Here is a 57,671-nt window from a genome sequence, read left to right on the forward strand (position 1 = left end):
TGTGTCGGTGTTCGAGTTGTTCGGGCCGTTGGTGTCGGGTGGGTGTGTGGAGGTGGTGCCCGATCTGCTGGCGCTGGCGGACGGGGTCGGTGACGTCAGCCTGGTCAGCGGCGTCCCATCCGCCCTGGCGCACATCGAGTGGAACGTCCGTCCGGAGGCGGTGGTCCTGGCCGGGGAGGCGCTGCCTGCGGAGCTGGCCGCCGGGATCCGCGCGGCTCTGCCCGGCGCCCGGGTGGCGAACATCTACGGGCCGACCGAGGCGACGGTGTACGCGGCGGCCTGGTTCGTGGAGGGCGAACTCGGAAGTGTCGTGCCGATCGGCCGAGCCGTCGCCGGCGCGCGCTTGTACGTCCTGGACGGGCACCTTCAGCCCGTTCCCGTGGGCGTCGCCGGAGAGCTGTACATCGGCGGCGGGGGCTTGGCGCGAGGGTATCTGGGGCGTGCGGGTCTGACGGCGGAGCGTTTCGTGGCGTCGCCGTTCGGGGCGGGTGAGCGGCTGTATCGCACGGGTGACGTGGTGCGGTGGAACGCCGGCGGGCAGGTGGAGTACCTGGGCCGGTCGGACGAGCAGGTGAAGGTCAGGGGCTTCCGGATCGAGCCGGGCGAGATCCGGTCGGTGATCGCCGCGCATGCGGACGTCGCTCAGGCGGCGGTGATCGCCCGCGACGAGCGGCTGGTCGCCTATGTGGTGGCCGCCGCCGATCCTGAAGGGCTGCCGGAGTCGGTGCGCCGGTTCGTGGCCGAGCGGCTGCCGGGGTACATGGTGCCGTCGGCGGTGGTGGTGCTGGATGCGCTGCCGTTGAACGCCAACGGCAAACTCGACCGCAACGCCCTGCCCGCACCCGACCTCACCAGCGGCGCGGGTGCCGGACGCGGCCCCTCGACCGTCCGCGAAGAGCTCATCTGCGGCGCGTTCGCACAGGTGCTGGGCATCGACGGCGTCGCGGCGGACGACGACTTCTTCGCGCTCGGCGGACACTCCCTGCTCGCGACGCGGCTGGTGAGCCGGATCCGGACGCTGCTCGGCGTCGAGGTGTCGCTGCGCGCGCTGTTCGACGCGCCGACCCCGGCCCTGCTCGCGGCCCTGCTCGTCGAGAAGGGCCCGGCGCGCGCCGCGCTCACGGCACGGCGGGATCGCCCGGAACGGATCCCGCTCTCGTATGCGCAGCAGCGGCTCTGGTTCATCGGGCAGTTGGAGGGGCCGAGCTCCACCTACAACAGCTCCGTCGCCCTGCGCCTCACCGGCGACGTCGATCGCGAGGCGCTGCGGTCGGCGCTGCGCGACGTGCTGGGGCGGCACGAGATCCTGCGCACCGTGCTGCCCGCCGCGGACGGCGAGCCCTACCAGCGCGTCCTCGACATCGAGGAGCTGGACTGGGACCTGCCGGTGGTGCGGGTGGCCCCCGAGGAGCTGGCCGGAGCCGTCGCGCGGGCCGAAGACCACGCCTTCGACGTGGCCACCGACATCCCCTTCCGCACGTGGCTGCTCGATGCCGGACCGGGCGAACTCGTCCTCGTCCTCGTCATGCACCACATCGCCAGCGACGGCTGGTCGCTGGGGCCGTTGGCACGTGACCTCTCGGTGGCGTATGCGGCGCGCTGCGAGGGGCGTGCTCCCGGGTGGGCGCCGTTGCCGGTGCAGTACGCGGATTATGCGTTGTGGCAGCGGGAGCTGCTCGGCGACGAGTCCGATCCCGACAGTGTGATCTCGCGGCAGGTGGCGTTCTGGCGTGAGGCGCTGTCGGGTGCTCCCGAGGAGCTGGATCTGCCGTTCGACCGGCCCCGCCCGGCCGTCGCCTCTCACCAGGGGCACACCGCGCGGCTGCGCGTTCCCGCGGACGTGCACGCGCGGTTGCTGGAGGTGGCGCGGGCCGAGGGCGTGACGCTGTTCATGGTGTTGCAGGCCGCGCTGGCGGTGCTGCTGTCGCGGTTGGGCGCGGGGTCGGACGTTCCGATCGGGTCGGCGAACGCCGGGCGGGTGGACGAGGCCCTGGACGACCTGGTCGGCTGCTTCGTCAACACGCTGGTGCTGCGCGCCGACCTGAGCGGCGACCCCGCGTTCCGCACGGTTCTGGGGCGGGTGCGGGAGCGGGCCCTGTCCGGTTTCGCCCACCAGGACGTGCCGTTCGAGCGGCTGGTGGAGGAGCTGGCGCCGGCGCGGTCGATGGCCCGCCATCCGCTGTTCCAGGTCGTCCTGACCAAGCAGGACACCGTCGACGCCGTGCTGGACATGCCGGGCGTCAGCGCCGACGAGGTGTCCGACGGGGCGCGCGGAGCGAAGTTCGACGTGGACGTGATGGTCGGGGAGGGGTTCGGTGCCGGGGGTGTTCCGGCCGGTCTGGGCGGTTCGGTGACGGTGTCGGCGGACGTGTTCGACGAGGTGTGGGCCGGTCGTTTCGCGGCCGGGTGGGTGCGGGTGCTGGAGGCGGTCTCGGCGGACCCGGGTGTCCGCGTGGGTGCGGTGCAGGTCGTCGACGATCTCGAACGGGATCGGGTGCTGGTCGACTGGAACGCGACGGCGGCCGATGTCGCGTCGGGTTCGGTGGTGGATCTGTTCGAGCGGCGGGTGGCCGATGCGCCGGGTTCGGTGGTGGTGGCCGATGGTGAGCGGGTGCCGTTCGCCGAGTTGGACGAGCGCGCGAACAGGTTGGCGCGCTTCCTGATCGCGCAGGGTGTGGGGCGCGAGTCGGTGGTGGCCTTGTGCCTTGGGCGGGGCGTCGACTCGGTGGCCGCGATTTTGGGAGTGTGGAAGGCGGGAGCGGCGTATTTGCCGGTCGATCCGGGTCTGCCGGCGGAGCGGATCGCGTTCATGTTGTCGGATGCGCGCGCCGTTCTGCTGTTGACCGATGAGGAGTTCGCGGACGACCTGCCGGCGGGGCGGGTGCGCGTGGTGACGGTGGACGATCCGCTGGTCGCCATGTTCGGTGGTACCGCACCGGGCGTCGGGGTGGAGCGGGACGGTTCGGCGTATGTGATCTATACGTCGGGCTCGACCGGGCGTCCGAAGGGTGTGGCGGTCACGCACGGCGCTCTGCTGAATTACGTGTCCTCGGTTCCGGAGCGCGTGGGGTTCGGCCGGGGCCGGTATGCGTTGCTGCAGGGCCAGGCGACGGACCTGGGGAACACGGTGGTGTTCGCCGCACTGGCGTCGGGTGGCGAGTTGCACATTCTGGACGAGGGCGCGGTCACTGATCCCGATGCGGTCGCGGCATATGTGGCCGAGCATGCGATCGATTTCATGAAGGTCGTGCCGTCGCATCTGGCGGCGCTCGGCGGATCCGCGGTCGCGCCGGGACGTTCGCTGGTGCTGGGCGGGGAGGCGGCCTCGCCTGAACTCGTGGCGGAGTTGGTGGGCGCGGGCCGTTGTGAGGTGTTCAATCACTACGGTCCGACGGAGACGACGATCGGTGTCGCCACGGCCCGGCTTACCTCAGCTGAAGTCGTGGTCGGATCCCCGGTGGCGAACACTGCTTTCTACGTGTTGGACGCGGGACTGGAGCCGGTTCCCGTGGGTGTCGCGGGTGAGTTGTACGTGGCCGGTGCTCAGGTGGCGCGGGGCTATGTGGGGCGGCCGGGTTTGACGGCGGAACGGTTCGTGGCGTGTCCCTTCGCATCGGGTGCGCGGATGTACCGCACAGGCGACCGGGTCAAATGGACCGCCGATGGCGCGCTGGTGTTCCTGGGCCGTGTCGACGATCAGGTGAAGGTGCGGGGTTTCCGGGTCGAGCCGGGCGAGGTTCAGGGCGTGCTGGGAGCCCATCCGCAGATCGCGGCGGCGGCCGTGGTAGCCCGGGACGACGTGCTGGTCGCCTATGTCGTCGCCGATGGCGAGGTCGAAGGCGTGCGGGAGTTCGTCGCCGCCCGTCTGCCCGAGCATATGGTGCCGACGGCGATCGTCGCGCTCGACGCGTTGCCTCTGACGTCCAATGGCAAACTCGATCGAAAAGCCCTCCCCGCACCCGATTACTCGGCCGAGGTCGGAAGCGGCCGGCGCGCCGGGACCGTCCAGGAGGAGATTCTCTGCCTGGCGTTCGCGGACGTTCTCGGGTTGCCCGCGGTAGGAGTCGACGACGACTTCTTCGCCCTGGGCGGTCATTCGTTGCTGGCGGTCCGGCTGGTGAGCCGGATCCGGGCGGTGCTGGGCGTGGAGATCGAGGTCCGTACCGTCTTCGAGGCCCCCACGGTCGCCGCCCTGGCGGCCCGCCTGCACGACGCCGGCCGGGCCCGAACGCCCCTCACCGCACGGCCGCGCCCCGAACACACGCCCCTGTCGTACGGGCAGCGCCGCATGTGGATCATCGCTCAGCTCGAAGGCCCGAGCGCCACCTACAACATCCCGGTCGGCACGGGCCTGTCCGGGCCCGTGGACGCCGACGCGATGAACGCGGCCTTCCGTGACCTGCTCACGCGGCACGAGGTGCTGCGGACGGTCTACCCCGTGGCCGACGGGGAGCCCTACCAGCGCATCCTCGATCCGGACGAGCTGGACTGGGAGCTCGGCACCGCCGAGGTCGCTCCGGCCGACCTGCCCGCCGCCGTCGCCGAGGCCGAGCGGCACGCCTTCGACCTGTCCGCCGAGATCCCGGTGCGGGCCTGGCTGTTCTCCACCGGGCCGGAGGAGCATCACCTCGTCGTCGTCGTGCACCACATCGCGGCCGACGGCTGGTCATGGGCGCCGCTGGCGCGGGACCTGTCCGCCGCGTACACCGCGCGCCGTGCGGGAAGGGCCCCGGACCGGGCGCCGCTGCCGGTCCAGTACGCCGACTTCGCGCTCTGGCAGCGGCAGGTGCTGGGCGACTCCGCGGACCCGGACAGCCTGATCTCCGCGCAGGTGGCGTACTGGCGCGAGACGCTCGCCGGGGTGCCCGAGGAGCTGGATCTGCCCTTCGACAGGGCACGTCCGCCGGTCGCCTCGCACCGGGGCCACACCGTCCCGCTGCACGTCCCCGCCGAGGTGCACGCACGGCTCGCGGAGGTGGCGCGCGCCGAGGGGGTCACCGCGTTCATGGTGCTGCACGCGGCGCTGGCGGTGCTGCTGTCGCGGCTCGGCGCCGGCACCGACATCCCGATCGGCTCGGCGCTGGCCGGACGGACCGACGAGGCCCTGGACGACCTGGCCGGCTACTTCGTCAACACGTTCGTCCTGCGGACCGACCTGGCGGGCGACCCGACGTTCCGCGAGGTGCTGTCGCGGGTGAGGTCCGCCGGGCTGGGCGCGTTCGCCCATCCCGACGTGCCGTTCGAGCGGCTCGTCGAGGAGCTGTCCCCGGCGCGGTCGATGGCCCGGCACCCGCTGTTCCAGGTCATGCTGCTGCTGGAGAACACCGACGACGCGGTGCTCGACATGCCCGGTCTCGGGGCCCGCGGCGGCGTGCCGTCGCAGGAGGAGCCCGGCACCTCGGTGGTGAAGTTCGACCTGGACGTGAACGTCGCCGAGGCGTTCGACGGCGAGGGCGCGCCGGCCGGGATGTTCGGCGCCGTCGCCGGGGCCGCCGACCTGTTCGAGCCCGGGTCGGTCGCGCGGATCGCCGAGCGGCTGGTCCGGGTGCTGGACGCGGTGACCGCCGACCCGGACGTCCGGCTGGGCGCGGTGGACCTGCTGGAACCGGCGGAACGCGCGCGGATGCTGGCCGACTGGAACGACACCGGCCTGGACGTGCCGGACGCGACGGTGGCCGACCTGCTGGAAGCGCAGGTCGCGCGCCGCCCCGGCGCCGCCGCCCTGGTGTGCGGGGACACGGAGGTGAGCTACGCCGAGCTCGACGCCCGCGCCAACCGGCTGGCCCGCTACCTGGTGGGCCGCGGGGTGGGGCCGGAGTCGATCGTCGCGGTGGTCTTCGAGCGCACCGTGGACCTGGTGGTCTCCCTGCTGGCCGTCGTGAAGGCGGGCGCCGCCTACCTGCCGATCGACCCCGCGTACCCGGCGGGCCGGATCGCCTACGTCATCGCCGACTCGGGCGCGGTGTGCCTGCTGACCGGGGAGAGCGCGCGCGACAGGCTGGAGGACTTCGAGGTCGCGGGCGGGGACGGCGCGGACCGGGTGCCCGTCATCGTGGTCGACGCCCCGGCCGTCTCTGCCGAGGTCGCGGCGCTTCCCGGCGGGGCGCTCGCCGATTCCGAGCGGTGCCGGCCGCTGCGGGCCGAGCATCCCATGTGGGTCATCTACACCTCCGGTTCGACCGGGCGGCCGAAGGGCGTGCTCGTCGAGCACCGCGCGATCGTCAACTTCCTCGCCTCGATGCAGGACGCCTTCGCGCTGACCGAGGACGACAGGCTGCTGGCGGTCAGTACGCACGGCTGCGACATGGCGGGCTTCGAGTTCTACCTGCCGCTGGTCACCGGTGCGCGGCTGGTGCTGGCGCCGCAGGACAAGGTGCTGGACCCCTGGGCGCTGCGGGCGCTGGTCAGGGACTCGGGCACGACCATCGTGCACGCCACGCCGAGCCTGTGGCGGGGGCTCGCGGCGGACGCCGGCGATCCGGTGGACTGGAGCGGGATCCGCGCGATGATCGGGGCGGAGGCGCTGCCCGCCGACCTCGCGCGCACCCTTCTCGAACGGACGCCGACGCTGACGAACCTGTACGGGCCGACGGAGACGACCGTCTGGTCGACGGCCAAGGTCATGGCGCCCGGCGCGCCGGACGTGGCGTCCATCGGCGGGCCGATCGGGAACACGCAGGTGTACGTGCTCGACGCCGCGCTCAACCCGGTGCCGCCCGGCGTGGCGGGAGAACTGTACATCGCGGGCAAGGGCATGGCGCGCGGCTATCTGGGGCGGCCCGGGCTGACCGCCGGCCGCTTCGTCGCATGCCCGTTCGGCGCGGGCGAGCGCATGTACCGGACGGGCGACGTGGTGCGGTGGACGTCCGCGGGCGAACTCCGCTACGTCGGTCGCATCGACGACCAGGTGAAGATCCGCGGGTTCCGGGTCGAGCTGGGCGAGATCGAGGCGGTCCTCGCCGGGCATCCGTCCGTGGCGCAGGCCGTGGCCCTGGTCCGCGAGGACGTCCCCGGCGACCGGCGGCTGGTCGCGTACGTCGTGCCCGCGGCCGGCGCGGAGGCCGACGGCCTGGGCCAGGCCGTGCGGTCCGCGGTCCAGGACCGGCTGCCGGGCTACATGGTGCCGTCCGCGGTCGTGGTGATCGACGCGCTGCCGCTGATGCCGAACGGGAAGCTGGACCGCAAGGCGCTGCCCGTCCCGGACGCGGCGGCGCGCGGGGAGGCCGCGAACTGGGCCGTCACCGCGTTCGAGCAGGTCCTGTGCGGGGCGTTCGCCGACGCGCTCGGTCTGGAGACGGTCGGGGTGGACGACGACTTCTTCGCCCTGGGCGGGCACTCGCTGCTGGCGGTGCGGCTGGTGGAGCGGCTGCGGGCGGCGGGCACGTCGATCGCGGTCCGCGACCTGTTCGCCGCGCCGACCGTCGGCGAGCTGATGAAGCGGATGAGCCTGTCGTCCATGCGGGACGCGATGGACGTCCTGCTGCCGATCCGCACGCAGGGAACGAGGCCCCCCTTCTACTGCGTGCACCCCCAAGGCGGGGTGAGCTGGTGCTACATGCCGCTTGCCCGGTTCGTGCCCGCGGACGTCCCGCTGTACGGGCTGCAGGCCCGCGGGCTGGACGGAACGGCGGAGCCGCCGCGCTCGATCCGGGACATGGCGGCGGACTACGTGGCGCAGGTCCGTGCCGTGCAGCCGCACGGTCCCTACCACCTGCTGGGCTGGTCGTTCGGTGCGCTGGCGGCCCACGAGATGGCGGTGCAGCTGCGGGCGGCCGGCGAGGAGGTCGCGGCCCTGGTGATCCTCGACCAGTACCCCTGGGAGCACGGCCCGGACGCCGCGCCCGGCGCGGAGGCCGCGCAGGTGGCGGACGCCGACCTCGGCGAGCTGGTGGAGGCCGTGCGGCGGGAGGCGGGGGACGCGCTCGGAGCGGCCACCGACGAGGAGTACCGGGCGATCGCGCGGATCGTCCGCAACAATCGGGTGATCCAGATCGAGCACGAGCACGGCCGGTTCGACGGCCGCGCGCTGGTGCTCGTCGCGGCCGGCGGCGAGACCGACGCCCGGTTCGACGTCGACGGCTGGGAGCCGTACGTGACGGGCGGGATCGACCGGGTCGCCCTCGACTGCACGCATTACGAGATGGCCGGGGCCGAGAACCTCGGGAAGGTGTGGGCCGCCGTTTCGGAGTGGCTCGAACCCGGCTCCTGACGGCCCCGCCGGCGCAGGGCGTCCCATCGGCGCCGCGCGGCCGGCGGCGTCCCTCGCCGTCGGTGTTCAACTGCCGTGCGTATCGCAGTCGAACATTTCACCGGCTTCGCGCGCCGATCTGCCGCGGCCTTTCCGTATGTTCACCCCGCTGGACGATCCTGAGCATTGATCGGCGGCGCGCACCGCGTCATTCTCTCTAGCGGAATATGCGCCGCACGCGGCGGCTTCGTACTTTTCGCCCGGCGGTGCCGAATGCCGGTCGTCCAATGTTTATCGCCGATGGCTTCACGCCACCGCGAATTGGCGCACAGGTCCGCGTGCCGGCCGTCCTGTCGGGTTCTGTCGGAGGGAGCGCAGATGGGCAGCGAGAAGCTGTTTCTGCGATCGCAGGTCATTGTCGAGCCGCTGGTGGACAGGTTCGTCGCCTGGCCGTACACGGTCGCACCGGTGCAGGCGGCGATGAACCTGGCGTTCCTGCACGTACCGCTGCTGGAGTCCTATCTGCAGTCGCCGCAGGTGCACGTGGCGGCCAGCAACAACCCCGAACTGCGCGGCGGCTACTTCATCAACATCCCCGAGGAACGCGCCGCCGAGGTCCGCGACCTGCTCGCCGCGATCAAGCGCGACCGGGCGGACATGCTGAAGTTCGCCGAGGCGGTCTCCGCCGGGCAGGAGCTGCTGCGCGCGAACGCCACCGGGTTCGACCTGACGCCGCTGTACCCCAAGCTCCCCGCCGAGCTGAACGGCCTGGTGGAACTGGCCTACGACACCGACAACCACGCGCAGCTGCGCTTCATCGAGCCGCTGGTCTACAAGAGCCCCGTCTACGCCGAGGAGCGCCAGTCCGTCCAGCTGTCCTTCGAGACGGGGATCGAGCGGCCGTTCATCCTGAGCACACCGCGGCTGCCGTCGCCGGACGTCCTGGAGCTGGACATCCCGTTCCGGCACCCCGGCCTGGCCGCGCTGTTCAAGTCCCGTGTCCAGCCGGCCACGCTCGACCAGCTGCGCGAGGCGCTGGAACTCGACGACGCGCAGGCCGCACGGCTGTCGACGATGCTCAGCGAGCGGCCGAGCCTGTCGGAGGACCGGCACATCTCCGCCGGCGGGCGCATCCGCTACTTCGGCCACGCCTGCCTGGTGCTCCAGACCCCCGAGGCCGCCATCGTCAGCGACCCGTTCATCAGCGCCGACAGCAGCGCCGGCGACCGCTACACCCTGGACGACCTGCCTGACCACATCGACCTCGTCGTGGTGACGCACGGGCACCAGGACCACATCGTGCTGGAGACGCTGCTGCAGCTGCGCGGCCGGGTCGGCGCGATCGTCGTCCCGCGCTCCTCGCGCGGCAACCTGGCCGACCCGTCGATGGCGCTGATGCTCGAACACCAGGGCTTCACCGTCATCGAGGTCGACGACTTCGACGAGGTCGAGTTCCCCGGCGGAAAGGTCACCGCCACCCCCTTCCTCGGCGAGCACTGCGACCTCGACATCCGCGCGAAGTCGACGTACTGGGTGGAGCTGGCCGGCAAGAACGTCTTCGTCGGGGCGGACTCCTCGGGCATCGACCCGGTCCTGTACCGCTACATCAGGAACCACCTCGGCACCGCGGACTTCGCCTTCCTCGGCATGGAGTGCGACGGCGCCCCGCTCACCTGGCTGTACCAGGCGCTGCTGACCGTCCCGGTCACCAAGAAGATGAGCAACTCGCGCAAGCTGTCGGGCTCCAACGCCGAGCAGGCCGCCGCCATCATGACCGAGCTCGGCGCCAAGGAGGCCTACGTCTACGCCATGGGCGAGGAGGACTGGCTCGGCCACGTCATGGCGACCACCTACAACGAGGACACCTACCAGCTCAAGCAGGTGGAGGAGTTCCTGACCTGGTGCGGCGACCACGGCATCAGGGCCGGCCACCTGTTCAGGCAGCAGGAATGGCGCTGGTAGCAGCACGGCCCCGTCCATCATCCGTTCCGAGGAGGCCCCATGGCCGTGCAGGACATCGCCTACGTTGAGCTGTTCGCAAGGGACAAGGTGCCGGTCGTCGGCTACTTCGTCGAGGCCATGGGCTTCACCCGCGTCGCCGACTCGGTGGAGGCCGACCGCAGCTCGGTGCTGCTGCGGCAGGGCACGACCCAGCTGGTCGTCACCTCGGGCCGGGGCGTCGCCGGCTTCCTGGACCGGCACGGTGACGGCGTCGCCGACATCGCGCTGACATGCGACGACGTCGCCGCGACCTGGGACGCGGCGGTCGCGGCCGGAGCCGGCCCGGCCCGCACCGAACGCGGCGTCCCGGTCGTGACGGGCTTCGGTGAGGTCGTCCACACGCTGGTGCCCCGTTCTGCCGGGGACCTGCCGGCGCCACCGCCGGGCCGTCGTTGGATGACCGCGCCGGGGCCGTCCGGCGGCCCCGAACCGCTCGGGGACACCGCGCCGCCCACGGCGCCGGGGCACGTCCGCCTGCTCGACCACGTCGCCGTGTGCATCGGGCGCGGGCTGCTGGAGCACCACGCCGACCTGTACCGCGACGGGTTCGGTCTGGACCGCTATTCCAGCGAGTACGTCGCCCTCGGCGCGCAGGCCATGGACTCGATCGTGGTGCGCAGCGACAGCGGGCACGCCGTCTTCACGCTGTGCGCGCCGGACCCGGGCACCGAGCCCGGGCAGCTCGACGCCTTCATGGAGCGCAACGGCGGCCCCGGCGTACAGCACCTGGCCTTTCTGGTGGACGACATCGTCGGGGCCGTCGGCGCCTTCGCGGGCCGCGGCATGGACTTCCTCGGCACTCCCGACACCTACTACGACATGCTCGCCGAACGCTTCCCCGAGATGCGGGGCGAGGTCGCCGGGCTGCGCAAGGCCCAGGTGCTCGCCGACCGCGACGAATGGGGGCATCTGCTGCAGCTGTTCAGCCGTTCCCCCCATGAGCGGGACACCCTGTTCTACGAGCTGATCCAGCGCCGCGGATCCCGCGGATTCGGCAGCGCCAACATCCGGGCGCTGTACGAGGCGGTCGAGCGGGATCGGTTGGCCGCCGGATGAGCGGCATCGGCGCCCCGGTCACGCTGGACGACTACGCGCAGGCGGCGCGGTCCGTTCTCGACCCCGCCGTCTGGGACTTCCTGGAGGGCGGGGCGGGCGGTGAGCGCACCCTCAAGGGCAATGTGGAGGCCTTCGACCGGGTCCGGCTCCGTCCGCGCGTGCTGGCCGGACCCGGCACGCCCGACGCGGGCGTGCGGATCCTCGGCCGCCGCTGGCCGATCCCGGTCGGGATCGCACCGATGGCCTACCACACGCTGGCGTGCGCGGACGGCGAGGTCGCCACCGGCGGGGCCGCGGGCGCGGCCGGGGTCCCGCTGGTGGTGAGCACGTTCGCGGGCCGCACCTTCGCCGACATCGCGGCGGCGGCGTCCGCGCCCCTGTGGCTACAGGTGTACTGCTTCCGCGACCGCGACACCACGCGCAAGCTGATCGAGGACGCGACCGCCGCCGGGTTCGAGGCACTGGTGCTCACCGCGGACGCCCCCCGGCTCGGCACCCGCCCGCGCGACGTCCGGCACGGGTTCCGGCTCCCGGCGGGCATCGCCCCCGCCAACCTGCCCGGTGACGGCTTCGCCTCTCCCGGCGGGCACGCCCTCGCCGCCTTCGACGCCGGCCTCGACTGGTCGGTGATCGACTGGCTGCGCTCGGTAGCCGGGCTGCCGGTGCTGGTCAAGGGCATCCTCACCGGGGCGGACGCGCGCCGCGCCGTCGAGGCCGGCGCGGACGGCGTGGTCGTGTCCAACCACGGCGGGCGGCAGCTGGACGGGGCCCCGCCGACCCTGGAGGTGCTGCCCGAGGTCGCCGCGGCCGTCGGGGGAGCCGTCCCGGTCCTGGTCGACGGCGGGATCCGGCGCGGGACCGACGTCCTGGCCGCCCTGGCGTCCGGGGCGGACGCGGCGCTGCTCGGACGCCCCGTGCTGCACGGCCTGGCGGTGGCGGGGGAGAAGGGGGCGACCCACGTCCTGGAGATCATCGCCGCCGAACTCGCGGAGGCCATGGCGCTGACGGGGACCCGTTCCGCCGGCGAGGCGGGTCCCGAGCTGGTGCGGCCCCCCGCGGACGCCGCGCGCGCGCCGGCCCCGGTGCGCCCGGGGCCCGCCGAACTGCGCCGGCGGGACCTGCACGGCAGTGTCTCCGACCCGCTGCTCGACACGATGACCTTCCTCAACGAGATCACCCACCGGTATCCCGACGCGGTCTCGTTCGCGCCGGGCCGGCCGACCGAGGAGTTCTTCGAGACCGAGCAGGTCTTCACCCACCTCCGCCGCTACCTGGACCACCTGGAGGAGTCCGGTGCGACGCCGGCGCAGGTCCGCTCGGCGCTGTTCCAGTACGGGGCGACCGGCGGGCAGATCCGCGAGCTGATCGCGGACTGGCTGCGCCGCAACGAGGGAGTCGACGTACCGGCCGAGGCGATCGTGGTGACGGCCGGCTGCCAGGAGGCGATGCTGCTGGCCGTCCGCGCGCTCATCGCCGGTCCCGACGACGTGCTGCTGGTCTCCAGCCCGTGCTACGTCGGCATCACCGGCGCGGCGCGGCTCCTGGACGTCCCGGTGCGCGCGGTCGCCGAGGGCGAGCGCGGCCCGCGCCCCGCCGACGTCGAGGCGGCGGTGCTGGCCGAACGGGCGCGCGGGCGCCGGCCCCGCGCCTTCTACCTCGTTCCCGACCATGCCAATCCATCGGGCGCCACCGTGCCGATCGAGGCGCGCCGTGAGCTGCTCGACATCGCGTCCCGCCTGGACGTGCTCCTGCTGGAGGACAGCCCCTACCGGATGGTCAGCCCCGGACGGCAGCTGCCGACCCTCAAGTCGCTCGACCGCGACCACCGGGTCGTGCACCTCGGCTCGTTCGCGAAGACCCTGTTCCCCGGGGCACGGGTCGGATTCGCCGTCGCCGACCAGCCGGTCGCAGGAGCCGGGCTGCTCGCCGACGAGCTCAACAAGATCAAGAGCATGGTGACGCTGAACACCTCTCCGGTGAGCCAGGCCGTGGTGGCCGGGATGCTGCTGGCCGCGGAGGAGGGGACGGCGCGGTACAACGCCACGGCCGCGGCGCACTACGGAGACCTGATGCGCCTTGCCCTGGAAGGACTGGAGGAGTGCTTTCCCGAGGGCGACCGTGCCGAGCACGGGGTGCGGTGGAACGAGCCCAGCGGCGGTTTCTTCCTGTCGGTCGACGTCCCGTTCCGGGCCGACGACGCCGCGCTGGTGCGCTCTGCGGAGGAGTTCGGCGTCGTCTGGACGCCGATGGCCTACTTCCACCCGGAGGGGGGCGGCGAGCACAGCCTGCGCCTGTCGGTCAGCTACCTGACCCGCGACCAGGTCCGGGACGGCATCCACCGCCTGGCACGCTTCATCCGGGCCCAGGCAGGGTAGCCGCCCCCCGTCGAACCGATGACCTGGGCCCGGCCGCTCGCGGCGGCAGGTCTGCGATCTCAGTTCTTGTCGAAGAATTCGATGATCGCGTCGTTGACCGCTTGGGGACGCTCCAGGTTGCCCAGGTGACCACAGCCGGAGACCTGCACGTAGTCGCAGTCGGGAATGGCCTCGGCCACCTCGGCCACCAGGTGCGGCGGGCAGATCAGGTCGTCGGCGAAGCCGATCGCCCGGCAGGGGACGCCCACGCGGCGCAGCGCGTCCCGGCGGTCCTCGATCATGTCCACCCAGCGCTGGCCGTCGGCGACGTGCTCGGCGGCCCCGGACAGCTCGAAGACCTGCAGCCACCCCGCGGCCGCGGCGTCGTCGTTCAGCGTCGCGGGGGACAGCATCTCCAGCGCACTGCGGAACGCGAGGTAGGCGGGCGGTGGCGTGATCCCGGCCTCGCGCAGCGCGTGCTCGGCGGTCCACATCGCCCGCCGGGTCGCGTCCGCGCGGGCCCGGGGCGCGAGCAGGACGGCCGAGCGGACCAGCCACGGTGCCTCGATCGCCAGTTCCTGGGCGATCATCGCGCCCATGGAGGTGCCGACCACCCGGCACGGGCCCAGTTCCAGCGCCTCGATCAGACCGCGGGTGTCGGCGACCATCTCGGCGAGCGTGTACCTGCCCGGCGGGCGGTCCGACGGCGCGATGCCGCGGTTGTCGAAGACGATCGTCTCGTAGCCGGCCTCGTTGAGCGCGGGCGTCTGGTGCAGGGTCCAGACCCGGCCCGCGGCACCCGACCCCATGATGAGCAGCACCGGCTCGCCGTTTCCCGAACGCTGGTAGGACAACCGGATTCCGTTGGCGGTGGCGAAGGGCATGGCGCTCACCATCCCAGCGCCCCGCCGCGTTGATCAAGCGGTGGCCCCGCCGCCGTTCGCGCTGGTCAACCGACGCTCCGGCGCAGTTGAACGGGGCGGCCGAGCGGTTGACGCCGCCGCGGTGCCCTGGGCCATAGTGGCCCTTCGAGCACCGAGAAGGGACGGCGTGATGACCAATCCGTTCGAGGATCCCGACGCCAGCTATCTGGTCCTCGTCAACGACGAGGGGCAGCACTCCCTCTGGCCCGTGTTCGTCGACGTGCCCGAGGGCTGGGAGAAGGTCTTCGGCGAGGCCGGGCGGCAGGAATGCCTCGACTACATCGAGAAGAACTGGACGGACATGCGGCCCAAATCCCTCATCGCCGCGATGGAGGGCGAGTAGGAGCCGCAGAAGGCGCACGGAAGCCGTGTGGTCGGCCCGCTCGGGCCTGCCGCACGGCTTTCCTCATTCCGCCTCGCCTGCAGGGGCCGGCTCGATGTCGCCGAAATGCTCGCTCAGCCACTCGTCCGAGTAGAGAGAGTCCAGGTAGCGCTCGCCGAGATCCGGGGAGATCGCGACCGCGACGGGCTCCTCGCCCGGATACTTCTCCTTCAGCCAGCCGATCGCACCGCTGACCACGGTCCCGGTCGAGCCGCCGAACAGGAAGCCCCGCGCGGCCAGCGAGCGGCAGGTGCGGATGGTGTCGTCCTCCGGGACGTGCACCACGTCGTCGATGTAGGACTCGTCGACCAGCGCGGGCCGGACGCTGGTGCCCAGGCCGGGCACCATGCGCCGCTCCGGGACGCCCCCGAAGGTCACCGACCCGGCCGCGTCGACCGCCACGATCGTCACGGGGGCGCGCCGCTCCTTGAAGTACCGGGCGCATCCCATCAGCGTCCCGGTGGTCCCCGCACCGACGAACAGCACTTCGAGACCGGGGAAGGCGTGCTCGATCGCGGGCGCGGTCCGCCGGTGGTGGGCACGCCAGTTGTCGGGGTTGGCGTACTGGTTGAGCCACACGTAGCGGTCGTCGGCGGCGCACAGCTCGCGGACGTGGCGGATCCGGCTCGCCAGGTAGCCGCCGGCGTCGTCCGGCGTCCCGACCACCCGCACCTCCGCGCCCAGCGACCGCATGAGCCGACGCGCCGCGGTGTTGCAGCGGGGATCGGTGACGCACACGAACCGGTAGCCGCGGCTGGCCGCGATGACCGCCAGCGCGATGCCCAGATTGCCCGACGAAGACTCCACCAGAACCGACCCGGCCTCGATGAGACCGCTCTGCTCCGCCGCGGCGACCATCTCCACGGCCGCCTTGAGTTTCACCGATCCGGCGAAGTTGAACCCTTCGCACTTGAGATGCAGAGCGGCGCCCGTGGCCGCGCGCAGATCGATATACAGATCCTCGACGTTGAATTCGTCCGGGGAGCCGATGATAGGCACGATGTTTCTCCATTTGACGGCCGAAAGGACCGTACAAGGGCGCGACATAAACGGCAAGGCTCGTCTAGCATCCAGAAAACCGGACTCGGTCGCGTTTTCTGAGGAGTGCATTGATGGGGATCCTGGAAGGGTTGCTGGGCGAGGGGCGCCTCCCGCGGCTGCGGATCGCGCCGGCGGACGTCGAGCGCGCCCGCGCGCTGGCGCTGACCCGCGACCACCGGGTCGACCTCGCCGACGCGGTGATCACCCGGGTCGAGCGGACCCCCGGGGACCGTCCCGCCGTCCGGGACGAGACGCGGCGGCTCACCTACGCCGGGTTGGCCGCCGAGGCGCGCCGTATCGCCGCCCTCCTGGACCGCGAGGGCGTGGGACCCGGCGCGGTCGTCGCCGTCGGCGGGCAGCGGGGCGTGTCGGTGATCGCGGCGTTCCTGGCGATCGAACTGCTCGGCGCGGTGTACGTCCCCGCCGACGGCAACTGGCCCGCCAAGCGCGTCGCGAACGTCCTGGAGCGGGCCGGGGCGGTGGTCCTGGTGACCGCGGGCCGCCCGGAGCCGTCATCCGCGCTCGCCGAGGGCGCGCGGTCCGCGGGAGTGCCGGTCGTCCGCGCGGCGGACGCGCAGGAGTGCGCCCCCTGGGAGGGCCCGGCCCGGGTGACGGGGCTCGATCAGCCGCGCTACATGCTCTTCACCTCCGGCTCCACCGGCACGCCGAAAGGCGCGGTCGTCGAGCACCAGGGGATGATCAACCACCTGTACGCCAAGATCGTCGATCTGGGCATGACCGACCGCGACGTGCTGGCGCAGACCGCGCCCCTCGGCTTCGACATCTCCATCTGGCAGATGCTCTGCCCGCTGCTGTGCGGCGGCGAGGTCACGGTCGTCGGCGACGCCACCTGCTATGACTCGGCGGCGTTCGCCCGGCGCGTCGCCGAGCACGGCGTCACCATCGTGGAGCTGGTCCCCACCATGGTCCGGTTGCTGCTCGACGATCTGGCCGGGGCCCGCGACACCGGTGCGCTCGGCGGCCTGCGATGGATGCTCGCCACCGGGGAAGAACTGCCCACCCAGGTGGCCCGGCGCTGGCTGGACGAGGTGCCGTGGGCCGGACTCGTCAACGCCTACGGCCCCACCGAATGCTCCGACGACGTCACCCACCACACGGTGGCCGCCGCGGACCTGGAACTGCTGCGGCTGCCCATCGGGACACCCGTGATCAACACCCAGCTGTACGTGCTGCGCGACGAGGAGGACGGCTGGCGCGCCTGCGAGCGCGGCGAGGCGGGGGAACTGTTCGTCGGCGGCACCGGAGTCGGCCGCGGCTACGCGGGCGACCCCGACCGGACCCGCGACGCCTTCTACCGCGACCCCTTCGCCTCCACCCCCACGGGCCGGCTGTACCGGACCGGCGATGCCGTGAAGGTCCTGCCGGAAGGGACGCTGCAGTACCTCGGCCGGGTCGACCGCCAGGTCAAGATCGCGGGAGTGCGGATGGAGCTCGGTGAGATCGAGGCCGTCCTGCAGCGCCACCCGAGCGTGGGGGCGGTCGCCGTGGTCGTCCACGAGGTCCCCTAGAGACACGGCCGGGGACTACGCGACTCGGGACGGCGGGGCCGGCCCGCCCGGTGCGCGGGGACCGGCCCAAAGCGCGGTCGATGAACCTTTCTCGCGTTTCCTCGAATCGCTTCGCCGTACTTCCGCCCAATCGCGGCGCACGTCACCGGTGATCGGTGCGCAGGCTTCACTCGTTCAACTGACGCGGGCGCCGAAGTTGAACGTGCGGGGCGTGAACGCGAGATGCGCCAAAGGGAAATATGTCATGTGATACCAGCTCGGCCGCCCGCCGGCGGCCGTCCGCGCGGGCGGCGGGGCGGTGTCCCGTGACTTCGGTGCCGGACTGCATATATGTGGCGTGGTGTCCAGTTCAATGGCGCGGCGTCGAGGCCGAATCCGCGGCCGCCTGGCGGAGTGTGACCAATCAGAAGCGGAGAGGAATGTGTTCAGGGGGTCTTTGAAGATCGTAGTCGGGTCGGATAACGTGTGAGCACGCTTAAGGAGTTCTGCTGGTTATAAGACCAGCGATTCGCAGACCCTGCCCGGCGACAATGAACTGAATGGTGGCGGCTCGCTGGCATAATGTGTGGATATGCAGGCACGACTCCCTGCGCTCCCGAACCGCCTGCCGCAGGAGTCGTCGGCACTCAGGCCAAGTGCTTCAGAGGTGTGTAGCGTGGATCAGGTACCAGGCAGTTCGGCTCCGGGGGAATCTCAGGGTGTTCAGGCCGATCCGGATACCGACCCCATATCTACCGAGAACAGCCCGCCAGAGATAGTCGCCGTCTCGGTCCTGGCACTGCGACCCGGTGATTCCCCTCGCCTCAAAGGCGAGGACAAGGCGCATGTGATGCGCCTGTCGCAGGTGGAGGGCCCCCTTCCGCCCCTCCTGGTGGACCGGCGCACGATGCAGGTGATCGACGGACTCCATCGGCTGATGGCCGCCTCCCTCAAGGGGCAGGCGACCGTCGAGGTCGTGTTCTTCGACGGCAGTCCCGAGGACGCGTTCCTGCGCGGCGTGGAGGCCAACGTCCGGCACGGCCTCCCGCTCACCCAGGCGGAGCGGCACGCCGCGGCGTTGCGGATCCTGATGTCGCACCCGGACATGTCCGACCGGGCCGTCGCGAAGACGACCGGCCTCGGCACGCGCGCCGTGGCGGAACTGCGCCGCTCGACCGACGCGGTCCCGCAGTTGAAGGCCCGCGTGGGCCGGGACGGGCGGGTTCGCCCGCTCAACAGCGGAGAGGGAAGGCGGCGGGCCGCGGAACTGATGCGGGAGAATCCCAAGACCTCGCTGCGCCAGGTGGCCAGGCTGGCCGGAATATCTCCCGCGACGGCGCTCGACGTGCGCAGGCGTTTGGAACGTGGTGAGGAGCCGGTTCCGTCGCACGGCTCCTCCGGCTCTCCGCCGGTCTCCGGTCCGCCCGTCCTGGAGAACCGGAGCAAATTGGCGGTGGACCGGGAAACCGGATCCGCGGAGAAAGCGGCGCAGGCTCTCGACCAGGAGAAGACCGGCAGGAAGGCCGGCGACTCGGACGAGGCCCGGTCGTTCTCGGCGATGGTGGCTTTGGAAAAGCTGCTGCGCGATCCGTCGCTGCGTCACAGCGAGCAGGGGCGGCGGTTGTTGCGGATGCTGAGAGAGAACGCGGCCGGCGCGACGGACATGCCGAACTTCGTCGCCTCGGTGCCTTCCCACTGCCTCGTCCTGGCCATGCAGATCGCCCGGCAGAACTCGCAGATGTGGCTCGACTTCGCCCGGGAACTGGATCTGCGGGCGAAGATCGCCGATCCGTGGATGCAAGGACGGCAGGCGGCACACTGACCGACACGACGGCCTGACCGCGCCGCCCCGGAACCGAGGCGGCGCCGTCAGCACCGGTCATCTGCTCCCCGTACCGCTCGGGCACCCATGAACGGACGGAGTCCGAGTCGACCCGACTGGATCGTGGAGGCGCGAAATGCAGACTTCCTCTGTGGGCTCCGACGAGGTGGGCCGCGCTGCGCAGCGGCTCGCCGGCCTTGTCTGGAGGACTCCCGTCGTGCGGTGCGATTTCCTGGACGCCGCCACCGGAACCCGGCTGTGGCTGAAGGCCGAGAACCTCCAGCTCGGCGGCTCCTTCAAGATTCGCGGCGCTCTCCTGGCCACCACGCGGCTCGCGGCCTGCGGCGGCCGGGGCGTACTGGCGCAGAGCACGGGCAACCATGCGATCGCGGTCGCCCTCGCCGCCCGGAGGCAGGGGCTGGCCACCACGGTCGTGCTACCGGAGGACGCCCTCCCGAACAAGGTCCGGCGGCTCGGTGAGATCGGTGCCCGTGTCGTGACGGCGGGGACCACGCTCGCCGACCGGCTCGCCGTCCTGGACGAGTTGCGCGAACGGGACGGCTACAGCGTGGTCGATCCCTACGAGAACCGCTCCGTGGTCGTGGGGCAGGGAACCGCCACCGCGGAGCTGATCGAGCAGGTCGAGCACGAGGGCGGCCGCCTGGACGCGATCGTCGTGCCCATCGGCGGTGGCAGCGCGATCGCGGGCGCATGTCTGGCGGTGTCCGGCCGCGCGATCGACGTCGTCGGGGCCGAGCCGGCGGCCGTGCCGGCCTTCGCCGCGGCGCTGGGCGCGGGAAGGCCGGTCACGGTACCGGCGGGCCTGACGATCGCCGACGGGCTGCGCCCCGACCGCGTCGGTGCGCTCCCGTTCGGCATCGCCCGCGACGCCGTCGACCGGATCGTGCCGGTCCCCGAGGCCGCCATCGCCGATGCGCTGCGGGCGGCGCTGCTGCACGCGCGGCTGCTCGTTGAGCCCGCCGCGGCGACCGCGCTCGCCGCCGCCATCGACCTGGGCCCGGAACTCGGCGACGATGTCGGCGTGCTGCTGACCGGCGGCAACGTCGAGACCAGTCTGATCACCTCGCTGCTGGCGGACCCGGTCGCGGCCCTGACCTGACACGTGAGCCCCCAGGCGGCGTCGTCCTGCCGCCGGTCACCGCTGATGCCTGGCCCCGTGTACCCAATTCCTCCAGCACCGCTAGCCGACATGCCAGCGGATGATCTTGCTGTGGGTGATCGCGGGCGGGTCGAAGTGGTGGCTCGACGGGCTGCGAAGGCTGGTTCTGAACGCGGGCTCAGCCGAGTTTCGGGGTGGCGCGGTCGATGATGGGGGACAGGTCGAGGCCGGGTGGGAGGGTGCCGAAGGCGGTTCCCCAGTCGCCGGCGAGGCGGGTGGCGCAGAAGGCGTCGGCGACGGCCGGGTGTCCGTGCCGAACCAGCAGGGACGCCTGCAGGACGAGGGCCATGCGCTCGACGACGCGGCGGGCGCGGACCTGGAGGGTGGCGAAGTCCTGGAGGGAGTCCTTGACCTCGGTGACGGCGGCGTCCAGGCGCGGGTCGGCTCCGGCGGCCCGTCCGACCTCGGTGAAGAACGCCTCGACGGTCTGCGGCTCCTTGGCCATGGCGCGCAGCACGTCCAGCGACGCCACGTTGCCGGAGCCCTCCCAGACTCGGCAGCGCTGTTGATTTTAAGATCAAATCGCAGGTAGACATACCTTTTAATCGCGCGTGGTGGTGGCTGGTGTGAGGCTGTACCAGGCAGTCCGCTAGCCGATTCGCTAACTCGTTCTCCGGTTGAGAGGAGGAGTCGATGCGACAGCCGTACGTAGTCAGGAAGGTAAGCAAGCGCACCGGGGCGACCCGGTACACGGGGATGTACTACGACAGGACCGAGGCGCCTCGGTCGGCCGGCACCTACGACAACGAACTGGAGGCGCTGACAGCGGCTCGCCGGGAGCAGAACAGACGTGAGAGCGGAGTCCTGGGGGAGATGACGCCGACGCAGAGGCGCGCGATGACCTTCGAGAAGTTCTGGCCGATCTTCCAGCGGCATCACCGGGTCGAGCCGAACACCATGCAGACCTACTTCGGAACCTGGATCAACCATGTCCACCCCTACCTGAAAGCCGACCGGGTCGCGACATTCGACTCCGCTCGCGCCATCCAGAACTTCACCTGGCTGGCAGATGCCGGCCAGACGGTGAATACACGGCGGGCCTGCCGGACGGTGCTCTCGGCGATGCTCGGCCTCTCAATTCGGCTGGGCTACCGCAGCGACAACCCGGTCCGAGGACTCAATGTCGGAAAACAGGCCGCGCACAAGAACATCAAAGTCATCAACGAGACGGTGTTCTGGGAGCTGTGCGACAAGCTGCCGCTGCCGACGCAGCGGCTGTTCGCCGAGTACATCATCTCCACCGGAGTTCGCTTCTGTGAGGCGATCTCCTTCCAGGAGGAGATCTGGACTACGACACCGGCATGCTGAAGGTGTGCCGATCCACTGTGGAGGTGGCGCAGCAGTTCCACCCGACCGGCGGCCGGTTCGTGACCCGCCCCTACACCAAGAACGGTGAACACCGCCGGTTCAAAATCGGCAGGCCGCTGGCCGAGAAGATCCACGCTCACGTACAAGAACACGGCCTGAAAACCGGTGACCTGATCTTTCCGGTCCGGTTGTTCATGCCGGACACCGCTTGGGTCAACCTCCCGCGCTGCACTGAAGAGGAGATGCAGGCCGCAGCGAAGACCATCTTCGTCTCACCGGTCACCGGTGGATGGGTGACTCATACCAAGGTCAGTACGTACAGCAAGCACGGCTGCAGGTGCGGCCCGTGCGTGCAGGCATACCGGGACGCTCGATCGGCGTACCGGGTGCGGGCGATGGCCCGAAAAGGCAAGGTCACCCGTCAGCGGGTCCGCCGGGACGGCAACGACTACCTGGCGTCCAGCGAGTGGAGCGCCATCTGGATCCCCGCCCGCAAGGCCGTCGGTGTCGACATCACCCCTTACCAACTGCGCCATTCCCACGCCTCGCTCCTGCTGGCACACGGCGTGCCGCTGCCCGATGTGCAGGCGCGGTTGGGGCACAACGATCTGACCTCCACCACCCATTACGTGTGGGCGCTGGCCGAGGAAAGCGAAACCGCAGCGACCACAATGAACATCCTGCTGGGGTACGAGGCCAAGCAGCCGGGCCCGCAGGAGGCGATGCTGGCGCGTATGGAGGCCATGATGAACCGCATGCAAGCCATGATCGACCCTCCTCTCGCAAGCCGGATCGCAGCCGAAAGCTCAACCTCTCGCCGAGACCTACATCTGGTCACCGACACCCTCACCGCCATGCAAATCCCAACCGGCAACTAATGCTCCAGCCGCACTCTGAGACCTCAGCCTGCTAGGGCGCGTCCGGTGGATAATGCGTTGGTCTACAGCAAGGGCGGTGACCAGGACGATCGCTGCGCAGTAGTGGTGGGCGAGTTCGTCGCAGTAGGTGGCGATGCCGCACCATTGCTTGAGCCCCTCGGCGGCCGGCCTTGGCGGTCCGGTGGACCTTGGCGGTCAGTCCGCCCCGCGACCGCCTGTCGATTTCCGAAGTTCTCTGCACAGATGTCCGAAGGCCTCTGCACAGCGTGGAATGGCTGCGACGTCAGGTGGTCGGTGGAGGCTGGTTGATCGAGGCTTCGGGGATGTAGCCGCAGACTTGTGGGCCGCATTCGGACTTGTGGTCTCGGCCCCAGAGGTAGGTGTCTCGCTCGGTGGACCGAGCGCGGTGGACGAGTCGTAGCTGTTCGCGTCGGGGCAGATTCGAGGGCAATGCTGTGAAGGTCTCTGGGAGTACGGCGATCATGCCGGTGACCTGTTCGCCGTCGTACATTCGTAGGAGTGCGGTGCATTGCCACCAGCGGATCTTGCCGTCTCGGCCGTCCGGGTTGCCGGGCCAGTAGTAGCTCGCCGGATCCGGGACCAGGTAGTGGGTCCCTTCGGGGTCCAGGTGGGTCCGGAGGTGTGGTGCGCCTTTGCCGAGGCCGAGTTGGAGCTGTCCGGGCTCTTCGTACAGTGCGCAGACGGCGTCGGTGTCCAGGGCCTTGAGAACGTGCGCTTCTGAGGGCAGCGGCTGGTGCCCGGACGGGGCTTTGACCGGCCAGCGTCCTATCAGCATGCTGGTCCGCTGCCGCAGCGTCAGCGGCGCTGGGCCCTTGCGGCGGGTCGGGAGTGGCGGCGGTGGCGTCCAGGTTCGCCCGTCGTGCTTGATGTGGTCCAGTATCCATGCGCGTCCTTCCGGGCCGGTGGTATGCCAGGTCCAGCCCATCGGCCGTCGGGTCATCGCCTGTTCAATGCTGCTGGCGGGAGCGCCCTTGCGGGACGGCCGCCAGCGGCGTGGCCGGGCGATCCCGGGCAGGTTGTGGCACAGATCGGCCAGGAACCTGATGCGCTCCAGGTCCTCCTCAATCGAACTGTCTGGGGATCTGCGCTGCACGTCGTCGGCCAGATAACGGATCTCGGTGAACGCTCTGGCCGCCAGCAGCGCGGCCACGTCCCGATCAAGCGCGGTCTCGTGGTGCTTCATGTCGTCCCTTCGGCCCGGAGCAGGGCGTCGAGCGCTTGGTCGTACTGCGCGCGGTCGAACAGGAAGGGCCCGAAGCCCGTGTAGTCGCGGGATGGACGGTGTATCTGGTAGAAGCCGTCCCAGACGACCAGGTTCCCGGTCGGCGTGATCCGGGTCATCAGCGGCCAGCAGCCGACCTCGCCGCACTCGCAGCCCAGCACCGCCGTGTTGGGGCCGAGTCCGGGGTTCTCCTTGCCCAGGAAGTGCTCGTTGAGTGGGCCGTAGCGGTAGTACGCAGGGATGAGGCCGCCGTAGGCGCCACCGGCCGGCCGCATGTCTGCGCCGACCTCGAATCGGTCGATCAGATCGAGGAGAAGCTGACCGTCGATGGTGGGCACTACCTCGTGGATCTGCAGGTCGGGTCGCCGCCGGAGGGTGAAGTCGATGACGCGCAGGCCTGTGGTCATGACGCGTCCGTGGCATGGCCGTGCCCGGTGGTCGCGGCGCGGTCCAGGGTGCGGTAAACGGTGGCGCGGCCGACGGTGAACACTTCCATCAGTTCGGCGATGGTGTAGTCGCCGGTGGCGTGCATGCGTACGAGCTCGGCCTGCTGGCGTGCGGTCAGTTTGGGTGCGCGGCCCTTGAGCTTGCCGCGGGAGCGGGCGATGGCCATGCCCTCGCGTGTGCGCATCTTGAGCAGGTCGGCTTCGAACTCGGCGAACACCGCCAGCATGTTGAAGAACATCTTCGACATCGGGTCGGCCGGGTCGTAGATGCTGCCGCCGAGCGACAGCCGGACACCGCGGTCGACGAGGGCGTCGCCGATGTCGCGGGCGTCGGGCACCGAGCGGGCGAGCCGGTCGAGTTTGGGGACGACCAGGGTGTCGCCGGCGCGGACGGCGGCCAGAGCTTGGTCGAGGCCGGGCCGTTCCCGGTTGGTGCCGGTGAGTCCCTTGTCGAGGTAGATGCGGTCTTCAGGCACGCCGAGTCCGAGAAGGATCTCGGTCTGGGCGGTGAGGTCTTGCAGGACGGTTGAGCAGCGGGCGTAGCCGATGAGTTCTCCCACCCGCGCAGCGTACCGTTTAGGCCCCCTTCACCGGACATGTTTGCGGACCACCTATCTGAGACGGCGTTGCCGCAGGTCGCGTGCTCGCGTGAAGGCTCGTCGTGGTTGTCCGCTGAGCGATCCCCAAACGGAACAGCGCTAAGAAGTCGCCCTGATGGTCTGCGATGTGGCGGCGACGTTGAAACGGGCCAGGTTCCACGCTGACCTGACCCAGAACTCAGTTACTGGCGTGTCCGGGTTTTGCCGGCCATGTCGGGGTGGTGCGGTGGTGGACGGTGCCGTCCGGATCGAAGACCAGGTAGCGGTCGAAGTCTTCGGCGAACCAGCGGTCGTGCGTCACGGCCAGGACGGTGCCCTGGTAGGCGGTCAGGCCGTCTTGGAGGGCTTGGGCGCTGGCGAGGTCGAGGTTGTCGGTTGGTTCGTCCAGCAGGAGGAGGGTGCAGCCGGACAGCTCCAGCAGCAGGATCTGCAGGCGTGCCTGCTGTCCGCCGGACAGGGTGTGGAAGGGCTGGTGTCGTGTGGGGGCGAGTTCGTATCGGGCCAGTGCGCGCATGGCGTCGTTGAGGGTTGTCCCGAAGTCGGTCGTGATGATCTCGTCAGGGTTGCGGTCGTGCAGGTCGGGGCGGGTGTGGGTCTGGACGAAGTGGCCGGGAGCGACGCGGGCGCCCAGCCGCACCGTGCCGTGGTGGGGGACTGAGGAGGGGGTGGCGAGCAGCTTGAGGAACTGTGACTTGCCCGACCCGTTCGCGCCGAGGACGGCGATGCGTTCGCCGTACCAGACTTCCAGGTCGAACGGCTTGGTCAGGTCGGTGAGTTCGAGTCGCTCGCAGATCACGGCGCGTTTCCCGGTGCGTCCGCCGCGCAGGCGAACACGGATGTTCTGCTCGCGCGGCGGCGGCTCGGGCGGTCCTGCCTCCTCGAAGCGGGACAGGCGGGTGCGGGCGGCCTGGTAGGACGAGGCGACGGCGTCGTTGGCGGCGGCGCGCTGACGTAGCGTGTGGACCAGGCGGCGCAGTCGGGCGTGCTCCTCCTCCCAGCGGCGGAGCAGTTCGTCCATGCGGGCGGCGCGGTCCCGGCGCGCGGCCGGGTAGGTGGCGAAACCGCCGCCGTGCACCCAGACCGTGCCGGACTCGACGGTGATGATCCGGTCGGCGGCGCCGGCGAGCAGGCGGCGGTCGTGGGAGACCAGCAGCACGGTCTTGGTGGTGGCTTGCAGCCGTTCCTCCAGCCATTGCTTGCCGGGGATGTCCAGGTAGTTGTCGGGCTCGTCGAGCAGCAGGACTTCGTCGGGTCCGCGGAGCAGCGCCTCCAGCATGAGCCGCTTTTGCTCGCCGCCGGACAGTGTGCCCGCGGGCCGGTCGCGGACGTCCTGATAGGGCAGGCCGAGCGCCAGGGTCGTGCAGGCGTCCCAGACGACTTCCAGGTCGTAGCCGCCGGCGTCGGTGAAGTCGCTGATGGCCTGGGCGTAGGCCATCTGAGTGTCCGGGGCGTCGGTCAGCGCGGCTTCGGCGTGTGCGAGCGCGTCGGTCGCCGCTCTGACCTGCGGCGGTGCGACCGACAGGAGGAGTTGGCGGACGGTGCGGTCCTCCGCAGCGAACTGGCGCATCACGCCGAGGCCACCCGTGTTGGCGACCGTCCCCGCGGAAGGGGCCAGTTCCCCGGCGATGAGCCGGAGCAGCGTCGTCTTGCCGCCGCCGTTCGGTCCGACTAGGGCCGCCTTCGCGCCCTGCCCCACACGGAAGGACACCTCGCGCAGCAACGGCCGTCCATCGGGCAGCGCATAGGTCAGGTCGCTCACGTCGATGTGCCCCACAACCACCTCTGAACGCTGATCGGGTGACTAGAACATTGATCCGGTACTCGTTCACCGTACTAGAGTTGGGGTATGGGAACGAGCCGAGCAGGCGACATCTGGTTGAGACAGCCGCGCGGACGACGGGAGGCGCCGCCGCTGTCACGGGAACGCATCGTCGCCGAAGCGATCGCCCTCCTGGATGAGGAGGGCGCGGACCGGCTGACCATGCGGCGGCTGGCCGAGCGGCTCGGCACCGGCTCGACCACGCTGTACTGGCACGTGGACACCAAGGACGATGTGCTCGACCTGGCCCTCGACAGAGTGTTCGCTGAGGCCGAGGTGCCACCGGCGACCGAGGACTGGCGCGCTGACGTCACCGCGATGGTGGAGCGGTGGCGCGCGGTGCTGCTCCGGCACCGATGGACCGCAACGCTGATGGGCCGGCCGATGCTCGGCCCGAACATCCTCACGCGCACCGAGTTCCTGCATGCGGCGTTGCAACGCGCCGGACTCACGGGCGCGCCGCTGACCGCCGCCGCCTACGGACTGTCGCACTTTGTGATCGGAGCCACGATCAGCCAGTTGTCCTGGCACGGCAGGGACGAGTCGTCCACCCGCGACGCCGCCGACAAGATCCTCGCGGCGCAGCGCGAGGCGTATCCGACGCTGGCCGCGCACGGGCATCCCAGCGACAACGACTGGGATGAGGCGTTTCACCGCGGCCTGGGCTACCTGATCGACGGAATCGGCGCGAAAACCATCGGGTAGCCAGATCCAGTCCCTGCCCGTCCCGATCAGGTAGGCGGCGTGCCGAACAGCACCCGCGGTTCCAGGTCCAGACGGGTGGTGGGGGTCTGCTCGGGCGGGGTGAGGTTGAGGGTCGGTAGCGCAGCAGCGTGATGGTGCAGATCGCGCGGCCGAGCTCGCGGAAGGCGCGGTACAGGCGGTTCTTGCGGGAGTGGTTGCCCAGCCAGCGCAGCAGCGTCACCGACGACAGCTTGTGTCCCGGATCGAGATCGCGGTGCGCAGCAGGTCGCTACCGCTAAATCCTGCACTCAGCCTCCTCGCGGGCCTGTACGCCAGCCCGGCTGGACATCCCTTCTGTCTTAGATGGGCCTGGCGCTGCCGGGTGCGGCATGGGCCTGCAGCAGGCCGTCGACCCCGCGCAGGAAGGTTTCGCAGATCAGCTCCGGGTCGAAGAGGCAGCCGGCGGCCATGGCACCGTCGCGCAGCATCACGAAGTGCCGGGCGGCGGGTTCGGCGGGCGTCTCCCCGACGCGTGCCAGCAGGTCGGTCACGGTGTCCAGGAACCATTGCCGGTGGGCGATGACGGCCTTGTGCACCGGGTGGTGGGGGTCGGAGTACTCGGCGGCGGCGTTCAGGAAGGCGCATCCCCGGAAGCCGGGGGATCGGATGCCCTGCGCGATGGACTCGCCGAGGGCCCGGACGGTGTCGGCCGCCGGCAGCCCGCGGGAGATGGCGTCGTCCACCTGGGCGCGCGTGGCTTGATCGACCTCGGCCAGGTAGGCCAGGACGAGGTCCTCCTTGCTGGAGAAGTGCCGGTAGAGAGTGGCGCGTGTCACCTGCGCCTCCGCGACGATCCGGTCGATCCCGACCGAGTGGATCCCCTCTGTGTAGAAGATCCTGGTCGCCGTGCCGAGCAGGCGGGAGCGTGCCTCGGAGGGCCGGCCTGCAGATTCCTGCCTCATGGGGGACATCCTAACGGGAGGTAGAACGTTCGGTCTTGACAGCGCGGGGCGACATTGCGATCCTGTGCAAGACAGAACGTTCGTTCTCCCTCCTTGAAAGGGACCACTGTGACCACCATCGCTTCGGACGGCATCGCCGGGACCGCTTTCGGCCTGCGGCGGCTGTACTTCGTCCGCTTCGGATTCGCCATCGTCTGGGCCCTCGTGATGTTCACGACCGCCTCGAACCTGGGTCCGCTCGCGGTCACCCTGCTCGTTCTGTATCCGCTGTTCGACGTGGCCGCCGCCATCGTCGACGCCCGCGCGTCGCGCACCACCGGATCGCCCGTGCTGCTGTACGTGAACATCGGGGTCAGCTTGCTCACCGCCGTCGGCGTGGCGATTGCCTGCGCGTCCGGCATTCCGGCGGTCCTGCGAGTGTGGGGCGCCTGGGCGGTCGTGGCCGGGCTGGTCCAGCTGATCGTGGGCGTGACCCGCCGCACGATGGGCGGCCAGTGGCCCATGATCATCAGCGGTGCCATCTCCGTGCTCGCCGGTGGCTCGTTCATCATCGGCGCCTCCGCGGACGACCCGACACTGACCAACGCGGCCGGCTACGCCATCCCCGGCGGCATCTTCTTCCTGATCTCGGCGCTCCGTCTCGGCCGGACCGCGAACGCGGGCCGACACACCGTCAGCACCCCTGAACGACCGGTGATCTAGAACCGTGTCCGGGCGGCCGGCCATGACACCGCGGAGACGGCCGGCGCCCCACGACCGACATCGAGAGCAGGGCCGACAGTTGATTTCGAGCAGGACTGTGGCACGCGGCCTCGCGGTCACCGCGCTGATGCCCGCCGCGACGCGAATGCCCCTTCCCCGGCCGGCGCGGCCAGTGCACCCGATGGACACCGACTCCTCGAATGACGCCCTCGAATCGGACAGATCGCCCGGCAGGCCCGGCAGGCGAACGTGCCGCGCTGTCTCGCCGGAGCGGGCGCGGCGAACTCCCTGACCGACCTGCTGCTTGGCCGCGGCCTCACAGGAGCGCCTGCCGCTGGCCTTGGACCAAGGCCTACGTGGCGTACATGGACTACATGCTGAACGAACCTCCGGATATCTGTCCACGACGTTCACTCAACCCATACGTGGCGCACATGAAAGTCACCGGATCGGCACCCCAGATAATCGTCACCTATCCGCGCGTGGCGGGCGAGCCGTCGGCCGCGCAGCGCATCCTGACCGACGTGCGTGGTGGCTCGATCCGGCCGCTGGAACCACCGGCCGCCTACGCCGACGTGCCACGGCTGTAACTCAGTGCCGACGGCACCGTGGGCCCGTGGGAGAAGCCGCCCTCGAGTGACCTGTGACCACCGGGCCCGACGGCGGACTTTCGCCACTTTCGCCACACCCCTACGCGCGCGCGTGACGCGCGCGACGAGCCCGGCCTCGGGGAACATCGGTACAGCGGTTAACGCTAAGCCGGTGATCATGGTCCGGTCGCTGTGAGCGCGCTGACGCGGTTTTCGTACTCGCGGCGGGCCTTGCGCTGGGCCGGGACCGCAGGGACGCCGTGGCCGCCGTCGAGCGGCTGGCAGCGGACGAGGAGCCCGAGGTGCACGGCGGGGACGGCGCTGACGCGCAAGGTGTAGCCCTGGCCGCGCCGTACGGTCACCCCTTGGTCGAGCGCATCCCGCTCTGCGGGATCCAGTTCGGCGGTGCGGAGGAAGTCGGCGACGTTGCCCGGCATGTCGAGGGTGACCGGCAGCTCCGGCCCGGAGAGTTCTCCTCGATGGCGGCGTGGTCGGGCATGAGGTCGGCCACGGCGGGGCGGCGTCCGCCCTTGTTGCCCTTGGCCTCGGCGGCGCGCTGTCCGTCGTAGGTCAGCTCGCGCTGGAGGTCGCGCTGTAGTTCGCCGGCGGCGGCGAGGGTCTGCACCATGAACTTCACGGTGGACAGCAGCTCGCTGGTGCGCGGGTGGCGGGCGGTGAGGTCCATCGCGGAGAACGCGCCGTCGTGGATGCGCAGGGCTACCTGGTCGCAGTGGAGGACGTCGAGGATGTGGCCGGTGCCGCGGACGAGGCGGAACATCTCGGAGATGTGCACGGTGTCGCCCGGCCGCGCGTAGGTCAGTGTCGAAGTTCCGGCTTCGGGTCAGGCCGGCGGGTCGGGGGTGTATCTGGCGAGCATCGTCTGGACGGCCTCTTCGACGGCGTTGTGGATATCGGAGGTTGCGGGGTTCCAGCCGGTCAGCAGCATGCGGGGCCACAGGACGTAGTTGGCGATCATGCCGAGGAACTGGTTCGCGGCACTCTCAGCGTCGGGCACATCAGCGTTGCCCGCCTCATGCTCGGCTTCCAAGTAGTGCTGGACGGAGGCGAAGTAGGGCAGTTTGCCGAGCTGGAACTGCGTCCGTCCCAGCTCGGGGAAACGAGGTAGTTCGGCGATGACGATCCGGAACAGGCCTGTCATGCGGGGCTGGCCGATCAGGTCGGCGTAGCGGTGGCCGATGGCTGTCAGCCCAGAGCGCAGATCTCCCGCCTGTGGCCGCGCCGTGGTATCGCCGGCGTCGCGCTGCCAGGACTCGGTGACGATGGCCTCGAAGAGGGCCGCCTTGGTGGGGAACTGCTTGAACAGGGTGGACTTCGAGACCCCCGCCGCTTCGGCGATCCGTGCGAGGGAGGTGCCGTCGTAGCCACGGTCCAAGAACAGTTCTGTGGCCGCGGAGGTGATCGCCTCGCGCTTCTGCTGGGCGAGCCTGCGGTGATGCGCGGTGAGTTCTGCTGCCATGCGGAGAGTATGCCGCAGCCCCGAGGCGAGTCACTTGACTCGCCTCGGGGTGCTCGCTTACGGTGCACCAGCAAGGCGAGTCGAGTGACTCGCATCTGATCCGTGGCACCTGGGCGCATCCTGGTCGTCGCACGGTGGAGGAAGTTCATGACAATCGACAAGATCGCTTTGGTGACCGGTGCAAATCGCGGCCTCGGGCGCAGCGCGGCCATCGCCCTGGCCACACGCGGGGTGCGGGTCGTGGTCACCCACCGCGGCGATGCGGCCGGGGCTGAGAAGACGGTGGAACAGGTGCAGGCGGTGGGTGGGACTGCTGCTGTTCTCCGGCTCGACATCAGCGACGTCTCCTCCTTCGCGTCCTTCACCTCCGAACTGGGCGCGCAGCTGGAGCGCTGGGGTACTTCGCGGCTCGACATCCTGGTCAACAACGCGGGAGTGGGAGTCTTCGGGCCGCTGGAGACTGTCACGATCGAAGACTTCGACACGGTGATGGGCACCAACGTCCGGGGCACGTTCTTCCTCATCCAGTCGCTCGTGCCGCTGCTGGCCCAGGGCGGCCAGGTCATCAACGTCTCGACGTCACTGACCCGCCACACCAGCCCCGCCACCTCGGCCTACTCCGCCTCGAAGGCCGCCGTCGAAGCTCTGAGCCGCACCCTCGCCGCAGAACTCGGACCTCGCGGCATCCGGGTCAACTCCATCGCCCCGGGGCCGACCGCCACCGACTTCAACGGCGGAGCGATGCGGGACGACGCCGGAATGCGCCAGGTTCTGGCCGGACAGACCGCGCTCGGTCGCGTCGGCGAACCTGAGGAGATCGGCGACGCCATCGCTACGCTGGCCTCCGAGGGACTGCGCTGGGTCACCGCCCAGCGCATCGAGGTCTCCGGCGGCGCCCTCCTGTGACGCCGGGCGACGGCCGGTAGGGAAGCAGGCAGTGACGGCCCCGACTCACTCCGAGCCGACCGACTCGTCCTCATCCTCGTCCAGCTCTGGCGCATCAGGGTCCCGTAGCGGGCGCAGGGCGCCGGCGGCCGGGAGGATGGCTGTGAAGCTGTAGCGGCCGAGCAGGTTCAGGTTGCGGTGCTTGAGCGGGGAGAGCCGGGCGATGTCTTCGCCCCGGATCTCGTGGGGTCGGCTCCTCGTTGGACTTGCCGTACGACGCCGCCTGCTCGTCGGTCAGGAACTCCACTGGCATGAGCGTGAAGCTATCGGCGCACGGAGCCGCTCAGGGATCTTCCTCCGAACCTCGCCGCCGGGCCTGTCACCTGTGCTAAACGCCATGATCACCGGCTTAGCGTTAACCGCTGTACCGATGTTCCCCGAGGCCGGATGAACCTCCTGCTGGTTCGTCGCGGCGGCCGCCGCGAGCTCGCCGCGACGGTTCGCCGTCATGACGGCACGACGGCACAACGGCGCCGCCCTCTACCCCGGTGGGCCCCCGGTAGAGGGGGCCGGTAGGGGGTCTGACCTGCATGGTAGGCGCCGCGCCGGGGGGAGTTGAATGCGCTTATCGACCCCCGCTGACGGCGGCCTCGGGCACGGCAGGCCCGGGAAGCGGGCGCGGCCTGCCGTGCCCGAGGCCGCCCGCGTCGGCAACGAGACGGCTAGGGGCGAAGCGAGGCCGAGACGTTAAGGGGTCTGGCTTTCTACGGTGCCGCGCGTTGATCGAGTGATCCCGGCATCCGACCCGAGGCCGGGGTCCTCACCTCCTGGCCCACCGCCGACGCGCCGACTGCCACATCACAGCGCCGCGGTCAACCGCTTGCCGGGCAGTTGCTCGGGCGGGATGCCGGTGTCGGCGGTGAGGCCGGCGGCCGGGACCCGCAACGGCGCCTCGGGTGGAGCGGGTGGGGGGTGACCAGTTCGGCCCGGTCGCCGAACACCAGCAGCACTTGGACGTTGACGCGTTCACTCATGGGGCTCGGCCGTCGGCGTCTGGTCGATCAGCTCTCCAGCGCTTCCAGATCCTCCGGCGTGGCCGGAGCCCGCGCGACCCGAAGATCCCTCACCACAGCCAGCGCCAACTCCGGCCTCCTCGCCTTCACCGCTGCTGCAAGACGAACACCAGCAACGATGAATCTTCAGGATTTCCGAAATCTCTTCAGATGCCAGAACCGGCATAGATCTGACGAAGAAGCCCAGGTACAGGGACTACAAGCGCACGCGAGACCTCAGCGAACTCTGGGGTTGTTGCTCAACCGGTCGTGACCACCACGGCAAGCCGCCCAGTACACCAGTTTCCGGTACGTCACCCGGCTGGCCGATCTCGGCGTGACCGCTTCGGTGGGGTCGGTCGCCGGTTCCTACGACTGTGAGACTGTTGTAGGTCGCCTGGTGCCGCTCTGCGGGACGATCTGTTAATGTCCCACGACGCCTCTGCCGCCGCCCTGGAGCCGCCCGTGACCATGAAGATCGCGATCCCCCTGGCTCTCGGTGCCCTCCTCTTCGGTGCCGTGGCGTGCGACGGCGACAAGAACACCGCGAAGGGGCCATCCTCCACACCGGCGGCGACCACGCCTGCGCCCGGCACGCCGGGAGCCACTGCGCCGGCGACTCCTCCGTCCGGTGCTCCTACGCCAGGCATCTCCACCGCGACGCCCCAGTCCACCCCCACTGACCCCAAGATCAGCAATAGTCGGCAGATCGTGCTGATCGACCCGGACGGCAAGCGCTACACGTTCCGGACGATGGTTCAGATGGCCGCGGGCATGCGCGCGACCATGGGTGAGAAGGCGCCGTCCAGCTTCTGCGCCCAGTCCTACGAGGAGGGCCTAAAGGGGGGCGGGAAGTTCCCGGCCGGGCGCGCGGCCTTCATGGACGCCTGCGAGGAAGGCTGGCGACTGGGCGCCCATCCGCCCCGGTAGCAGGCAACCGAGGAGCGTCCAGTGTCCTCGGCGCTCGGGCGGCGCCCTCGGCCGGCCGGCGGTGAAGGGCGCGTGGAAGACCCGGCTCGGGGTGCCGAGGGCGGCGACGAGCGTGCTCACAGCCGCGACCGTCCCACGTAGGCGCGGGGACCTCCTCGAGGAGCTTCTCGGGCACGGTCGCGGTGATGCCGGTCTGCGCATGGACCCGCTCGTAAAGTCCGGTGAGCAGGAATGACATCCTGAGCGGGCGGCAGGTGATCGAGCGCCGTTGGAGGGGCATCACCAAGGACTGCGACCATGTCCTCGACGGTGTGCCGCTCGGATACTCGGTTTCGTGCTGTGAGCTGGGATTTGCTGCGGGGCCGAGGCGGTCACTGCGACCATCTTGAGGTGTTGTTGTCTCTGCTGTACCGGATGGTCCGGAGCCTGCTCGGGTCTGTTGGTGATGCTGGTCCGGTCTGATCCGTCCAAGGACGTCGAGTTGCTGGTGCTCCGTTATGAGAACCAGGTTTTGCGCCGTCAGGTCGCAGGTCGGCCGCGCTGGGGTCATGGCGACCGGCTCTGGTTGCGGCGTTGTCGCATCTGGTGCCGCGCGGGCGGTGGGCCGAGCTCTTTCCGGTCACCCCGGCGACGCTCGTGCGCTGGCACCGCGACCTGGTCGCTCGTAAGTGGACCTTCACCGACCGGCGTCGTCCAGGACGGCCACGTACGGGTGCGGCGGCTAGAACCCTGATCTTGCGGATGACCCGGGAGAACCCGGCGTGGGGACACCGGCGTATCCAGGGAGAGCTGGCCCGTCTGGGGTACGCGATTGCGGCGTCGACGGTGTGGGAGATCCTGCACGCCGCCGGTATCGGACCCGCGCCTCGTCGGGCCGGGCCGATCTTGCGGCAGGTCCTGGCCGCTCAAGCGCACGCGATCATCGCCTGTGGCTTCCTGGTGGCGAATACCACCACACCGCATAACTACAGCTCAGGCCACGTGACTCAATAATCGAGCGGCACAGGATAATGAAGCCCAACAGGTTTGAATGTCGGTACCGGCTCGGCACGTCAACATACTCTCGAGATTAAGAGCTCTCATCCGGTTGGCTACGATGCCAACGGTGATCCACTCCATAGGATCGGAGTCTGGGTCGAAAATGGCCAGGTAACATCCGTGTATTCTCGATGAGAAGGGGATCTATGATCACTCTTCAAGTGCGTAGAGAAGACAGCGAAGTTGTACTTCGAGGACGATGTGCTGTCGAGTGGACTGACGCATTTTCTATCATCGATCCCGTCGAATTCCCTTTTTGAGGTAGTCTGTTGCCATACGCTGACGCGATGTTCAATTCGCGACAATGTGTGAGACTTTGCGAGGAAATTTCTCGGCCGTACGTCATTGAAATTTTCGGCGAAAACGTTGCAAGGGAGATCGAGAGGCTTTGCTTGCAAGTGGAGAGGGGCTTCCACTTGTATCTATGGTTTCTGGGGGATTGATAGTAATAGGTTCATAAGAGTGTGTGCTTGCCGAAAGATTTCTCCGTTTGTTTGATAGCCAGAGCATCTGGTCGACTGGCCGGCCTGTGCCTGCCGAAAAATTACGTCCGTGCAGGTGAGACGTGCAGGGAGTGGGTTCTGGTGCGGGCTTCACCGTGGGACACGTCCACAACCTCCGAGCGCCTTCTCCAGGATAAATGATATTGTCCTGATCTTCTCTCGGCTGGTTCTACCGCTGCCCCAGGATGTGTGTCCCCGGCGCAGTCGACCTGATGCCGACTCGGTGAGGGTGATGCGAGCGGCGCTGTCCCTGATGCCGCGGATTCAGGCTGGACGCCCGACGCGTGCCACGGAGTGAACGCGCGGTCCCACGGGGTAGAACCGCCGGGGGCGAGCACCGCGTTCACGGGCGAGGTGCGGGCCAGGAGCATCGACGCGTCGTGCTCGTGGACGTTCGGGGCCGCGCCGTACAGGTGGGCAAGGATGTCGCCCTCGTCCAGCTCGGTGGTGCGGTTGGCCGCCGGGTTGACGACCTGGGCGGCCAGGAGCGCTGCCTCGGCGGGCCGCGGCCGCGACGAACGTCTCGGCGCGCCACGGTTCAGGAAGCCGCCACCAGCAGTGATAGGCGTGCGGGTCTGCCTCGACCGCGAACCCGGCGAGGCGCTCGCGCATCAGCGCCTGTCGCGCTGCCGCGTCCTGGCATTTGGCGCGTTGGACGGTCTCGGCGGTGCCGTCGGCCAGCAGGCGCGTCGCGGCCTCGAGTGCGAACCGGGCGGCGGACCACCCGCCGGACCGCAGCGCGGAGGCGATCCGGCCGGTCAGGAGAGGCGGCGTGACCGCGAACCCTGTGGTCAGGCCTGGCGCGAGCCGTTTGGACAGGCTGTCCACCACGACGACATGTTCGGGCGCCAGGTCCGCGAGTGGCGGTAGGTCCTCAGGAAGGAAGGCGTAGATGGCGTCCTCAACTGCGTACAGGTCGAGCTTATGGAGCAGGTCGGCGAGCTCGGCTCGCCGCCGAGCGGGCATCGTGCCGCCGAGGGGGGTCCGCAGCCTTGGCTGCAGGTACACGGCACGCAGCGGCCTGCTGGACCGGATCGCCTCCGGCGTCACCCCGTTCTCGTCCATCGCCAGCGGGACGAGCGTGACGCCCAGACGGCCGGCGATGCCCTTCACAACCGGATAGGTCAGCGCCTCCACCCCCAGGCGTTCGCCCGGCGGTACCAGGGCCGCGACCGACGCGGCGATCGCCTGCCGCCCATTGCCGGCGAACAGTACGTGACCCGGGTTGGGCGCCCAGCCGGCGCGGGACAGCAGCCGCGCGGCGGTCTCGCGGGCCGGGGCGGTTCCCACCGCGCCGGCCGGGCGGAGCGCTGACTCCACGACGTCGGGGCGCAGCATCCCGCCCAGGCTTGCCGCGACCAGCGCGGGTTGCTCCGGCAGGACGGAGAAGTTCAGCTCCAGATCGACCAAGGCGTCCGCGGGCTCGGCGGGCGGCCGCCCGGCGCGGATGAACGTGCCGCGGCCCACCTCGCCGACGGCCAGCCCCCGCCGGATCAGCTCACCGTAGACCCGTGCGGCCGTCGAACCGGCGATGCCGTGCTGCCGGGCGAACCGTCGTTGCGGCGGCAGCCGGTCGCCGGCGCGGAGCCGGCCGTCGGCGATCTGCGCCGCCAGCACGTCAGCGATCTTCCGATAATCGTCCATCGCGCCCATCACTATCCGACATTGCACCGAGAGCATTTTAACTATTGCATCGAGGTATTGCCTTCAATAGCATCGAACCGTCAAGCAGGAAGAGGATTAGGAGCGCGTATTCATGAGCACGCTTTCCGCCGATGGGATGACCATCGCATACGACGACGAGGGAAGCGCAACGGCACCAGTGCTGGTACTGGTGCACGGCCATCCGTTCGACCGGTCGATGTGGCGGCCGCAACTGGACCGCCTCGCCACGGAAAGCTGGCGAGTGATCGTCCCGGACCTGCGCGGCTACGGCGAGACCACGGTCGTGCCGGGGAAGACCCCGCTGGAGACCTTCGCTCGCGACATCATCGGGTTGCTCGACCGGCTCGGCGTCGAACGCTTCGTCCTCGGCGGCCTTTCCATGGGCGGGCAGATCGTCATGGAGATCCATCGGCAGGTCCCGGACCGGATCCGCGGCCTGTTGCTCGCCGACACCGCGCCATGGGCGGAGACAAAGGACGGCCGGCGATCGCGCAATGCCCTCGCCGACCGGCTGCTCGGCGAGGGCATCCAGTCCTACGCCGAGGAGGTCCTGCCGAAGATGGTGGCCCCATCGACCATCGAACGCCTACCCGCGGTCGCCGAGCATGTGTTCGGCATGATGCTCGGCACGTCACCGGAAGGTGCCGCGGCCGCGCTGCGAGGCCGTGCCGAACGCCCCGACTACGCCGAGTCGCTGGCCGGCGCCGCGGTGCCGGTCCTCATCGTCGTCGGCAGCGAAGACGAATTCACGCCGGTCGAGGACGCGCGGCTGATGCACAAGCTGATCCCGCACTCCACGCTCGTCGTGATCGACGGGTGCGGGCACATGCCCAACCTGGAGCGCCCGGCCGAGTTCAACGACGCCCTGTGCGCATTCCTAGACGTGATTTCCGAGGAGCAGTGAACGCGATGACAATGACCGTGTTCGTGACCGGAGCGAGCTCCGGGTTCGGCGCCGCGATCACCCGCCGTTTCACGGCCGGCGGCGCGCGCGTCGTGGCCTCGGCCCGAAGAGGAGACCGGCTCGCGCGGCTGGCCGAGGAATGCGGCGACGCGGTGCACCCCCTCGTCCTCGACGTCCGCGATGGCGCGGCCGTCGCCGACGCAGTGGCCGGCCTGCCGCCAGAGTTCGCCGACATCGACGTCCTGGTGAACAACGCCGGCCTGGCCAAAGGCCTCGAGCCAGCTCACCGGGCCGATCTAGCTGACTGGGACGACATGCTCGACACCAACTGCAGGGGCCTCATCCACTGCACGCGCGCGATCCTGCCGATCCTGGTCGCGAAGGAACGAGGCCATGTGATCAACCTTGGATCGGTGGCAGGCACGTACCCGTATCCCGGCGGGAACGCCTACGGTGCCACCAAGGCGTTCGTACGACAGTTCAGCCTCAACCTTCGCAGCGACCTGCACGGCACCGGCGTCCGCGTCACCTGTGTAGAACCCGGGATGTGCGGGTCGACAGAGTTCTCCACGGTTCGGTTCCACGGAGACCGGCACAAGGCGGCTGACGTTTACGCGGGCATGCGGCCGATCGAGCCCGAGGACATCGCCGAGTCGGTGCACTGGGTGGTGTCCCAGCCCGCCCACGTCAACGTCAACACGATCGAACTGATGCCCGTCGCCCAAAGTTTCGGGCCTTTCGCCGTTCACCGCACCTGAGGGTCACCAAGCGAGGCGAGGAGACCGATCGGCGGTGCGGGACGGGTGTGCGCGGTGCTGCGGGGCCGGGCCCCCGGACACGGCTGATCACGCCTGCCGCCATGCCGATCACGCTCGACATGGAAGTGCCGAGTCGCTGAATGGCGTCGGCACTTCGCCGGTTTCCGCGACGCGATGGAGTGGTGACGTCCAGTATTGGTCCTGTTTCGGGGGAGAGAAGTGCCGCCTCCAGGTGTTGTCGGCACTTTCCTCATGTCGTGCCGTACGGCGGCCTCCCCAGGGCCGCTCGTCCCCCCAAGCGTAGAGAGAGCGAACCCCCCGTGGCGCGCACCATCGACGAAGACGAGCTGATCGAGCACTGGAGCCTGGCCGGTGCAGAGCTGACCTTGCTGGCCGGGAAGCGAGGGCCGACCAAGCTGGCCTGCGCGCTGCTGCTCAAGTTCCACCAACGGCACGGCCAGTTCCCCCGCGGCCGGACCGACCTGCCCGACGACGCGGTCGAGTTCGTCGCCAAGGTGGTGAAGGTCCCCGCCGCGGACCTGGCCCTGTACTCCTGGGAAGGCCGGACGTTTGAGTAACTCTTTTCGGTCCGGTACATCAGTTCGGCCAGCTCGGCCGGGACGATCTTGTCGACGGGGACGGTCTCGCCGGTGGCGTAATACTTGGTGTGGTTGGTGCGCTCAGCCTTGTACCGCTTGATCAGGGCGAGCGCGGTCATCATCGGGACGTGCTCGGTGTTGGTCGACCTGAACTCCAGCGCCTCCAGGATCTGGATCAGACCGGTCCGGTAGTGGATGGTGTACCGCTCGGAAACTCGGATCCATGCTGTGTACTGGGGTTTCGATTCGGGAGCATGGTTTTGGCTGCGACCATCTCGGGGTGTTGTTGTCGCTGCTGTACCGCTTGGTCCGGAGCCTGCTCAGTCTGCTTGTGATGCTGGTCCGTTCTGATGTGTCCAAGGATGTCGAGTTGCTGGTGCTCCGTCAGGAGAACCGGGTGTTGCGCCGTCGGCTCGGTGGCCGGCCGCGGTGGGATCATGGCGACCGGCTCTGGTTTGCGGCGTTGTCCCGGCTGGTTCCTCGCTGGCGGTGGGCGGGGATCTTCCCGGTCACCCCGGCGACGATCCTGCGCTGGCACCGTGACCTGGGCGCACGCAAGTGGACCTTCGCCGACCGGCGCCGTCCAGGCCGGCCCCGCACCGGCGCGGCGATCAGAACGTTGATCCTGCGGATGGCGCGAGAGAACCCGACGTGGGGGCACCGGCGGATCCAAGGCGAGCTGACCCGTCTCGGCTACGCGATCGCGGCTTCCACGGTATGGGAGATCCTGCACGCAGCCGGCATCGATCCGGCACCGCGTCGGGCGGGACCGGCCTGGCGGCAATTCCTGGCTGCCCAAGCGCACGCGATCATCGCGTGCGACTTCCTGGTGGTTGAGACGGTCCTGCTCAAGCGGCTGTACGTGCTGGTGTTCATCGAGCACGGCACGCGCAGACTTCATCTGGCCGGGGTGACCGCCCACCCGACCGGGGCGTGGGCGGTGCAGCAGGCCCGCAACCTGGCGATGGACCTGGCCGATCGCATCGGCAAGCTGCGGTTTGTGATCCATGACCGCGATCCGATCTTCACCGCCGCGTTCGATGAGGTGTTCAAGGCTGATGGGCTCCGGGCCCCAGGACTTTGCCGCGGACGCCGCGGATGAACGCCATCTGCGAACGCGTCATCGGAACCCTCCGCCGCGAGCTCCTGGACCGGACCCTCATCCTCGGCGAACGCCACCTGGCCCTGGTGCTCGCCGAGTACCTGGACCACTACAACCGCCACCGGCCGCACCAGTCCCGGCAGCAGCGCCCGCCGGACATCGAAACGCAGTCGATCCGGGCCGCGGCCGACCCCATCGACCTACGCCGCATCCGCCGAAAACGTGTCGTCACAGCCTTGATCAGCGAGTATCACCACGCCGCATAGCCACAGGTCAGACCACGTGACCCAATATTCGAGCGCCACAGAGTCTCGACGTCGGCGATGAAGATCCTCCCGAGCTTGATCCCGCCGCCCTGGTCACCGAGATTCACTGGTGCGCCCCGAATCTCGAAGAATTCGCCTACCGCTTCTGGATCGAGGATCGCCTCTGGAGGAAACTCCATGCCGATCCGCTGCCGAGCTGAGCTCCCCAGAACGCCGGTATCTGGACCACTACGACACGCCCTAAGGGGGTGGTCCGAGCCTGGTCGTGGGGAACTCAACTGGCGACGCGCACATACTGCCCGGCTTCCCCTTGGACATTGGTCGCGGTGAGCTTCTTGTGGTCGGCGGACAACGTCACCGACAGCTCTGTCCTGCTTGTTCCGCAGACGAGGGTGATGCGGATCTGTCTCCGTTTCGCTCGGTTGCTTCCGAGGCGGAACAGCCGATGTTTGACATCGGCGTCTGTGGCGTCCTTCGATTGTCGACATGCTCCGAGCTGCACGAACGAAAGCGTAAGATCAGTAGGCGAAGATGGCGCAGCCAGCTCCCGGGCCAGCATTTCTGACCGTGCAATAGTAGTCCGAGGACAGGCCGGTGATCGTTTTCCAGTAGTCCTGGAAGTTGCCCAGCCCCTTGGACCAGACCACCACACCAGAGTGGAGATCGATCAGCTTGAAGTTGCCCCCGCCGACCTTGGTGTTGAACTCTACCGTGATCCCGCCATTAGGTCCCGCGTGCAGGTAACCGGTGTCGCATGAAGTCCAGTCTACGATGCATGGACCGCTGTAGGGGGGAACGGCGGCGTGCGCTGGTCCTGTAGCCACTACGGCCAGGGCCAGCGCGAGAGCGGAGGCCGATGCCGCAAAGCGCAGCACTTGCATGGTGAACACACTCCCCGAGAAGTTCCGATTTGAACTCTTGAAGATCAATCGGAACGGATTTGGACCATCAATCTAACACGCCCTTGACATTTGACAAGATCGACATGATGGCCGGTTCGCGTCACGGTATCCCCGACTCGGGACGCTCTACAGATCGTATTGATAGAGCACGGATAGTGACGATTGCTCGCGTCCGGTTCCAGCGGTACGCGGCCAGCGATACGAGCACGCGGATGCTGCGAGTTGAACGCGGCTTTGAGAATCGTGCGGCTGGCTCGCATCGCCTGAAGGTGTACTCGGGCGTCGAACAATGTACCGACGCTGCTGACATGATGGCCGGTCATCCTCCATGGCCTCGTATCGAAGCCGTGCCAGAGCGCCGGTCTCAACGAGGTACACGCCGTCTCGAATGAGGCAGATGAGCAGCGGCCCCGCACCGGCGACGGTCTGTCGAGCCTCCGCGCGCCGTTCGCGGTCACCGGCGATGCGCACAACGTCGAGGGCGGGTTGGAGGCGCTGCTTGAGCACCTGCTGTTCCCGTTGCTGCTGGGCCACGGTATGCACGACGAACCGCGCAAGGAACAGCGCCTCTACGGAGCCGGACCCGACGACGACCGTCCGGGCCGGTCGCGTTCGGACGCCCGCCTGCGCGCCGCCGTCGACCGGACCCACCAGATCAGCGTCGTCCTCGGCCGTGTCCCCGGCCTCCCGGGCGAGCGGCGGCCTGCTCGTCTGCAGTGATCTCCGTTGGTGGACGCGGGAGCTTGTGGCGGCGGCCCGGATCATCGCGCTTGGCGCCCGGGCCTGGTGAGGTCCGCCGGGCGAGGCTCCGGGGTAAGCGGTCCTTATACCGCGGACAGCGGAGGACGCCGTGACCAGTGCGCCCGCAGCCGCCCTTCGACGATAAAAGTGCTCGACGTTATCGCAGGTTACGGGCGGTTGAGAGGGGGCGGCGAGCGTTGCGGGGTTGCCGGTTACGGCCGCGGCTTAATACCTTTTTCTTCACTTGTCACCTCTAGTGATGGTGGGAGTGGAGCTCGATGCAAATCGAGGCCGATTTCCAAGCGTTCGAGGACACCGAAAGAAGTTTCCGGAACGCGCTCCAGGCCCTGAACGACGTGCTGGCGAAGCTGGAACGGGACCTGAACGTCCACCTGGCCGAATGGGACGGCCCCGCCCGGCGGGCCTACCAGGAGGCCGCCGACTCCTGGCATGCCTCCGCCCGCAACCTCGCCGCCGAACTCGACCGGCTGCACCGCCACGTCGGCCTCGCGCACCGCAACTTCCGTACCGCTCATGAGGCCACCCTGCGGATGTGGACGCCACTGTGACAGACGTCCTGATCACCCCTGCCGTCGTGCAGCAGGCCGCCACCACGTTCGCGACCGAGCAGTGGAACATCGGCAGCGCCTGGGACGCCCTGGCCGCGGCGCTGAGCAGCTGCGACGGGATGGCCGGGCACGCACCGGACAAGGCGGCGGTGGCGTTCGCCCCCCACTACACCAGCGCGGTCCAAGGTGCTTGGCGGGCGTTCCGCGCCGTGATGCGCAGTGTCGGCGGCATCTCCCTGTGTCTGGGCGCGACCGCGGGCAACTACCTCAGGGCCGATCACCACTCGACCATCAGCACTCCGCCGACCATGGGGTCGGGGGTGCTGCTCAACCCGCGGGCGCAGTCGCCGTTGCCGCCGTGGCAGCTCGGTCAGCAGGTCGGCAAACAGGTCGTCACCGACAAGGCCATGGCGATGCCGCCGTCGGTGCTCGGCTCGGCCGGCTCCTCGCTCCCCCGCCAGATCGCCGAGCTGTGGCCCACCGGCGACCCGGGCAAGCTCCGCACCGCGGCCGCGGCCTGGAATAGCGCCCACGACAGGCTGACCGCCTCCACCGGGAAACTCGGCACCGCCACCTACTCGGTCACCGAAGGCAACAACACCCGCGACGCCCGCGCCATCGGCGACGTGTGGAGCAAGCTGTACGCCCCCTGCAACGACGCCACGGTGCTTCAGTCGCTCCCGGACCTGTGCAAGAACATCGCCAACGCCTGCACCAAGTACGCCGACGCCGTCGAGCACGCCCACCACAAGGCCGAATGGGAACTGGCCGGCGCCGGGGTCGTCGGTGTCATCGTCATCGGGGCTGGCTTGTTCTTCACCCCCGAGACCGGCGGCGCGTCCGACGCCGGCGCGGTGGCCGCCGACACCGCGCTCGCGATGAGCATCCTCACCCCGATCGCCGGCGCCCTGCTCGGCACCATCACGGTGATCGCCGCCGGAGCCCTGGCCGAGCACGTCATCCAGGCCGCCGAGAACAGCGCCGACAAGGCACCCAACGTCCAGCCCAACGACGCCGACACCCAAGGGCTGGAGAAATCCCTCGAGGGCGCGGTCCAAGGCAACCACGACGACATCGGCGCGGCGCGGCTCCCCGACCTCAATGGGAAATCCTTGGACGAGGCCGAGCGAGAGCTCGCGGATCAGGGATTCACCCTGCAAGGGGAAACCGCCGGCGGGTACCGCCACTACACTAATCCCGACGGCAGTGAAGTGTGGATCAGGCCCAATGGTGAAGTGCAGCGCCTCGGCCCCAAGATCGATCCCGGCCCGAACCAGAAGAATTACCATCCGCGCTACGGCCCCGACGGTCTGCGGACGCAGCAGCATTCCACCGGAGAACGGGTGATTCGGCCATGACATTCGACGCATTCACCAAGGTGGCCCTGGCCTGCGAGGGCTACAGCATCGAGCGGCTGTCGACGTCGCTTGCCGAGGAGGCCGACTCCGTTGACCTGCAGCTGCGGTGGGGACCGGACCGGCCCGACGTGGTGCTGTCCTTCGCCAACGTCTACTACCTGGAGGTGGGGCGGCCGCCGGGCCCCGGCGCCGCCCCGCTCAGCGAGCTGGCCGTCACGATCCTGGAGCCCAGCAGCGGGCCCTGGCCGACCGGACTCAACATCGACCTGGTGCGGTCGCCGGCGCTTCCGGCGCTGGTGTGGCTGCACGCGGCCGGTCCGGTCCAGCTGAACATCGTGGCCGCCATTGCCACCGCCTACCAAGAGGTCGGCTGAGGCGAGAACTCCGAAGCCCGGCGGTGTTCTCCTTCGGACCCCGCTCCTGGACCCCCACGTGGTCGTCCAGGGCGAAAGGGGTGCTGCACCTGCGGTTCAAGGTGCGCCGCCCGGTCAGTGGGTCAGGGCTCGGGTGTGCAGGGCGGTGACGGCCTGGCGGGCCGAGAGGATGGCGCCGTGCTGCCAGGCGTCCATATAGGAGAGCCAGTCCCCCGCGTACAGGACGCGGCCGGTCGGCGCGGTCAGCGGCTTGAGGACGGGGGCGTCGGGGGTCCAGCCCGGGAGGTTGTGCCAGGCGCCTTCGATGTGCGGGATGTAGCGCCAGGACTGGGAGAAGGACGAGGCGAGCTCGGTCCGGTACTTGGACCCGTAGATGCGTTCGCCGAGGGCGACGGCACGCTCCTGACGCTGCCGCGGGGTCATCTTGCCGTACTTGTCGGCGGTCTCGTCGTAGTTGTAGTAGCCGACGATGACGCCCCGCCTGCCGTGGAAGCCGTGGGAGGGGTGCCACACATGGGTGAGGTCGAGGTCGGTCTCGGTGATGCCGCCGTAGATGCGGTGGTCGGTCTCCCACCAGCGGCTGCGGTACTCCAGGCCGATCTTGCTGGCGGAGGCGGGGGTGATGGCCCGCAGGGCTGCCTGGACGTCGTCGCCGAGGTTGTGCGGGAGCCCGGCCAGCAGGTGCGGGGGCATCGCGGCGATGCAGTAGTCGGCGTCCAGGGTCTTCTGGCGGCCGGCGGCGTCGGTGTAGTGGACGGTCACGCCATCCGGCCGCTGCGTGAGCCGGGACGCGGCGCAGCCGAGCTTGACCTTGCCGGGGCCGATGGCGCGCGTCAGCGCCCTGGGGATCTGGTCCATGCCGCCGACCGGCTGGAACATCAGCATCGCCTGGTCGTACTCGAACTCGAAGGAGAAGTAGCGTCCGACGGCGGAGGCGAACACGTCGGAGACGTCGGGAACCGAGCCCAGCGGCGTGCCGGGCTGCCCGGCCGCGCCGGGATAGGCGGCGAAGCCGCGGTTGGTGCCGCCCTTGTAGGCGAAGCCGTCGGACTTGCCGCCGATCTGTCCCCAGTCCTCCAGGAACGACAGGAGCGCGGTGCGGTCGTCGCCGGTCAGGTCGGCGTCCAGGGCGCCGCTGCCGGCGGCCTTGGCGAGCAGTTCGCTCACGTACCCGTAGACGTCCGCCTTGGCCGTCCGGTACCGCATGGGGTGCCCGGGTTTCATGCCGGAGGACTCGTTGTAGATGTAGGCGTCGGCGTTGATGTTGGTGAACACCTCGATCGGGACGCCGAGTTCCCTGCAGTAGTCGAGCGTGACCATCCACTGGGCGAGCCTCGCGGGCCCGGCGTTGAGGTACTGGCCCTCGCTGAAGCCGGCGACCTGCTTGTTGCCGAACAGGTCGGTCTGCGCGGTGCCGCCGCGCACCGTGAAGTTGCGGCCGCCCGTCCGGTCGCGCGGTTCCAGGATCGTGCAGCGGTACCCGGCCTTGCCGAGTTCGTAGGCCGAGACGAGGCCGGCGATGCCGCCGCCGAGGATGACGACGCTGGCGGCACTGCGCCCGGTGAGGTGGAAGTCGGCCGGGCTGAGGGGCCGGAACGGCGGCGCGGCCGCAGTGGCCTCGGCCGGTGCGAGCCCGAGCGCTCCCATCGCCGCGAACATCGTGCCCGCGCCGCCCGTCAGCCCCACCGCGCGCAGGAAGCCCCTGCGCGTCTGCCCGTGCCGCGTCCGCTGGATCTGTGCCAAGGCGCATCTCCCCACAAGAAGATCGTTCCGTCGATGCGCCGACGATCTTCATTTCGGGACGTTTCGAGCGGAGTGCTCCGCTGTGAACTTCACGTGTCCTGCACCACTGCCCTGTGCGGGCGCGGCAACGGCGTCACTGCCCTTTCGCTGCCGGCAGGAGGCCGTCCATGGCCTCGACGGACCGGACGACCAGGGCGACGGCGGTGAGAGTGGGGTTGCAGGCGGTGGCGGTGGGGATGACGCCGTTGCCGCCGATGAACAGGTTGCGGTATCCCCAGACGCGGCCGCGGTCGTCGCAGATGCTGGTGCCGTCGTCGACGGCGCCCATCCGGACGCTGCCCTGGTAGTGCAGGGAACTGCCCGCCGGGAGCAGGTCGGGGACGCGGGTCTGCTCGCCGAGTTCGGCGGCGAGTGCTTCCAGTTCCTTGACGGCGCGGTGGACCTGGTCCCAGTCGTTGCCGGTGAGTGCGTAGTCGATGTGGATGCGCGGCATTCCGCGTTCGTCGAGGTCGTCGTCGTCGAACCAGACCCGGTCGTCGGCCTGGATGTCCTTGGGCAGGAACCAGCCGAGACCGACCATGGGCCGCGGGTCGGGCCGGTCACCGACGTGGATCGCGATGGGTGAGGCGTCCAGCTGCATGACCTGGCCGTGGAAGGGGTGGACCCCGTCGGTGAACGGGACCCACGACACTCCGGTGAGGGTGTCGCGGGGGTCGGTCGCGGTCGCTCCCCGGTCGGTTTCGGTGGGCAGGTCGAGGCGGGCGCCGACGACGACCTGAGGCTGGTCGTTGAGGTAGCGGCCGAGTGCGGGCGGCCGCAGCCCCGACGCCCACAGCAGCTGCGGCGTGCGTAGCGCGTCGCAGGCCACCGCGACGACGTCGGCGTGGACGGTGAACACCGAGCCGGTGCGGGTATCGAGGACCTCGGCGCCGGTGACGCGGTCACCGTCCAGCAGCAGCCGGCGGGCGAGCGCGTCGGGCCGGATGGTGAGCCGGCCGTCGGTGTCGCCGAGGATGGTGTCGGCTCCGGTCCAGCGTGGGAGCCCGTCCCGGTCGGGTGCGGGGGCGCAGGCCAGGGGCATCGGGCCGGTCTTACGCCCGTCGGGCAGCAGGTGGTCGTAGCGCTCGGCCAGCTTCTGCCGGATGACGCCGGCGGCGTGGGTGGCGCGGAGCCCGGTGGTGGTGGTGTTGAGGAGCCGGTCCGCGGCGTCCAGGGCGGCGTCCATTTCCGCGGCGTCGATGAAGGGGATGCGTTCGCTGCCGCCGGGGCGGGGAACCGCGCAGGTCCAGTGGGCGCCCATCCCTCCGACGTTGGCAGAGTAAGCGGCGGCGGGCATGCCGTCCTGGCCGTCGCCGCTTCCATCGTCGTTGCGGATCAGCAGGGTGCCGGGCCGGGCGCGCAGCGGGCGGGCGCCGAAGGGCCGGAACCCTTCGGGCTGGGGTCCGCTGACACGTTCCTGCAGCTGCTTGCGGAGGCCGGCCGGGACGTTGCGCACGTTCTCGCCGGCGGCGTCGGTGAGCCGGGGGCCTGCTTCCAGGATGAGGACCGACGCTGCCGGGAACGCGTCGAGTGCACGGCGTGCAAAGGCCGCCCCCGCTGGGCCGCTGCCGATGACCAGCAGGTCGACACGCTCATCGGCAAGACTGCCGCTGGTGGGGTCTGTGCTGATGGGCTGGTGGGTCATGAGGTCGCCAGGGAGGCGAAGACCCGCTCGCTGAGCCGATGCTGGGCGGCGACCATGTCGAAGGGGTCGTCGGTGTCGTTCCAGTGCCAGCCCTCCCATTCGGTGGAGATGTAGCCCTGGTAGCCGGCGGCGACGAGGTCGCGCAGCAGGATGTCGTGCGGGACGGAGGGTTCGTTGCCGTCGGTGTCGATGTCGTAGAACTTGGCGTGGACGTGGACGACCCACGGCATGATCGTCGTCCAGTCCGTGGGGTCCATGTGGCCGAACAGGCCGACCGAGTTGGTGCCGATCCGCACCGACACATCGTCGCCGCCGAACCGGTCGTTGAGCTCACGCATGGTCTTGAACCGGGCGCCCTGCTCGGCGTCGTCGGTGATGAGCGGCTCGGTGTGGAAGGCGTTCCACTGGTCGCGGAAGGCGGTCAGGAGCTGCTCGGGCACGCCCTTGCTGCGGTAGGTGGTCAGCATGCTGGGCGGCATCCGGGTCAGGGAGGCGCCCCAGTCGGGGATGAATCCCAGGTGCGGGGAGCCCAGCTTTTCGTAGCGCTCGAGCAGGGCCTGCATTTTCGGGTGCCGGACGCTGTGCGGGCTGTGGATCTCCATGCCGAGTACGAGGTTGAGCCGTTCGGCGTGCGGCAGGAGGCGTTCCATCAGGTCGGGGGTGACCGAGTGCTGGACGCGGACGGTCGGGAACCCCAGGGTGTGGGCGGCCTCCAGCTGGGCGAGCATGTACTCCTCCAGCTCGTCCTCGGTCAGCAGCCGATCGTGGCGCAGGCCGGCGTCGGCGTTGGCGCCCAGGCATGACAGCTCAAGCCCTGCCTGATCGACCAGGGTGCAGAAGTGGCGGGTGAACCCATCGGGCAGCCGGGGGAAGCCGCGGATGCTCTGGAAGCCGACGACCTCCAGGCCCGGGCCGAGGCCGCGTTCACCGGCGATGCGGATGAGGTCTTCGAAGGTGTACTGGCGAGCGTGGTAGTAGGGGGTGAAGCTGTAGAGGGTCACACCCAGCTTGGGCAGGCTCATTCGGCGGTCTCCTTGGCGGGAGCGTTCTTCTCAGCGGGCGCGGTCTTGGTGGCGGGCATGTTGGTGGCGGGCATCGTCTTGATGGAGCGTTCGGTCATCAGCAGCGGCTTGCCTGCGACGGGCAGGTAGGGGATGCGGACGCCGAGTGTGACCTCCAGTTCGTGCTCGCCCCTGGAGACGTCGGCGTCGGCCGCCACGCGGACGATGCCGTCGTCGAGCACGTACCAGACGTCGTCCCAGGCTTGCTTGGCCTCGGCCAAGGTGCGGGCGCGGCCGTTCACCTCGAAGGTGATCGCTTCCGCGGGGGCGCGGACCCCGTCGAGGGTGATGTCGAGCTGTTCGATCGAGCTGACGGGCAGAGCGCGGTACCACGGAAGCCGTACGGCCAGTTCGTAGCCGTCGGGCGTGGCCGCCAGGGAGTCATCGACGATGATGCGTTCACGGAACACTGCAGGAGCTCCTTGGCCGGGTGGTGGTTCGGTGGGGCAGAGGGCGGTGATTCAGAGGGCGGTGGCACCGAGGTAGCTGGAGACCAGCACGTCTCGTTTGGCCAGCAGGTTGGCGGCGGTGTCGTGTTCGGCGAGGTTTCCGTGCGCGAGCACGTATCCGCGGTCGGCGTTCTCCAGGGCGACTTGGACCTGCTGTTCGACCAGCAGGACACCGGCTCCCGATTCGTCGGCGTAGCGGCGAACGACCGGCATGAGGCGTTCCACGATGACGGGGGCGAGGCCTTTGCTGAGTTCGTCGACCATCAGGACGGTGGGGCGGCGGGCCAGGGCGCGGGCCATGCCGAGCATCTGTTGTTCCCCGCCCGACAGCAGGCCGGCGCGGCGGGAGCGCAGCGGCTTGAGTTCGGGGAAGTAGTCGTAGGCGATCTGGGGGTCGAGGCGGTGCAGCCGCAGGTGTTCCTCGACGGTGAGCCCGTGGAAGATGCCGCGCCGCTCCGACATGTGCACCAGGCCCGCGCGGGCGATGTCGTGGGGGCGGTGCTTGCCGAGGTCTTGCCCGTTGAGCCGAACGGTGCCCGACATCGGGGTGATGGTGCGCGAGACGGCCTTGAGGGTGGTGGACTTTCCGGCGCCGTTGGGGCCGAGCAGCGCCACGACCTCGCCTGGTCCGACCGTGAGGCTGAGGTCGCGCAGCACAGCGGCGCCGAAGTACCCCGCCGACAGGCCGCGGATTTCCAGCAGCGGCGCCGTCGGGCTCGTCGCTGGGCTGGGTGTTGGGGCGGTCATGGGCGGTCTCCTGCCGGGCTTCCGGGGCGGTCGGCTTCGGGGCTGGCGGCGCGGCCGAGGTAGGCGGCGATGACGTCCTGGTTGGTCTGGATCTGCTGGGGGGTGCCTTCGGCCAGGACGCTGCCGAAGTCGAGGACCACGATCCGGTCGCAGACCCCCAGCACCAGGGCCATGTCGTGGTCGACCAGCAGCACTCCGGTGCCGGCGTCGACGACCGACCGGAGCCTGGTCGCCAGCAGGCTGCTTTCCGCGGTGTTGAGGCCGGCGGCGGGTTCGTCCAGCAGCAGCACGTCCGGCCTGCCGGCCAGGGCGCGGCCGAGGTCGACCAGTTTGCGCTGGCCGGCGGCGAGCCCGTCGCTGGGCTGGTGCAGCAGGTCCTGGATGCCGAGCAGTTCGGCGATCTGCTCGTCGTGGCGGGCGCGGCCGCGCACCGTTTCGGTGAGGGTCTGCCGCCAGTTGGGCCGGTAGGCGCCGACGGTGAGGTTCTCCTGCACGGTCAGGTCGTCGTACAGGTCGGCGGCCTGCCAGGACCGGCCGAGTCCGGCACGGGCCCGCGCGTAGGCGCGCCGGCGGGACAGGTCGTACTCGCCGAGCCGGACGGTGCCGGTGGCCTTGGTGAATCCGCTGACCGCGTCGATGAGGGTGGTCTTGCCGGCTCCGTTGGGGCCGATCAGTCCGACCAGTTCGCCGGGTGCGACGGTGAGGGTGACGCCGTTGAGGGCGGTCACTCCGCCGTAGCGGACGGTCAGGTCGGTGACGTGCAGGGTCTTGGTCACCGGGACACCTCCGCGACCGTCGGGAGCGGTCCGGTTCCGGAACCGGCTGCGGGTGTGTCCCGGTGCCGTGATTTGCGGTGGGCCAGGGCGATTCCGCCGGGGGTGGTGGTCACGGTGAGGACGAGCGAGACGCCGGCGAACAGCAGCAGGTAGTCGGCCGGCAGCCCGAGGTAGTCCTCCATGATCGTGGCGGCGACTCCGCTGGACATCAGCAGCCCGCCGATCAAGGTGCCCTTGATCACCGAAATGCCGCCCAGGTAGGCCAGCGCGATCAGGACCAGGGTGTTGACGATGCCGAAGTTGGCCGGGTCGACCGAGCCGAAGTTGTAGGCGGTGAGCACCCCTACCACGCCCATCAGGAACGCCGACATCACGAACGCGGTGACCTTGATGGCGGGGACCGAGATCCCCGCTGCGGCGGCGGCCCGCTCGCTGGAGCGCACCGCCAGCATCCGCTGGCCGAGCCCGCTGCGCCGCAGGTTGGCCACCGCCACGCAGCACACCGCGGTGACCAGCAGGCACACCAGGCCGAACAGAGGGCTCGGGGGATGGTCGCCGTGCACCGGGAACGCCCCGGAGGGCCCGAAGTTGATGCCGAACAGCTTGGGCGGCGACACCGGCGATCCCAGGCCACTGGCGCCCCAGCTGGGGTTGTGGAACCCGAAGTTCTGCAGTGCCACGGCCGCCGCCAGGGTGAGGATCGCCAGATGCACACCGCGGACCCGCATCGCGGGCAGCACGTCCACCAGCCCGAACACGGCCGCAGCGGCGATCCCCAGCAGCGGCGCCCACGGCAGCCCGATCCCCAGGTTGATGCCGAGTTTGGACACCACCAGCCCTGACAGCCCGGCGAAGGCGAACTGGGCGAGCGACACCTGCCCGACATAGCCGGTCAGCACCACCAGCGACAGGCACGCGATCACCGCGATGAGGGTGTTGATGAGTCCCTGCCGCAGGTCGTAGGGCAGCACCAGCAGCGCCACGGCGGCGATCGCCACCCCGATCGCGGTGGGCCGGGCGATGCGGCGCGGCGCGGGCGCTGGAGGAAGCCGGGGTTCGACGGTGCTGCCCCGGTCGGGCAGGCTCTTGCCGCGCCACATCAGCGCGGCCGCGATCACGATGAAGAACAGCACGTCCGCAAGCCCCGGCATCGGCAGCCCGTTGGAGGTGGGGAACCACGACAGGGTCTGCAGATACAGCGCGACGGCCTGCAGGGCGCCCATGCCGAGCCCGGCCAGCGCCGCGACAGTGAAGGAGGTGAAGCGGGCGATGAGCGCGGCTCCGAGCGCGGGTACGACCGCCAGCGCCAGCGTGGTGGGATCCAGCTGGGTCATCGGCGCCACCAGGATGCCGACCACGCCGGCCAGCGCGCTGGCGAACGTGGTGTTCAGCAGGGACAGTCGCCGGGGCGACAACCCCGACATCATCGCTTCGGCCTCGTCCTCCTGCGCGGCCCGCGTCGCCAGACCGAACCGGCTGTAGCGGTAGACGGCGGTCAGTGCGAGGCCGACCGCGACCGCGAGGCCCGCCACCTCCAGCCGCACGAGGGGAACCGCGCCGCCGAACAGGTGGACGCTGCCGCCGGCCAGGACCGGCGGGGCGGTCTGCCCGGTCCCGCCGAAGCGAAGCACGATCAGCGCCTGGACGGTCAGCAGCAGCCCGACGCTGGCCACGAGCTTGGCCAGCGGCGCCGACTTGCGCAGCCACTTGAACACCGCGACGTCGATCAACGCTCCGAGCAGCGCCGACAACGCCACCGACAGCAGGAAAGCCGGGATGACCGGTACCGGCCCGCCGACGCCCGGGTAGTACAGGGGCAGCAGCAGATGCCCCGACCGCAGCCCATAGAAGGTGTAAGCACCCCACATCGCCATCGCCCCGGCGCTGACGTTGATGATGCCGGCGCCGCGGTGAGTCAGTACCAGGCTCTGGGCGAGCCCGGCGTACAGGGCACCGGGCCCGAGTCCGAGCAGGATGAAAAGGATCAGTTGGTCCACGTCGATTCTCCGGTCGTGCGGCCTGGTGTCAGGCGGGGAGGTTGATCCAGCCGCCGGACGCGTCGACCCACTTGCCGTCGCCCTCGTAGCTGTAGTACCGCGCCGCCTGCGCGCCCAGCGTCGGGAACTGGGTGATCGCGCCGAATTTCAGGGTGGGCGGTCCCATCAGCAGCGGTCCGGTGTAGGCCTTGGCCGCGTCGGCGATCTTCGCGGTGGTCAGCGCGCCGGGTCCCGCCTTGGTGAGGATCTTGGCGGCGGCGAAGATGGAGGAGAATCCGGCGGGCGCGTTGATGCCCGGCTCGGCTCCCTTGGGCGCGTACCGGGCCATGACCGCCTTGTAGAGCGCGACGTGGCCGGAGGGATCGGGCGCGTTGGTGTTCAGCATCGAGCCGCTGAAGATCCACTTGGGCAGGTCGCCCAGTGCCTTCTTCACCGCTCCGGAGGCGCACAACCCGGACGACAGCAGCGGGGTCTTGATCGCGGCCTGCTGGTAGGCCTTGGCCATGGCGATGCACGCCGTCGGGGTCACCGCGATGGGCATGATCGCATCGACGCCTCCGGCGCCGACAGCCTGCATCGGGCTCAGCAGGTCCGCGCTGCCGGACGGGTAGGTGGTCAGCTTCACGGTGATGCCGCGCGCTTCGATGCCCTGCTTGATGCTCTTGGCGATCTCCTGGTTGCCGGGGTTGTCGTCGGCGATCATCGCGACCGTCTTGGCTTTGAGCTTGTCGCTCAGGAAGATCGGCGTGGAGGCCTTGCCGGCCAGGGAACTGGCGTTGAGGGCGTAGGTGTTGCCTGCCGTCACGTCCGGTCCGGGGTTGGCGACGGCGACCAGGTCGGGCTTCTTGCCGGCCAGGGTCGCGTGCAGCGACTGCGTCCCGACGTTGAGGCCGCCCTGCACGATGAGCTTGACGTTGTCGTCGGCGAGCATCTGCTGCCCGCACCGCTGCCCCTGCGACTCGGCGGAGACGATGTCGCAGGTGGCGAGCTTCAGCGGGTGTCCGCCGACCCCACCCAGTTCGGTGTTGAGGTAGGCGACGGCGGCCTGTGCCGCGACGGTGAACTCAGGGTTGGACACCGGCCCGCCCTGCTGGTTGATCAGGCCGAGGGTGATCGCAGTGCCGGTCGCCTTTCCGGTTCCGGTGGTGCCGCTGACCGTCTTGGCCAGCGCGGCGTCGATCGTCGTGGGAGCCGCGGACTCCTTGGCCGCGCCGGGACCGCTGTCGTCGTTGGCGCAGGCGGTCAGGCCCAGGGCCAGGGGCAGGGCGAGGGACAGGGTGATGCGTCCCAGCCGCCCCGTGGCGGTAGCGCTCATGGTCAGCTCCTGGATCTTCCAGATCACCGGGCTCGTCCGCCGTCGGTGATCATCGATGGGAGGGGGTGCGGTCCTGCCCTTGCCAAAGGACCAGCCAATGGGCTGGGGGCAGGACGCCGGGGGTGGTGCGGCACGGTCACCCGAACCACTTACGCCGGAACCTATTGAACTTTTGCCGGATTGCGAGGAAACTAAGCCAGCGATCCTCATAAGTCAACCCTTGCGCTACGTAAGGAAACGCGCTTGAAACAGCAGCACATCGACGGTCAAGACCAGGTGCGGGTGCCGCGCCGCCTGCAGCGCCCCACGTCAGCGAGCATGTCGGCGACGCTGGTCGAGCTGGTGCGCACCCATGAGCTGGTTACCACGGGTGACTTGTGCGAGGCCACCGGCATGGGCCGGACCGTGGTCGCCCAGCGGATCGCCCAACTGTTGGACAGCGGGCTGCTCGCCCACCGGGGCAAGGGCCGTTCGACCGGCGGGCGGGCTCCACGCGAGTTGAGGTTCCATCAGGAGGCCGCCACCGTGCTCGGCGTCGAGGTCGGCGTCACGAGCCTGATGGTGGGCCTGACCGACCTGGGCGGAACACCGCTGGAGGTCCGGGAAGCCGACTGGGACGTCACCTGCGGTCCCGAGGGGACGCTCGCGCGGGTCGAGCAGATGGTGGAGGAGATCCTCGCCGCCCAGCCCACGCGGGCGCCGTTGGCGGGCGTCGGGGTCGGCCTGCCGTGCCCGGTGGAGTTCGCCAGCGGCCGGCCGGTCTCTCCGCCGATCCTGTCGGGCTGGGACGACTACCCCGTCCGCGAGCGGCTGGCGGCCAAGTTCGGCGTCGAGGTGTGGGTCGACAACGAGGTGAACGCCATGGCGCTGGGCGAGCTGCGCAGCGGCACGGCCCGCGGCGTGGACGACTTCGTCTACGTCAAGGTCGGCACCGGAATCGGCGCGGGCCTGGTGTCGGCCGGACGCCTGCATCGCGGTGCCCAAGGCTGCGCCGGCGACATCGCGCACCTGTGCATGGACCCGGCCTCCACCCGGCAGTGCCGGTGCGGAAAGCAGGGATGCCTGCAGACCTTCGCCAGCGGAAGCGCACTGGGCAGAGCCGCCACCGAACTGGCCGAGAGCGGCCAGAGCCTGATGCTCGCCCGGCGCCTGGCCGAGGCCGGCGCCGTCACCGCCGAAGACCTCAGCCAGGCCGCCGCGCACGGCGACCCGCTGTGCGTCGAGCTGATGACCACCGCCGGACAGCACCTGGGCGAAGCGCTGACCAGCCTCATCAACGTCTTCAACCCTGAACTGGTGGTGATCGGCGGAGGAGTCTCCCTCGCCGGAGACCTGCTGCTGCCCTCGCTGCGCAAGACCGTCTACGCACGGTCGCTGCCACTGGCGACCCGCGACCTGCGCGTCACCCTGTCGGCCCACGCCGACCAGGCCGGCGTCGTCGGCGCAGCCCTCACCGCCGTCGACGAACTGCTCAGCGCCGCCCACCTGGACACGCTCACCGACCTGCTCACCACGGAGACCCCATGACCGAACCCAAGACCGACTCGACGACAGGTCCCGTGACGGGCACCATGGGCGGCCGTGCAAGCCGCCTGCGCGCCGGGCTGGTCGGCGCCGGCATGATCGCCTCGGTGCACGCCCGCGCCGCCCGGCTCAACGGCGCGCAGATCACCGGCGTCGCCGCCTCCACCCCCGAACGCTCACGCCAGGCCGCCTCCCGGCTGGGCGCCGACCGGGCCTTCGACTCCCCGCAGCAACTCATCGAGTCCGACGACGTCGACATCGTGCACATCTGCACCCCCAACCACCTGCACGCCCCCCTGGCCTCGGCCGCGCTCCAAGCGGGCAAGCACGTCGTGTGCGAAAAGCCCCTCGCCATGGACACCGCGCAGGCCACCGCTCTTGCTGGCCAGGCCCGCTCCGCCGGCCTGATCGCCGCCGTCCCGTTCATCTACCGCTACTACGCGCTGGTCCGCCATGCCCGAGCACGGCTGCAGGACGACGATCCCGGGGACCTGCGGCTGATCCACGGCGGCTACCTGCAGGACTGGCTTCTGGAGCAGGACGACGACAACTGGCGAGTCGACTCCACCCTCGGCGGCGCCTCCCGGGCCTTCGGCGATATCGGTTCGCACTGGTGCGACCTGGCCCAGTTCGTCTCCGGGCACACCATCGTCAGCCTCACCGCCCGTACCCTGCGCGCCCATGACCAGCGGCGCCGTGAGGCCTCCCGCACCTCCTTCTCCCGAGCCTCGGCCGTCGGCGTATTGACCCCCGTCGACACCGAGGACGCCGTGGCTGTCCAGTTCGTTACCGACCGCGGCGCCCTCGGATCACTTCTGGTCAGCCAGATCTCGGCCGGCCACAAGAACGGGCTGCGGATCGAGTTCGACGCCGCCGCCGAATCGCTCGCCTTCGACCAGGAGCGCCCCGAGACACTGTGGCGCGGCCAGCGCGACGGCTCCGCCCTGCTCGCCCGCGATCCGGCGAACCTCGCCGGCCAAGCCCAGCGCGTCACCTCGCTGCCCGCCGGGCATCCCGAAGGTTACGAACGATGCTTCGAGGCCTTCATCAACGACGTCTACACCGGGGTCCGCACCGGCTCGGCCCCCGACCTGATGCCCACCTTCGACGACGGCCTGGCCGCCGCCCGGCTGACCGACGCCGTCCTGCGGTCCGCGGCCGCCGGCCAGTGGACCGACATCACTGCCTCCTGACCCCTTCCGCCGGGATACCCGCCGCGCCTGCGGCCGGTGAGCCGCTGCGGGTTGTGCCGCCGGGCCCCGTGCAAGCGGGCCCCGCCCTTTTTGCTGCTGTTGAGGAGCGTCCTATGAGCAAGACGATGACGGCCGTGCGCATCCATGAGCACGGCGGCCCCGAGGTACTGAAGGTCGAGCAGGTCCCCGTTCCCGAGCCCGCCCCCGGCGAGGTCCTGGTCCGGGTCCGCGCCACCTCCGTCAACTGGTGGGACGCCGGATACCGCAAAGGCATCGTGCAGCCCCGCCCAGGCGTCCCGTCGCTGCCGCTGCCCTTCCAACTCGGCCGAGAGGCCGCGGGCCAAGTCACCGCCGTCGGCAGCGGCGTGCGCTC

Annotated in this window: 51 protein-coding genes and 1 pseudogene (1 of these 52 running past the window's edge); 28 read left to right on the forward strand and 24 right to left on the reverse strand. The window is 69.8% G+C overall.

All coding sequences use genetic code 11. The features are described from left to right. Positions 1–7: 7 nt before the first annotated feature. The 4 genes from QP089_RS42935 to QP089_RS42950 all read left to right on the forward strand — a co-directional run bounded on the left by QP089_RS42935 (position 8) and on the right by QP089_RS42950 (position 13,620). Positions 8–8,209, forward strand: coding sequence for a non-ribosomal peptide synthetase (locus QP089_RS42935; protein ID WP_285920300.1), 8,202 nt, complete (start codon positions 8–10; stop codon positions 8,207–8,209). Between the two features lie 357 nt (positions 8,210–8,566). Continuing rightward, positions 8,567–10,150 (forward strand): MBL fold metallo-hydrolase, encoded by a 1,584-nt coding sequence (locus tag QP089_RS42940; protein ID WP_285920302.1) that lies wholly within the window; start codon positions 8,567–8,569, stop codon positions 10,148–10,150. 39 nt (positions 10,151–10,189) lie between these two features. Continuing rightward, positions 10,190–11,245: a 4-hydroxyphenylpyruvate dioxygenase gene (gene hppD, locus QP089_RS42945; protein WP_285920303.1), complete on the forward strand. Its 1,056-nt coding sequence runs from the start codon at positions 10,190–10,192 to the stop codon at positions 11,243–11,245. Beyond that, positions 11,242–13,620 carry an aminotransferase class I/II-fold pyridoxal phosphate-dependent enzyme gene (locus QP089_RS42950; RefSeq protein ID WP_285920304.1) on the forward strand — a complete coding sequence of 793 codons (2,379 nt, stop codon included), beginning with the start codon at positions 11,242–11,244 and terminating at the stop codon, positions 13,618–13,620. The genes hppD and QP089_RS42950 overlap by 4 nt, the downstream gene beginning before the upstream one ends. A gap of 59 nt (positions 13,621–13,679) precedes the next feature. Here QP089_RS42950 and QP089_RS42955 read toward each other — a convergent pair whose 3' ends face one another. Beyond that, entirely contained in the window at positions 13,680–14,483 is an 804-nt protein-coding gene (locus QP089_RS42955; RefSeq protein WP_285920305.1) for an alpha/beta fold hydrolase, read from the reverse strand. Positions 14,484–14,652: 169 nt separating this feature from the next. Here QP089_RS42955 and QP089_RS42960 point away from each other — a divergent pair, with 169 nt between their 5' ends. Further along, entirely contained in the window at positions 14,653–14,865 is a 213-nt protein-coding gene (locus QP089_RS42960) for an MbtH family protein (RefSeq protein WP_285920306.1), read from the forward strand. A gap of 63 nt (positions 14,866–14,928) precedes the next feature. Here the strand turns inward: QP089_RS42960 and sbnA are convergent, their stop codons facing one another. Further along, a complete protein-coding gene (sbnA, locus tag QP089_RS42965) occupies positions 14,929–15,903 on the reverse strand; it encodes a 2,3-diaminopropionate biosynthesis protein SbnA (RefSeq protein ID WP_285920307.1) in 975 nt (324 codons plus the stop codon). Between the two features lie 113 nt (positions 15,904–16,016). On the opposite strand from sbnA, the gene QP089_RS42970 reads away from it, so the two are divergent. The 3 genes from QP089_RS42970 (at position 16,017) to QP089_RS42980 (ending at position 20,395) form a co-directional block, all read left to right on the forward strand. Further along, entirely contained in the window at positions 16,017–17,474 is a 1,458-nt protein-coding gene (locus QP089_RS42970) for an amino acid adenylation domain-containing protein (protein ID WP_285920308.1), read from the forward strand. A 655-nt stretch (positions 17,475–18,129) separates the two neighbouring features. Beyond that, positions 18,130–19,275: a ParB/RepB/Spo0J family partition protein gene (locus QP089_RS42975; RefSeq protein ID WP_285920309.1), complete on the forward strand. Its 1,146-nt coding sequence runs from the start codon at positions 18,130–18,132 to the stop codon at positions 19,273–19,275. Positions 19,276–19,411: 136 nt separating this feature from the next. Next, positions 19,412–20,395: a threonine ammonia-lyase gene (locus QP089_RS42980; protein WP_285920310.1), complete on the forward strand. Its 984-nt coding sequence runs from the start codon at positions 19,412–19,414 to the stop codon at positions 20,393–20,395. A gap of 178 nt (positions 20,396–20,573) precedes the next feature. On the opposite strand, the gene QP089_RS42985 is transcribed toward QP089_RS42980, so the two are convergent. Next, a complete protein-coding gene (locus QP089_RS42985) occupies positions 20,574–20,927 on the reverse strand; it encodes a hypothetical protein (RefSeq protein WP_285920311.1) in 354 nt (117 codons plus the stop codon). A 161-nt stretch (positions 20,928–21,088) separates the two neighbouring features. Here QP089_RS42985 and QP089_RS42990 point away from each other — a divergent pair, with 161 nt between their 5' ends. Both QP089_RS42990 and QP089_RS42995 read left to right on the forward strand, forming a co-directional pair. Next, complete coding sequence (locus QP089_RS42990) at positions 21,089–21,763, forward strand: site-specific integrase (protein ID WP_285920312.1); 675 nt, start codon at positions 21,089–21,091, stop codon at positions 21,761–21,763. Continuing rightward, positions 21,757–22,641: a tyrosine-type recombinase/integrase gene (locus QP089_RS42995; RefSeq protein WP_285920313.1), complete on the forward strand. Its 885-nt coding sequence runs from the start codon at positions 21,757–21,759 to the stop codon at positions 22,639–22,641. Before QP089_RS42990 ends, QP089_RS42995 begins: the two co-directional genes overlap by 7 nt. Positions 22,642–22,924: 283 nt before the next feature. On the opposite strand, the gene QP089_RS43000 is transcribed toward QP089_RS42995, so the two are convergent. The 4 genes from QP089_RS43000 to QP089_RS43015 form a co-directional block, all read right to left on the reverse strand. Then, positions 22,925–23,845: a hypothetical protein gene (locus tag QP089_RS43000; protein ID WP_285920314.1), complete on the reverse strand. Its 921-nt coding sequence runs from the start codon at positions 23,843–23,845 to the stop codon at positions 22,925–22,927. After that, the gene (locus QP089_RS43005; RefSeq protein WP_285920315.1) at positions 23,842–24,291 is read right to left on the reverse strand and encodes a hypothetical protein; all 450 of its coding nucleotides are present in this window, start codon (positions 24,289–24,291) and stop codon (positions 23,842–23,844) included. The genes QP089_RS43000 and QP089_RS43005 overlap by 4 nt, the downstream gene beginning before the upstream one ends. After that, a complete protein-coding gene (locus QP089_RS43010) occupies positions 24,288–24,890 on the reverse strand; it encodes a recombinase family protein (protein WP_285920316.1) in 603 nt (200 codons plus the stop codon). The genes QP089_RS43005 and QP089_RS43010 overlap by 4 nt, the downstream gene beginning before the upstream one ends. A gap of 217 nt (positions 24,891–25,107) precedes the next feature. Beyond that, the gene (locus tag QP089_RS43015) at positions 25,108–26,703 is read right to left on the reverse strand and encodes an ABC-F family ATP-binding cassette domain-containing protein (RefSeq protein WP_285920317.1); all 1,596 of its coding nucleotides are present in this window, start codon (positions 26,701–26,703) and stop codon (positions 25,108–25,110) included. Between the two features lie 72 nt (positions 26,704–26,775). Here QP089_RS43015 and QP089_RS43020 point away from each other — a divergent pair, with 72 nt between their 5' ends. Then, positions 26,776–27,453: a TetR/AcrR family transcriptional regulator gene (locus tag QP089_RS43020; RefSeq protein ID WP_285920318.1), complete on the forward strand. Its 678-nt coding sequence runs from the start codon at positions 26,776–26,778 to the stop codon at positions 27,451–27,453. Between the two features lie 115 nt (positions 27,454–27,568). Here the strand turns inward: QP089_RS43020 and QP089_RS49085 are convergent. Beyond that, a pseudogene (locus tag QP089_RS49085) lies at positions 27,569–27,720 on the reverse strand (Tn3 family transposase); the annotation flags it as partial. 71 nt (positions 27,721–27,791) lie between these two features. After that, complete coding sequence (locus tag QP089_RS43025; RefSeq protein ID WP_285920319.1) at positions 27,792–28,394, reverse strand: TetR/AcrR family transcriptional regulator; 603 nt, start codon at positions 28,392–28,394, stop codon at positions 27,792–27,794. A 108-nt stretch (positions 28,395–28,502) separates the two neighbouring features. On the opposite strand from QP089_RS43025, the gene QP089_RS43030 reads away from it, so the two are divergent. Both QP089_RS43030 and QP089_RS43035 read left to right on the forward strand, forming a co-directional pair. Next, positions 28,503–29,096, forward strand: coding sequence for a hypothetical protein (locus QP089_RS43030; protein WP_285920320.1), 594 nt, complete (start codon positions 28,503–28,505; stop codon positions 29,094–29,096). A 365-nt stretch (positions 29,097–29,461) separates the two neighbouring features. Next, positions 29,462–29,686, forward strand: coding sequence for a hypothetical protein (locus tag QP089_RS43035; RefSeq protein ID WP_285920321.1), 225 nt, complete (start codon positions 29,462–29,464; stop codon positions 29,684–29,686). Positions 29,687–29,862: 176 nt separating this feature from the next. Here the strand turns inward: QP089_RS43035 and QP089_RS43040 are convergent, their stop codons facing one another. The 3 genes from QP089_RS43040 to QP089_RS43050 are packed head-to-tail and all read right to left on the reverse strand — an operon-like array spanning position 29,863 to position 31,163. Then, complete coding sequence (locus QP089_RS43040) at positions 29,863–30,048, reverse strand: hypothetical protein (RefSeq protein ID WP_285920322.1); 186 nt, start codon at positions 30,046–30,048, stop codon at positions 29,863–29,865. Continuing rightward, positions 30,045–30,479, reverse strand: a complete 435-nt coding sequence (locus QP089_RS43045) for a hypothetical protein (protein ID WP_285920323.1) — start codon at positions 30,477–30,479, stop codon at positions 30,045–30,047. Before QP089_RS43045 ends, QP089_RS43040 begins: the two co-directional genes overlap by 4 nt. Positions 30,480–30,527: 48 nt before the next feature. After that, positions 30,528–31,163: a TetR/AcrR family transcriptional regulator gene (locus tag QP089_RS43050; RefSeq protein WP_285920324.1), complete on the reverse strand. Its 636-nt coding sequence runs from the start codon at positions 31,161–31,163 to the stop codon at positions 30,528–30,530. Positions 31,164–31,310: 147 nt separating this feature from the next. Here QP089_RS43050 and QP089_RS43055 point away from each other — a divergent pair, with 147 nt between their 5' ends. From QP089_RS43055 to QP089_RS43065, 3 genes are all read left to right on the forward strand, one after another. After that, the gene (locus tag QP089_RS43055; protein WP_285920325.1) at positions 31,311–32,069 is read left to right on the forward strand and encodes an SDR family NAD(P)-dependent oxidoreductase; all 759 of its coding nucleotides are present in this window, start codon (positions 31,311–31,313) and stop codon (positions 32,067–32,069) included. 1,496 nt (positions 32,070–33,565) lie between these two features. Further along, a complete protein-coding gene (locus QP089_RS43060) occupies positions 33,566–34,030 on the forward strand; it encodes a superantigen-like protein SSL4 (protein ID WP_285920326.1) in 465 nt (154 codons plus the stop codon). A 573-nt stretch (positions 34,031–34,603) separates the two neighbouring features. Continuing rightward, a complete protein-coding gene (locus tag QP089_RS43065) occupies positions 34,604–35,023 on the forward strand; it encodes a helix-turn-helix domain-containing protein (protein ID WP_285920327.1) in 420 nt (139 codons plus the stop codon). 812 nt (positions 35,024–35,835) lie between these two features. Here QP089_RS43065 and QP089_RS43070 read toward each other — a convergent pair. Beyond that, positions 35,836–37,215 carry an aminotransferase-like domain-containing protein gene (locus QP089_RS43070; RefSeq protein ID WP_285920328.1) on the reverse strand — a complete coding sequence of 460 codons (1,380 nt, stop codon included), beginning with the start codon at positions 37,213–37,215 and terminating at the stop codon, positions 35,836–35,838. Between the two features lie 112 nt (positions 37,216–37,327). On the opposite strand from QP089_RS43070, the gene QP089_RS43075 reads away from it, so the two are divergent. The 5 genes from QP089_RS43075 (at position 37,328) to QP089_RS43095 (ending at position 40,865) form a co-directional block, all read left to right on the forward strand. Then, positions 37,328–38,140, forward strand: a complete 813-nt coding sequence (locus tag QP089_RS43075; RefSeq protein WP_285920329.1) for an alpha/beta fold hydrolase — start codon at positions 37,328–37,330, stop codon at positions 38,138–38,140. A 5-nt stretch (positions 38,141–38,145) separates the two neighbouring features. Beyond that, on the forward strand, positions 38,146–38,898 hold the full coding sequence (locus QP089_RS43080; RefSeq protein ID WP_285920394.1) for an SDR family NAD(P)-dependent oxidoreductase: 753 nt from the start codon (positions 38,146–38,148) through the stop codon (positions 38,896–38,898). A gap of 320 nt (positions 38,899–39,218) precedes the next feature. After that, a complete protein-coding gene (locus QP089_RS43085) occupies positions 39,219–39,476 on the forward strand; it encodes a DUF4158 domain-containing protein (protein ID WP_285920330.1) in 258 nt (85 codons plus the stop codon). A 301-nt stretch (positions 39,477–39,777) separates the two neighbouring features. After that, positions 39,778–40,599 carry a helix-turn-helix domain-containing protein gene (locus QP089_RS43090; protein WP_285920331.1) on the forward strand — a complete coding sequence of 274 codons (822 nt, stop codon included), beginning with the start codon at positions 39,778–39,780 and terminating at the stop codon, positions 40,597–40,599. Further along, a complete protein-coding gene (locus QP089_RS43095; protein WP_285920332.1) occupies positions 40,596–40,865 on the forward strand; it encodes an integrase core domain-containing protein in 270 nt (89 codons plus the stop codon). Before QP089_RS43090 ends, QP089_RS43095 begins: the two co-directional genes overlap by 4 nt. Here QP089_RS43095 and QP089_RS43100 read toward each other — a convergent pair. The 3 genes from QP089_RS43100 to QP089_RS43110 all read right to left on the reverse strand — a co-directional run bounded on the left by QP089_RS43100 (position 40,850) and on the right by QP089_RS43110 (position 41,746). Next, positions 40,850–41,044 carry a hypothetical protein gene (locus tag QP089_RS43100; RefSeq protein ID WP_285920333.1) on the reverse strand — a complete coding sequence of 65 codons (195 nt, stop codon included), beginning with the start codon at positions 41,042–41,044 and terminating at the stop codon, positions 40,850–40,852. The genes QP089_RS43095 and QP089_RS43100 overlap by 16 nt on opposite strands. Before the next feature lie 95 nt (positions 41,045–41,139). Next, the gene (locus QP089_RS43105; RefSeq protein WP_285920334.1) at positions 41,140–41,367 is read right to left on the reverse strand and encodes a hypothetical protein; all 228 of its coding nucleotides are present in this window, start codon (positions 41,365–41,367) and stop codon (positions 41,140–41,142) included. A 16-nt stretch (positions 41,368–41,383) separates the two neighbouring features. Further along, positions 41,384–41,746, reverse strand: coding sequence for a hypothetical protein (locus QP089_RS43110; RefSeq protein ID WP_285920335.1), 363 nt, complete (start codon positions 41,744–41,746; stop codon positions 41,384–41,386). A 507-nt stretch (positions 41,747–42,253) separates the two neighbouring features. On the opposite strand from QP089_RS43110, the gene QP089_RS43115 reads away from it, so the two are divergent. The 4 genes from QP089_RS43115 (at position 42,254) to QP089_RS43130 (ending at position 44,809) form a co-directional block, all read left to right on the forward strand. Continuing rightward, positions 42,254–42,487: a hypothetical protein gene (locus QP089_RS43115; RefSeq protein WP_285920337.1), complete on the forward strand. Its 234-nt coding sequence runs from the start codon at positions 42,254–42,256 to the stop codon at positions 42,485–42,487. Between the two features lie 299 nt (positions 42,488–42,786). Further along, positions 42,787–43,077, forward strand: a complete 291-nt coding sequence (locus tag QP089_RS43120; protein ID WP_285920338.1) for a WXG100 family type VII secretion target — start codon at positions 42,787–42,789, stop codon at positions 43,075–43,077. Next, positions 43,074–44,435, forward strand: a complete 1,362-nt coding sequence (locus QP089_RS43125; protein WP_285920339.1) for a PASTA domain-containing protein — start codon at positions 43,074–43,076, stop codon at positions 44,433–44,435. Before QP089_RS43120 ends, QP089_RS43125 begins: the two co-directional genes overlap by 4 nt. Beyond that, positions 44,432–44,809, forward strand: a complete 378-nt coding sequence (locus tag QP089_RS43130) for a hypothetical protein (RefSeq protein ID WP_285920340.1) — start codon at positions 44,432–44,434, stop codon at positions 44,807–44,809. The genes QP089_RS43125 and QP089_RS43130 overlap by 4 nt, the downstream gene beginning before the upstream one ends. Positions 44,810–44,923: 114 nt before the next feature. Here the strand turns inward: QP089_RS43130 and QP089_RS43135 are convergent, their stop codons facing one another. The 8 genes from QP089_RS43135 to QP089_RS43170 form a co-directional block, all read right to left on the reverse strand. Further along, positions 44,924–46,552, reverse strand: coding sequence for a flavin monoamine oxidase family protein (locus tag QP089_RS43135; RefSeq protein WP_285920342.1), 1,629 nt, complete (start codon positions 46,550–46,552; stop codon positions 44,924–44,926). Positions 46,553–46,685: 133 nt separating this feature from the next. Continuing rightward, positions 46,686–48,236, reverse strand: a complete 1,551-nt coding sequence (locus tag QP089_RS43140; RefSeq protein WP_285920344.1) for a GMC oxidoreductase — start codon at positions 48,234–48,236, stop codon at positions 46,686–46,688. Next, the gene (locus QP089_RS43145) at positions 48,233–49,258 is read right to left on the reverse strand and encodes a sugar phosphate isomerase/epimerase family protein (protein WP_285920345.1); all 1,026 of its coding nucleotides are present in this window, start codon (positions 49,256–49,258) and stop codon (positions 48,233–48,235) included. The genes QP089_RS43140 and QP089_RS43145 overlap by 4 nt, the downstream gene beginning before the upstream one ends. After that, positions 49,255–49,707, reverse strand: coding sequence for a C-glycoside deglycosidase beta subunit domain-containing protein (locus QP089_RS43150; protein ID WP_285920346.1), 453 nt, complete (start codon positions 49,705–49,707; stop codon positions 49,255–49,257). The genes QP089_RS43145 and QP089_RS43150 overlap by 4 nt, the downstream gene beginning before the upstream one ends. Positions 49,708–49,758: 51 nt before the next feature. Next, entirely contained in the window at positions 49,759–50,493 is a 735-nt protein-coding gene (locus tag QP089_RS43155; protein ID WP_285920347.1) for an ABC transporter ATP-binding protein, read from the reverse strand. Further along, positions 50,490–51,269: an ABC transporter ATP-binding protein gene (locus tag QP089_RS43160; protein WP_285920348.1), complete on the reverse strand. Its 780-nt coding sequence runs from the start codon at positions 51,267–51,269 to the stop codon at positions 50,490–50,492. Before QP089_RS43160 ends, QP089_RS43155 begins: the two co-directional genes overlap by 4 nt. Beyond that, positions 51,266–53,266: an ABC transporter permease gene (locus QP089_RS43165; protein ID WP_285920349.1), complete on the reverse strand. Its 2,001-nt coding sequence runs from the start codon at positions 53,264–53,266 to the stop codon at positions 51,266–51,268. The genes QP089_RS43160 and QP089_RS43165 overlap by 4 nt, the downstream gene beginning before the upstream one ends. A 28-nt stretch (positions 53,267–53,294) precedes the next feature. Then, on the reverse strand, positions 53,295–54,581 hold the full coding sequence (locus QP089_RS43170) for an ABC transporter substrate-binding protein (protein ID WP_285920350.1): 1,287 nt from the start codon (positions 54,579–54,581) through the stop codon (positions 53,295–53,297). A gap of 243 nt (positions 54,582–54,824) precedes the next feature. Between QP089_RS43170 and QP089_RS43175 the strand changes: the two genes are divergently transcribed. The 3 genes from QP089_RS43175 to QP089_RS43185 form a co-directional block, all read left to right on the forward strand. Beyond that, the gene (locus tag QP089_RS43175) at positions 54,825–56,108 is read left to right on the forward strand and encodes an ROK family transcriptional regulator (protein WP_285920351.1); all 1,284 of its coding nucleotides are present in this window, start codon (positions 54,825–54,827) and stop codon (positions 56,106–56,108) included. Then, positions 56,105–57,298: a Gfo/Idh/MocA family protein gene (locus tag QP089_RS43180; RefSeq protein WP_285920352.1), complete on the forward strand. Its 1,194-nt coding sequence runs from the start codon at positions 56,105–56,107 to the stop codon at positions 57,296–57,298. Before QP089_RS43175 ends, QP089_RS43180 begins: the two co-directional genes overlap by 4 nt. 113 nt (positions 57,299–57,411) lie before the next feature. After that, on the forward strand, positions 57,412–57,671 hold the 5' portion of the coding sequence (locus QP089_RS43185) for an alcohol dehydrogenase catalytic domain-containing protein (RefSeq protein WP_285920353.1). It continues 799 nt past the right edge of the window; the window shows 260 of its 1,059 coding nt (coding positions 1–260); the start codon lies at positions 57,412–57,414; the stop codon falls past the right edge of the window.

This window comes from Actinomadura opuntiae, assembly GCF_030283205.1.
Lineage (GTDB): Bacteria > Actinomycetota > Actinomycetes > Streptosporangiales > Streptosporangiaceae > Spirillospora.

Bases quoted from the DNA above. Each gene is read 5' to 3' on its own strand.
- QP089_RS43025 (WP_285920319.1), bottom strand. From the start codon at position 28,394: ATGAGGCAGGAATCTGCAGGCCGGCCCTCCGAGGCACGCTCCCGCCTG.
- QP089_RS43170 (WP_285920350.1), bottom strand. From the start codon at position 54,581: ATGAGCGCTACCGCCACGGGGCGGCTGGGACGCATCACCCTGTCCCTC.
- QP089_RS43130 (WP_285920340.1), top strand. From the start codon at position 44,432: ATGACATTCGACGCATTCACCAAGGTGGCCCTGGCCTGCGAGGGCTAC.
- QP089_RS42970 (WP_285920308.1), top strand. From the start codon at position 16,017: ATGGGGATCCTGGAAGGGTTGCTGGGCGAGGGGCGCCTCCCGCGGCTG.
- QP089_RS43180 (WP_285920352.1), top strand. From the start codon at position 56,105: ATGACCGAACCCAAGACCGACTCGACGACAGGTCCCGTGACGGGCACC.
- QP089_RS43155 (WP_285920347.1), bottom strand. From the start codon at position 50,493: ATGACCGCCCCAACACCCAGCCCAGCGACGAGCCCGACGGCGCCGCTG.
- QP089_RS42980 (WP_285920310.1), top strand. From the start codon at position 19,412: ATGCAGACTTCCTCTGTGGGCTCCGACGAGGTGGGCCGCGCTGCGCAG.
- QP089_RS43050 (WP_285920324.1), bottom strand. From the start codon at position 31,163: ATGGCAGCAGAACTCACCGCGCATCACCGCAGGCTCGCCCAGCAGAAG.
- QP089_RS42940 (WP_285920302.1), top strand. From the start codon at position 8,567: ATGGGCAGCGAGAAGCTGTTTCTGCGATCGCAGGTCATTGTCGAGCCG.
- QP089_RS43000 (WP_285920314.1), bottom strand. From the start codon at position 23,845: ATGAAGCACCACGAGACCGCGCTTGATCGGGACGTGGCCGCGCTGCTG.
- QP089_RS43070 (WP_285920328.1), bottom strand. From the start codon at position 37,215: ATGGACGATTATCGGAAGATCGCTGACGTGCTGGCGGCGCAGATCGCC.
- QP089_RS42960 (WP_285920306.1), top strand. From the start codon at position 14,653: ATGACCAATCCGTTCGAGGATCCCGACGCCAGCTATCTGGTCCTCGTC.
- QP089_RS43055 (WP_285920325.1), top strand. From the start codon at position 31,311: ATGACAATCGACAAGATCGCTTTGGTGACCGGTGCAAATCGCGGCCTC.
- hppD (WP_285920303.1), top strand. From the start codon at position 10,190: ATGGCCGTGCAGGACATCGCCTACGTTGAGCTGTTCGCAAGGGACAAG.
- QP089_RS43140 (WP_285920344.1), bottom strand. From the start codon at position 48,236: ATGACCCACCAGCCCATCAGCACAGACCCCACCAGCGGCAGTCTTGCC.
- QP089_RS43075 (WP_285920329.1), top strand. From the start codon at position 37,328: ATGAGCACGCTTTCCGCCGATGGGATGACCATCGCATACGACGACGAG.
- QP089_RS42955 (WP_285920305.1), bottom strand. From the start codon at position 14,483: ATGCCCTTCGCCACCGCCAACGGAATCCGGTTGTCCTACCAGCGTTCG.
- QP089_RS43100 (WP_285920333.1), bottom strand. From the start codon at position 41,044: ATGGAGTTTCCTCCAGAGGCGATCCTCGATCCAGAAGCGGTAGGCGAA.
- QP089_RS43095 (WP_285920332.1), top strand. From the start codon at position 40,596: ATGAACGCCATCTGCGAACGCGTCATCGGAACCCTCCGCCGCGAGCTC.
- QP089_RS43020 (WP_285920318.1), top strand. From the start codon at position 26,776: ATGGGAACGAGCCGAGCAGGCGACATCTGGTTGAGACAGCCGCGCGGA.
- QP089_RS42995 (WP_285920313.1), top strand. From the start codon at position 21,757: ATGCTGAAGGTGTGCCGATCCACTGTGGAGGTGGCGCAGCAGTTCCAC.
- QP089_RS43005 (WP_285920315.1), bottom strand. From the start codon at position 24,291: ATGACCACAGGCCTGCGCGTCATCGACTTCACCCTCCGGCGGCGACCC.
- QP089_RS43080 (WP_285920394.1), top strand. From the start codon at position 38,146: ATGACAATGACCGTGTTCGTGACCGGAGCGAGCTCCGGGTTCGGCGCC.
- QP089_RS43035 (WP_285920321.1), top strand. From the start codon at position 29,462: ATGGACTACATGCTGAACGAACCTCCGGATATCTGTCCACGACGTTCA.
- QP089_RS43120 (WP_285920338.1), top strand. From the start codon at position 42,787: ATGCAAATCGAGGCCGATTTCCAAGCGTTCGAGGACACCGAAAGAAGT.
- QP089_RS42990 (WP_285920312.1), top strand. From the start codon at position 21,089: ATGCGACAGCCGTACGTAGTCAGGAAGGTAAGCAAGCGCACCGGGGCG.
- QP089_RS43110 (WP_285920335.1), bottom strand. From the start codon at position 41,746: ATGCAAGTGCTGCGCTTTGCGGCATCGGCCTCCGCTCTCGCGCTGGCC.
- QP089_RS42950 (WP_285920304.1), top strand. From the start codon at position 11,242: ATGAGCGGCATCGGCGCCCCGGTCACGCTGGACGACTACGCGCAGGCG.
- QP089_RS43145 (WP_285920345.1), bottom strand. From the start codon at position 49,258: ATGAGCCTGCCCAAGCTGGGTGTGACCCTCTACAGCTTCACCCCCTAC.